We start from the raw sequence: 57,487 nt of genomic DNA on the forward strand, positions 1-57,487 counted from the left end.
CGAGAAGCGACTGTGGACCTGGTCCGGCCTGATGATCCTGGGCATGGTGGGCGTCCAGCTGATCACCCAGTTCCTCATCCCCGCCACCCCGAAGTCCGCCATCACGCCCATCTCCGACATGCAGTTCTGGTTCGGCTACCTCTTCCCGCCCGGCCGCGTCTTCGAGTTCGTCCTCGGCATCCTGCTGGCACGCATCGTCGCCTCGGGCCGCTGGCCGCGTGCCATCGGCATGCGCGTCTCGCTCGTCCTGACCGTCATCGGTTACGGTGCCGCGCTCCTGCTGCCCTTCCAGTACGGCTTCGTCGTCGCCACCATCATTCCGGTCAGCGCGCTCGTGTGCTCCGTCGCCGCCGCCGATGTGGCCGGCCGCGAGACCAGGCTCAAGGGCCGGGTCATGCAGTTCCTCGGCGAGGTCTCCTTCGGCTTCTACCTCGTCCAGGGCGTCACGATCTTCTACCTGCGCTCGCTGCTGGGCGAGAGCACCTACAGCGTCCCCGCCGCGATCCTCCTGATCCTCGGGTTCCTCGCCGCCTCGCTGCTCGGCGGCTGGCTCCTCTACCGGTACGTCGAGATGCCCGCCATGCGCCGCTGGAGCCGCAGCCGCAAGCAGGCCCCCGCGGCCCCCACCGCATCGACGCCCCTCGCCGCACCCGCCACCCCGCTCTCCGCATCCGCATCCGCATCCGACGACGACAACCAGCCCCAGGACCTCGTCCTGACCGCGCCCCGCTCCTGACCATCCGCACCCCAGGAGGCACACCATGCCGATCGTCCGCACAGAGGGAACCGAGGTGCACTACCGCACCGAAGGAACCGGCCCCGGCCTCCTTCTCGTCCACGGCTCCACGGCCGACTCCGAAGCCAACTTCGCCGCCCTGCGGCCCTACTTCACCGACCACCACACGGTCATCACCGCCGACTACTCGGGCAGCGGATCCACCGCGCTGCCCGAGGGCGGGGAGCTCGGCCTGGATCTGGTGAGCGCCCAGATGGCAGCCGCGGCCCGCGCCGCGACCGACGGCCCCGTCGACGTCGTCGGCGTCTCCCTCGGCGCGGTGGTCGCCGCAGCCCTGGCCGCGGAGCACCCCGCTCTCGTACGCCGCCTGGTGCTGGTCGGCGGCTGGGCCCGCAACGACGACCCGCGCCAGCGGCTGATGTTCGGCCTCTGGCGCAGCCTCGCCGACCTCGACCGGGACGCCTACCAGCGGTTCATCACCCTGCTGGCACTCTCCCCCGAGACGCTGTCCGGCCTGGACGACGAGACGATCGCGACGCTCGCCGCAGCGGCCGAACCGTCCGAGGGAGCCCGCCGCCAGATCGACCTGGACCTCGTGGCCGACATCCGAGAACGCCTGGCCGAGATCCGGGCGCCAACACTGGTCATCGGCGCGACACAGGACCAGGTCGTCCCCGTCGCCCACGCCCGCGAACTGCACGCCGGCATCGAGGGGAGCCGCTACGAGGAGATCGACAGCGGACACAACGTCCTGTACGAGAGAGGAAAGGAGCTCGCCGATCTGATCACCGAATTCCTGGACTGACCGGGACACACAGCCGGGAGGGTCCGGCGGCCTACGGGCCGCCGGACCCTCCCGGCTGCTCTCGGTGCGGCGGTCCCGACCCCGGTCAGTGCTGAACGTCGCGCCTGTCCCTGAAGGCGGGCCGTGAGTTTGCCCGACCGCGACGGCCACCCACCACCAGGAACCAGCGGGGCCCGATCACCATGACGACGTCGGGCATTTCGGGTGACAGGTCATGTGATTCGTTCAGGTACAGGCTGTTGCCTGGCCTGCGCGGTGTTGCCCAACAGTGTGGGTTGACCGGACCCGTGAGCGCCCACCGGTGACTGAGGGGACATCAGCCACCGAACGGAACCCCCGGGACAAGCTGGCGCCGAACAGCCCGCGGGGGCCACGGCAACCCCAACGCAGATCAGCCCCGGTCCTACTGCTTTCGACAGCAGGCGAGGACAACCGGCTGACTGAGGCCGAAGCGGGGCGAGTCCGCCGAGGACCGGAGCGCTTGCGCGAGGACCGCAGGCCCTCCCGAACGGCGTGCCGGTTGAGCGACTCCTTGCATTGCGTATAGAGGGCGCAGCCCCCGCAAGTCGTTGACCTGCGTAAACGAGTAGTAGATCGGCATCCTACGATGCCTATATCGGCATCCTAGGATGCCGATCCATGACGCCAGTGGTCATGTCGCCTACGGTCATCGAAGGAACCGGAAGGTTCTTTCGATGACCACACGCGACATGTCGTCTGCGGTAATGTCCGATTTCACAGGGGAGGCCCAGATCGGGGGGCGTAAGTGCCAAAGGAACGGCGCGGCAGGCGAAGCCGAGAGCTCTTGAACACCGCAACCGGTGAGGTTCACGAGTTATGGGAGCCCGAGGAGGGGGGCCCGAGTCGGGCATACAACCTTGGCGGCCGACACGGACAGTTCTCGTTCGAGCGGGTGCTGGCCATACTGTCCGGCGACTCCGGCATCACGGGCGATGCGTTCCGCGTGTTCTTCTACTGCGGGATCATGACCTACAAGCAGGGCGGCGCGACTGCGAAAGACGCAGCTGAGCACCTCGGACTGACAGTGCAGGCGACAAGAAGAATCGCCAAGGAACTCGCCGAGAACAAGCTCTTGCTGGTCGCTGACGTCATCGGCCGGACGATCAAGTACAGGGCGAGCCCGCACATTGTCTCGAGCCTCTCCGGGGCGGACCAGGCCGAAGAGGCTGCCGCATACCATTTGCCTACTCTGCCGGGGCCTCGCACCGGTCCAGGATCAAAGGACGCAACCCATGTCGGCCAACGGCCCGTACCCGGAACTCGCAGCACTCCAGGAGCGCATAAGCGAGCTGTCGCACCTGAAGCAGAACCTGGTGATGACGTATGCGATTCTCGGCGGTTTGGAGCACGGCGTCGAGCGGACGGCAGCTGACCTTGCCGAGCTCATGGGCATGCCGGCACCCCACTTTTCACGTGCTCGCCGTGAACTCGAGACAGAGGGATGGCTGGACTACACGCGCAGGGAAGGGCAGGTGAAGTTCTTCCGGCTCGGAGAGCGGGCCACCGGCCGCCAGGTTGTCGTGTCGCTGCACAGCCGACCGACAGTCTGACCTGAGCCACCAGGGACAGCGGCGGGGGCCGGCTCTTCACGTTCCGCGTGCCCTCATCGTGCCGCGCGGGTCGCTTGCGCCGTCACCCCCTCTCCTGCAGCAACCGATCACCGGGCCTTGATAGTTGCCTCAGCCCAGGGCAAGTCACCACTCGCGTGCAGGCATGGCAGGATCGCAGCCATGCCCCTCAGCGTTCCCCGCCTCCGGATCGGCTCGACCGAGATCATCGCTCTCACCGACGGCGAGGGCCCGTTCTTCTCCCCGCGCGCCGAGGCCTTCCCCGAGGCCACGCCCGCTCAGTGGGCCGAGGTCGATCGCTACGACCCGGGCGCGGTCGACGCCGAGGGTCGCTGGTGGCTCCAATTCCGCGCATACGCGATCCGCAGCGACAAGGGCCTCACCGTCGTGGACGCCGGGATCGGACCGGCGGACAGCCCGGCCGCGTCATGGGCGCCCGTGCCCGGCACGCTCCCCGAGTCGCTCGCTGCCGCGGGCATCGAACCGGCCGAAGTCGACACCGTGGTGCTCACGCATCTGCACACCGACCACATCGGGTGGGCGGTCGTCACCGAGGAAGCCGCCCCCTCAACGGGCGGCAACGCTTCGCCCGGGAGTGCGACCAGCAGCCGCCACCCCTATTTCCCGAACGCCGAATATCTGCTCCAGCGGGCCGAGTTCGACGCCCTCGACACGCTCAACCCGCAACTGCGCGAAACCCTCACCGACCCGCTCACGGCTGCCGGCCGGCTCCGGCTCCTCGACGGCGACACACCACTGCGCACCGGGCACGCGATCGCCACGCCCGGTCACACACCCGGACACCAGAGCGTGCTGGTCGCCGACGGGGGCGAGCTGGTGCTCGTCACCGGCGACCTCCTGGTGCACGCACTCCAGCTGCTCCACCCCGAACTCACCTACGCGCACGAAATCGACCCCGAGGCGGCCAGGCACTCAAGGGAGCGCATGCTCCGCCGCGCAACCGCCACGCCCCTGCACCTGGCGACGCCGCATCTGACGGAGCCCTTCAACCCGGCGTGATCGCGCCCGCCCGGCGCGGGCCAGGCCGCGGGGGAATACAGACGAACGGACCGCCTTGTGCTCGACGATCTCGGTCGACAGAGTGTCCGGGGCCTCATGTGTGTGCTGGACCGGTGCCGCATGGCGTGACGTTCCCGCCGACGCTGTCGGCTGTTCCGGGGTGACTGCGTGGCGTCGGCTTCGGGACCGACCGAGGCCGGCGTCTGGACGCGGACGGTCGCGGCCGAGCCATCCCTCCGCCGGTGTGGCACTCCTGCTGACCGGTTGGGTGGTATGGGCACGGGCCCAGTGCGGCGGGCCGCATTCCGGCTCGGCCCGGGAGATCATCCGAGCTGTCTTGCCACCGAGAGAAGGAATTGGCCCCATGGCTGTCCCCCGCACACGTCTCGGAGGGCTGCGGTAGTCCTGCTGGCCCTGTCTTTTGGAATGCTCACCGTGCCTGCCGGCAGTGCTTTTGCCGCACCCGGTCTCCCGGCGAAAGCGCTGCCCCAGGGCATGCTGGTGAACTCCTCCAGCGGTCAGTGCCTGGCCGGCTGGGGCAACTTCGTCGGCACGACAGCGTGCGACCCTGACAGCGACTATCAGCAGTGGACCTTCAAGTAGATCCGCCTGTCTGAACAGCGATGGCCACAGCCCATTTCGGCGGGCCCGAGCAGGAGTTCGTCACCCGCCGCTCTACACGCTGAACCGGATTCGGTCCACCGGCTGACCTTCTGACCGGCCGAACGAACCGGCTGGACCCCAGTATCCCACCGCTCCCGACGGCCCGTCAGCGGATATGCCCGCGCTGCGGTCAGCACCTGACTGCTGACGTTGTCCGTCCGGGACCGCGGCGAGCGGACAGCCGGGCTCGTGGGGAAGGGGATCTTGGGTCAGGTGTCGGTGCGGGTGACGGCGGGGGGTGTGTAGCGGCCGGTGAGGATGTCGGGATGGGGCAGGTACTGGCGCAGGATGAGGCGGAACAGGGTGCCGGGTTCCGTGCTGGGCAGCCAGTTGGCCTCCTTGTCGGGGCCGGGGTTCTCGCGCTGGAGGTAGAGGGTCAGGGAGCCGTCGGGGCCGTACTGCAGGCCCTTGGTGAGGGAGCCGAGGTGGTAGCGGCCGATCGGGTTCTCGACCAGGAACCCTTCGGGGTTGAGGTACATGGTCACCGACCAGAACGCGCCCACCGGCGGGAAGTCGCCGGGGGTGAAGCGGATCTCGTAGGTGTGGTCGCCGGACATCGGCCGGCCGTCGGCGTCGAGCATGGCGCCGACGTAGTACGCCTCCTGGGCCTTGTTGGCGAGCAGCCCGAGCTGGGCGATCTCCAGTCGGGAGTAGTAGTCGGTGCCCCAGTCGCCGATGGTGTCGGGGTTGACCATGACCCAGCCGTTGTGGGCGGGGCCGGCGAAGGGCATCTCGGCGTACAGGTCGCGCAGGCTGTCGGCGACCGCGCGCCGCAGGCCGTCGAGTGCGGCCGGGTGCAGGGCGTCCGGGTCGAAGGACCGGTGCGGGGCGATGCCCAGTGGCGCGAGCAGGCCCAGGACGCCGGCGTCGGCGGAGGGCGGGGCGCTGGCGGTGAGGCAGTCGGCAAGCATGCGGTAGAAGTCGAGCGGGTCGCCGGTGCGGAAATCGCGGGCGGGCGGGTTGCTCGCCGGGTCGGGGGCGGGCGACTGCGGGTCGGCTTGGCGCAGGGCGATCTGTCCCTGGAGGGCGACAGCGGCGGGGACGTCGTCGTCCAGGATGGTGACGCGGGCCAGCAGGCAGATCAGCGCGGTCGGTGCGGTGATGACGCGGGTGATGCCGGGGGGTGTGGTGCCGCACCAGCCGGGGCCGGTGAGCAGGTAGTCGCCGCCGACCGTGTCGCCGGTGCGGGTGCCGACGTAGGCGAAGCTGTTGGTGTACATGTCCAGCAGTTGCACCGTGAAGTACCGGTCCGTGACCGGCGGCACCGACAGCACCACCGCCCCGGCACTCAGGTCCACGAACGTCCGTGAGTACGGCGCGTCGACGATCGGGGTGACGAAGTAGGTGTCCTTCGGCTCCGCCCGGCGCGGGGTGTGGTGCATCTGGTTGATCGCCCCCATGTGGGTGGGCGCGCTCGTGTCGACGTGCCACTCCCAGAGGCTGCGGTGCATCTCCACCAGCGGGTAGCCGTAGCGGAACGCCGCCATTCCCGCCCAGTACCCCTCGTCCCCGCGTGCCTTCCCGTGCCCTTGCGCGATCTGTTCAAGCAACGACTCCGCGTCCACGTGCACTCCGATCGACCCTACCGAATCAGGACAAACCCTGCCCCTCACCCTCAACGCTCACCACGCCGACGGCAACCGGGGAAGGCATCACCCGAACCCCCACCACCGACAGAACCACCCACACCGAGGTACCAGTCACGCGACCCCCACCGGGCTCGAATCCCGTTTTCCCGGGAGCGTCCTGAGCTTCACGGCCCAGCAATTTTCGATTCCTGACCTGGGTTGACGCGACTGGAACCTCTAGGAACAGGTACTGAAGCCGTCTGATTTAGGCTGTCCCGCCCGCCCGCGACAAGTCTGGTCAGGCGGCCCGGTCAAGGAGAATCCGGAACCATGAGAACCCGTCAGATCCAAGTGATCGGACCGGACTTCATCAGCGCTTCCGACCCGGCTCAGGAACGGCCGCCCTCAGGCGGCGGTGCCCTTGACTTTGATCGCATCGCTTACTCAAGCGTCTGAGTGAAGCCGATCGGATCTGATGGCCTCGTCACTCTGCGGCGTTCGCCTGATCATGCGAATGTTCGGCAGCTTGTCTCGCCACAGGTGCCGCTCGCCGGTGTCTTCGAAGCCGTACTCCTCATAGAAGCTGATGGCTCGCTCGTTGTAAGCCGTAACCCATAGGCGGATGGGTGCGTCATCGGCCCAGGCGAGGAATGCCGCCATCAACTGGCGTCCCATGCCTCGCCCCTGTGCCCGTTGCAGCAGGTACATCGGTCCGAGACTGATCGCCTCATCCCGGCTCCCGCACAAGAAGCCGACGACCTCGTCCCGGTGGCGAACGACACGGCAAAAGCGGCGAGCGGGCCGGCGCTCGACCTCCTCGATGAACTCCCGCCACTGTGCGATGCCGGCACTGGTGACCACGTCGCTGCGCTGCGCCCGGATCCACACCTGGTCGATCCCGGCGTCCGGATTGGGGTACGTCTCCAGCCAGGCCGACAGGAGCGTGTGGGCAAGCGCTGGGGCGTCCTCCACCCGGGCGCTGTCGGTCAAGAAGTTCACGTGCGCATTGTTCAGCACGAGCCGTCGGACCGTCTCGCGAAGGTCCCTTCCCGCCTCAGGCCGAGGCGAGATGAAGCGCGGAAGGGCACCCGAACGGTGCCGCCTGCACCCTGGCAGCCCTCTAGGCGGTGACGGTCGCCAGCAGTTCGGGCAGGACGCGCATGTCGTCGAATACGACGGTGCCCGGCCCCTCCAGTCGCCCGGCCGGGGTGAGGCCGCCGCAGTACCCGAAGGCCCGCATGCCTGCGGCCCGAGCTGCCTGGACTCCGTACGCGCTGTCCTCGATCACCGCGCACCGCTCGGGCGGAACCCCCATCGAACGTGCAGCGTGCTGGAAGAGGTCGGGTGCCGGCTTGCCGCGACAGACGTCGGCCGCACTGAAGATGCGGTTCTCGAAGTGGCGGGTCAGATCGGTGATGTCCAGACTTCGGCGGATGCCGGCGTGGTCACCGTTCGATGCCACGCAGACGCCTGTCGTGAGGCGATTCAGTACGTCGGTGATGCCGTCGACAGCGGTCAGTTCTGCCTCGAATGCCGCGTCGTACAGATGCTCGTACCGCTGCTGCCAGCCCTTTTCCAGGCGCCGCCCGAGCCGTTCCTCCACGGCCGCCGTGTAGACCTCGGTGGACGAGCCCACGAACCGCTCGATGATCTCAGCTTCGGTGAACACGCACCCGAGGTCAGCCATGATCACCGCGTCTACCTTGACGCATATCTTCTCGCTGTCCACCAGCACGCCGTCACAGTCGAAGATCACCAGTTCAACAGGGCTCTGCGTCATGATCAGCAGCGTAGAGGGGGTGTCAGTGTGAGCCCCGCACCGCGTAGGGCTCTCGTCGGATTTGCCGGGGTTCCACGCCGACTGCTCGCACCACCCGCAGGGGAGCCCGGCAGCACGCAGAGACGGCGGATCTCACCGTGAGCGGTCGCCGACTTCCGGGTGAGTTGCCTGTTCGTTCGGGCGCGCCCTCCGGCCTGCGTCGCAGGGGAAGGGGCCCGGCCGGGGGAAGTGGGTCGGCGGCCCCGGCTATCCGGCACGGTCACCGGGGCCGCTCGCAGCCGTTCGGTTCGTGGCCGGACGGCGCAGGGTGCCGGGGGAGAAGAGGGACCCCAACACGCGGTGAACCGTAGAACGTTGGCACTCACTTGCGGAAGCCCGACTCACTCGTGCGAGCGAACAACGCCCGAATGGACCGAGACGCACCTCGTGCCCAGGTGCAGAGGCGGGGGCGGCCGTGAGCTGGGGTTCCGGCATGGTGCGGTCTCCGTCGGCCGCCGTGCTACGACTTCCTGCGCGCCCGGTTCGGAGGGCTGGACGCCACCTTCCCCGGCATCCAGAAGGTCGCCGACGAGCTCGGCATCTCCCGCCGGACGGTGGAGACCACCCTCGCCAAACTCAAGACCGCTGGTGCCCTCACAGTGGCCAACCGGTTCAGGACGGACGGTGGCCAGACGACGAACGAGTACCGGACGTACTTCACGCCCCCGGAGGAACGGGCGCAGCCCTTCAGCTGAACATGCCGCCATGGAAGGGGCCCACGGTTTGTCGTGGGCCCCTTCCGGCGTTCCCGCACCTGCCCGAAAGAGGCACAGAACATGGTGCGCAGGATTCTGCGCACCATGTTCTGTGGGGTGCGCAGAATCCTGCGCACCCCTGTGCGCCGAATCTTGCGCACCCCTTGCGCAGGATTCGGCGCACCCCCTGCGCAGGATCCTGCGCACAAAGTAGATAGAGATGAAGTAGATAGAGGTGACGTACATAGACTTCGTGGAGTTTCACACTCAAAAAATGCCGGGGGCTAACGCCGCCCCCGGCCACCCCGCGCCAGCGCCTTGGATGCGCTGGACCATCCCTAGGTCAACGATCTGCGCTACGCGCACCACTACACGCCCCAGGGGGCGTTCCGTTGATCATTGCCCCCGAATGGAAGTGGTTGACCACCGTCGTGGCTGAGAACCCACCTGATGCAGGAACAGAAACCACAGGACGCGCGTGAGCGACGCGCACCGCTTGCGGTTTCGAGTCCCACACGAAAGACGCAGCAAAAGGGCCAGAGGGTCGGTAGGCGCCCGTCTGCGGGTCCGGGACGGGCGAGGTGGTTTCCCCGCCTCCGAACCCTGGCAGGCCCCCACAGGGGCCATACGGGGGCGTGGGTGGGTAAGCCCGTCCGTGCTGGGGCGAATTGGGCGGGCGTGAGGGGCCGGCCGGCTTGTGGCGAGCGGCTGGTGCGCCCGGCCCGACGCCGTGTTCTGCCCGTCGGCACCGGCCGAGGACCCGACTCAGCCGGAACGTACCGCCATCAGCAGTCCGCTGGCCCAGGCCATGCGGACGGACCGGAGGTCCTCGCGTTCTTCCAGTTCGGCCAGCAGGCGTTTGACGGAGGCGGCATGGTCCTCCGGCCAACCAGGCTGGGGGAAGAGGTCGTCAATCAGGTAGATCCCGCCAGGGGCCAGCAGTTCCAAGGCCCGGTCGAGGTGGGTGAACTTCCCCGGCCATGTGTCCGCGAAGACCAGGTCGAAGGGCTCGCCGTCGTACTCCTCCAGCCAGTTCCCGCCGTCCTCAGCCACGAACATCACCCGAGGATCAGCACTGAACTGCTCGCGGGCGACCGCCTGGACGGCGGGGTCGAGTTCGACGGTGACAAGGCTGGAGGCTTCGTCCATCCCGCTCAGCAGCCACGCCGTGCCCTCGCCGACGCCGGTGCCGAGTTCGAGAATCCTGCCTCCGGGCCGGGCAGCCGCAAGCACGGCCAACAGGTTTCCAGTGCGTTCCTCGCAGGACAAGGTGAATCCCGTCTCACGCGCTGCGGCGCGCAGCGAGAGCATGGTGGCCGGCAACTGGCTCGGTGTGTCATCCATCTCGAAATGGTGCGAGTGCCGTGTCCGCGGACGCAACCTCAATTCCGTTGCCACGGCGATCGCTGGGAGCCGGCTACCGCCGGGCGGGGAGCTTGAGCATCATGGCGGTGCAGAACGGCGCGCCCTCCCAGGGGCCGACGCCGGACCGAAACGACCGGTCACCCTCCCACGAAGGTCACTGTTTCCGTCATGTCGGCCCGCCCGGTACGCAGCCGCAGCACGCCCTCCTTCTCGTATCCCACTGAGACACCGCAGACCAGTACGGTCCCGTCATCGGCTCCGACGATCTGGCTGACGGTCTTGCGATACATCGTCCACATCACCTGCGGGCAGCTGTGCAGCCCTTCCGCCCTCAGTAACAGCATGACTGTCTGCAAGTGCATTCCGGCGTCCCCCCACTGCCCGGGCCCCATCGTCCGGTCGAGGTAGCAGAACAGCACGACCGGTGCCCCGAACGCTTGCGAGTTCAAGGCGGCGATCTTCATGGGCCTGCCGGGGTCGTCGCGCTCGATCCCCAGCGCTTCGTACCGCTGGGTAGCCGCGGCGGAAAAACGGTCCGCATACGGCGAGGTCAGTTCGGTCGGGTACATCGGATACTCCCGCTCGTCCCCCGGGTCTCCCGCCAGCGCCCTGGCCGTTGCGCGCCTCTTCAGCTCGGCCAAGGGCTCGCCGGTCACGACATACACATGCCACGGCTGGAGGTTCCCGCTCGACGGAGCCCGCGTCGCTGCAGCCAGCACACGTTCGAGTATCGCTCTGGATACCGGTTCATCGCTGAACGCCCGCACAGCCCGGCGACTGTCCACAGCTTCATACACATTCACGTCTGCTCTTCCCTTCGCTCAACAACAACCGCCTCTCTACCGTCTTCAGCACACACAAGAGGCAACAGGTGCTCCAGCGGCTGGACAGGACGGCAAACCCCCTTGGTGGTGGGGATGCGGCGTCTGAGCACCTGCTTCTGATCCCCAGGACTGTCCGTTAACGGCGGCAGGTGCATTTGAGATCATGCTGCTCATGCCTGCTTTGGTTGCTCCGCTGATGCCTGTTGGTTGTCTCGCTGCGTCCGTTCAGCCGTCTTTGGCGGCGGAGGGTGGGTTGCTGTTGAGGCCTTGGCTGCTGAAGGACGCCGCCGGCGTGGTGACGGCTTTCCAGGACCCGGCGATTCAGCGTTGGCACCTGCGGCGGGCCGATTCCGAAGAAGAAGCTGCGGAGTGGATCACGCAGTGGCAGCGAGGCTGGCGGGACGAGACCGGCGTGCACTGGGCTGTCGTGGACGAGCACGACAAGCTGCTCGGTCGGGTCTCCCTCTCGTCGTTGATCCTGATGGGTGGTCAAGCCGAGATCTCGTACTGGACCGCGCCGACAGCACGAGGTGTCGGTGTCTGTTCCCGCGCTGTGACTGCGGCAACTGACTGGGCCCTGGGAGAAGCCGGCTTCCACCGCCTCGAACTCGGGCACTCGGTGACCAACCCGGCGTCCTGCCGGATAGCAAAGCGCGCGGGGTTCATGCAGGAGGGCGTCCGCCGCGCCGCGCTGCTGCATGCGGATGGCTGGCATGACATGCACCTGCACGCCTGTCTCCGGTAGGCGTTTGGGTTGTCGACTCGGGGGTGCCGTAAGAGCGCAGCCACCAGCCGCAAACGGCGGCGGGGGCATGTCGGCGGCGTGCCGCGGGATCGCGTTCGGCCACGCGTCGGGCGACCGAGACGTACTGCCTGACTGCCGCGGTGTACGACGGCGGCGGGGCGGACAAGGGCACTACCCGGGCAAGCGGCAGCCGGAGCGGGTTCCCGCCGCGTTGCCGGCTCTTCACCCACCGCCCGCCCTCACCGCGGCGCGCCGGTCGCTTGAGCCCTCGCTTCCACTCCTGCGGCAACCGACCACCGGGCCCCGTTCGCTACCTCAGCCCTCGACCGCCCGCCCCGGCGAAAGCCGCCGCGTGGTGTGCGGTGCACGGGAGGTTCGGCCCACCCCACCGGGACCAGCCACGCCTCCAGGCTTTTGAACGTCACGGTCCGCGCCACCCGAGACGCAGCAACGCAATGGCCGCCTACGGTCCGCGGGCGACAACGTGCCGCGCGCGAAGCCTGCTCAGCCCACGACACACGACACGGTGGCTCGCGGGTGGCTGACTTTCGGCCCCTTGCTGCTTGTCCTTACCTGCCCCGTAGGGCGGGGAAGGTGAACGCTGGTGCCGGGCCGGGGCGTGGATGGTTGAGGGGTGGGGGCTGGTGTGGTAAACGCGCGCGTGTCTACTGAAAGAAGGGCATGGTGCCTCTGACCTGCTAAAACGCTGAGCTAAGGGGCAAAAAACCGCCCCTTAGGGGGCGAAAAATAGCCCCTTAGCTGATGCTCCGTCTGTGAGCTTTGGTGTAAGCCGGGTTGGCGGAGCGGCTGATTGTGACCCCACCTCAAAGGGAGTTATTCCGGAGCAGCGCTGAACCTGAGCGCCGCGCAGCGCTGCGTGCTCGACTGGACAGAGCGTCAGGGCGGCCTCTTCGCGTACATCACCATCTCGGTCGTGGACGCCGCGGCCGACATGGACCACGCGGAGTCCACCGTGTACGACGCGCTGGCCCGGCTCACAGCTCTCGGCCTGCTGGTGCGGGACGAGGCCGGCGGGTACCGCATCAACGCCCGGTACTTCTTCTCCGCCAACCCCGACCTACGCCGTCTGGTCGCGGCCGCGCTGGGCGACCCGCCGATCACCCCCGACGCCCGCGCCGTCGCTCCCCGGAAGGTCGGCAACACCGACTCCCGGCGACGGCGCTCGATCCGCTCGGTCTAGACGAGCCCTCGGCCGACATGGCCCGTCGTGGCAGTCTTCTCACGCTGTCTTGGTACCGCCGCCCTCGACGGTGTAGTTGCGTGGGCCAGGGCTCCCGGAGGCTTGCTTGGGCGCCGGGGGGCCCTGGCTGTCGTCCGGGCCCGCTGAGCTCGTCTCAGGCGACGGGTACGGGTTCCACGTCTGCGGACGCTGCAGCGGCCTCCTGTTCGGCACCGGGGCCGTCGTGTTGGCCCGTGTCGTGCAGCCGCGGTACCGGCAGCACACCGAAGGCGTCTGTGGTGACCGTGTCCGATCCCCACTTTGCCTTGAGGCGTTTCATGACCGCCCGGGTGACGGGCACCTCGATCACGTTGTGCAGCACATAGGCGAACGTCATGGTCGGGAATATCTTCAGGAATCTCCGGGAGACGAACACCCGCCCGACGCCTTGCCGGAGGGCGACCCAGGTGATGATGAAACCGCTGAGGACCACGAAGAAGGAGACGGCCTCATATCCGACCTTATTGAACACTCCCGAGGAAACACTCTGAGAGGCGGGATCGGAAAAGAGATTGTATTGCGTCACATGCGCCAGGAATATGCATAGCGCGGGAATGATGCGAACAGCGGCCAGAGAGTTGAGTGCGCCGCCCGGTTCGACCATCCAATTTTAGACATCCGCTGCCATATGTCACTCACCATCCTTAATTTCTACACCCTCCCAGTACTCTCGCGCAGCCCGCAAAATATTGGATCCCTGCCGGTAGCCGGATTCAGCGGCCTGTTTGCGATGCGAGGGGTCCAGTACGTTTCCACCGAAGCTCTTCACGGATTCCTCATCCGGCTCGACGATGAAGGCCCGCCCCAGAACAGGCTGTTCTTCGGGGATGACCTTTCCGCCCAGGTTGCTCGTCGGGCGCAGGACGATGACCCGTTCCCTGTCGCCGGCCAGATCGCAGTGCGTGGCGCTCATAATTCCTCCGTCAATGAACTCCTCGTTACCGACGCGGCCCATCGGCCATACGCCCGGAACCGCGCTGCTGGCCAGTACGGCGTCCGCGATTGATACGCCGTCATGCCGCATGAAGACTTTTCGGCCCAGGTCGGAGCCGGACACGGCAGGAATCTTCAGATCCCCATCAGGCCATTCGTCGGTCGCGATGCGTTCACGGATGGTCCGAGCTCGCTGCTCGAACTCCACCGTGCAGGTGCGCGCGAGATCGAACAGGCTCGCCAGGAACTCTTTCTCCCCTGCCGCCTGCTTGGAGATTCTTCCCACGGACTCTGCGAATGCATCGAACGAAATCTCTGCTGTGACCTCGAACGGCTGCCTCTCAGGGGTAAGGAGTTTATTGAACGCCTCGCGCAGGCCATTTTCCTGGAGGAGAACCACGGCCACCGAAGCCCCGCCCGACGTGCCGACCGCCGTATCTGCGGAGGATGCTTTCAGTCCACCTTCTTCCCACGCCGCGAGCACGCCGATCATCCATGCCATTCCACTGGCTCCGCCCCCGCCCAGCACGATGGCATTTCCTTCTCCGGGAATGTCATCCGTAATGTTAAAAGCCACAACAGAACCTTTCGATGGTGCGCTACTGGTATGTCCTTTCCGGGCGATGCATTGCGCATGAATGCGAAGCCCTGGTGAGGGTATCCCGGAGCGATTCACCATCCCGTACCCGAAGTGGCGAGGGTGCACTTTTATGGCAAGTTCGACTGGGAATTTTTCCGGTCATTGACCTGCCTGTGGATATCTCTTGGTGGCGGCTTTTCATGAGGGGTGAGGGACCCTGGCCGGTCGGTCGGATTTCAGCACGGCCGGAGGCTGGGCGAGCGGAACACCGAATTCACAGGTTCCACGCGGCGGAACTCTCGCCCGTACCACGCTGCCGAAACGGGGCAGCGACAGCCTGGCCAGTGCGGCCCGCAGTCGGTCGACGTCGATCCGGCCGTGGTTCAGGGCGCCGCACGTCGCTCCGCGCCCACGACGAGGCTCGGACAACAGCGCCAATTGCACAGGGGGCTTCACCGTACCGTCCGTACAGGAGCGTGACGCCTCCGCGCCCCCTTCCCTCCGGACGGCATCAGGCGTAGATGGGCAGGGCGCCCATCCGGTTGAGTCGGTTCCGGATCCGCTCCAGCTCCCGCCACAGGCGCCGGGGCCCGCTCGACTGACATCCTCCCCCTCCTGAAGGAGGGGGAGGATGTCAGTCGAGGCCTTCGACGATGCGGAAGTCGCGCTCGACGCCGTCAGCAAGTGCGGCCAGCGCCTCCTGGTAGGCCGCACTCGCATGTGCGGCGACCGCCTGTTCGAAGCTGTCGAACTCGATCAGAACGGTGCGCTCGGCGATTCCGGCGTCGTGTGCGACGACCCGGCCGCCGCGGACGAGCGGCCGCCCGCCCGCGGCCTTGACGGCTGGACCAGCCAGCTTGTTGTAGGCAGCCAGCTTCTCGGGGTCCGCAATGGTGCGGTAGGCGCTGACCCAATAGCCCTTGGCCACGGTTCCTCCTGTGTTCGGAATGGATGTTCAGAAGCATGGTCGGATCCATGGCCGGCGCGCTGTGGGTCAGCGAGCCGGCGGAGACGACGTCGAAGTCGGACGGCTTCGATCCTCAGGTTCCGGTTCGACTCGACCGGCCCAGGTCCGGCACACCGGCTGGGGCTGTGATCGGATCGGTCTCGGGTGAGCGTCGGAGGGCGAGGGCGAGGCCGGCCATCGTCGTGATCGCCATCGCGGCGACGCCGATCAGTGCCGCGGTCGTGTAGGCGTCGTCGTTCGGGAAGAGGCGGCCCGTGGCGGTGCCGGCGGCCAGGACCAGACCGCCGATGGCGCTGCCCAGCGAGTACCCGACGCTGCGGACGACGTAGTTGAAGCTCATGGCGCTCGACGTCTCGCTCTTGGGGGTGACGGCCAGGATGACGCCGGGCATGGCGGCCGAGAAGCTGCCGACGCCGAAGCCCAGCACGCCCATGGCCGCGAGCAGTTCGGCCAGGTTGGACCGGGCGGTGGCGAACAGGACGAACCCGCCGCCGACGATGGCGGCGCTGCCGGCCAGGAGCAGGGGGCCGTCGATCCGCTCGCGGACCAGCGGCGTGAGCTTGCCGGCGACGAACCCCAGCACGGAGAACGGGATGAGGACCAGCCCCGCCACGAAGGTGGTCAGTCCGAAGCCGTAGCCGGCGCTGTGCGGTGTCTGCGCGTAGCGGGTGATGAGCGTGAGCAGGAGGTACATGCCGATCCCGCCGACGAACATGGCGAAGTTCGCCCCGGCGACCGCCGGGTGCCGTACCGCCCGGACGTCGACCAGGGGCGTCTTGGTTCGCAGTTCGGAAACGGTCCATACGCTGAGCAGGAGTACGGCGGCGACGGCAAGGGTCACCGCCACGGCGAGGTGTCGGCTCCACAGGCTCCTCTCGCCGGCCAGGAACAGGACGAGGAGCAGTCCACCCGCCAGGACGAGCGCACCGGTCACGTTCACGTGAGCGGAGCGGCTTTCGGGAGCTGCGGGCATGGAGCGCCACGCGGTCACGAAGGCGATGGCGGTGACGAGCAGGCCGAGGCCGTAGGCGGCCCGCAGTCCGCCGAACTCGGCGAGCAGCGCGGCCAGCGGGTAGCCGACGCCGGCTCCGATGATGGAGACCACTGAGATCAGGGCGATCGTGGCCGCGCTGCGTTTCTCGGGAAGATGGTCGCGGGCCACGCCCATCATCAGCGCCGTGAGACCGAGTCCGACGCCTTGGGCCGCTCTGCCCACGAGCAGCCAGGCGAACGGCAGCGGCAGCACGGTGAGCGCGCCGCCGACGACGACGATCGCCAGGGTGGCGAGAATCGTGGCCCGCCGGTGCGGACCGGCTCCGAGCCGGCCGAGGACGGGTGTGGCGACGGCGCCGCTGAGCAGGGCGATGGTCAGCGTCCACTGCGCGCTGTCGAGGGAGACGTGGAACGTGGTCGCCACGCTGGTGATGAGCGGCGTCCCGAGGCTGGCGACCGCCGCCACGACCAAGGCGATGAATATCAGGGCGGGGACCAGCGGACGTGCCTCGGAAGGTATCGGGGCAGTGCTCATGGGCTGGTCATGAGGCTGGGCCGCGGTCACCGGTCCGACTCCTCTCGGGCGTGGCTCTCGAGCTCCGACAGCTACCAATCCACGCGATGCGGTGGCTTGTTTGGTACACCCAGGCGTACTTGCAGGTGGATGACGCGTCCCGACCACGCCTGAAGAACAGGATCGGACTTTTGCTGGCACCGGTGCCATGGTTCAGGGCGGCAGCGAGGCCGGCGCACATGGGGTTGCGACGCGACAGTCTCATCGCTTGGTTCCTTGCCGCTCTCACGTGACCGTTGGCGATTCCTACAGGCCATCCAGTCGCCTGGTCACTGTGTCGAGTGTCGGCCAAGGAGGACCCTCGCGCAGCAGGCGCAGGAATTCCTCTCCGTATCGCCGCCCATTCGGAAACTCGTCGCCAAGCTCCCAACGCCACGCGGCGACCATTGCGATAACGAGCTGCCGGCACTCGTCCAGCAGCCCGTGGTCAACGCTCGGGTAGTGCGCGCAGACCGCCTCGGGAACATGGGCGAGATCGAACTCGACGGGTCCACGGCAGCACGTCTCGAGGTCGATGAACAACGGGCCGTTCTTCGTGCTGAGCAGATTGCCCGGGTGCGGCTCGCCGTGGAGCAGTTGCTCCACGGCGCCGCGGTCGTCGATCGCTCGTCGCAGGCTTGCGAGCCTGCCGCCGAGGAACACGCGGTCCGTGTCGGTGAGCTCCGGCGAGCGATCCGGGTCGGCGACAACCTCTTCCGCCTCCGTGATCCGGTCCGTGAACCTCGGGCTCGGCACATCGATCTTGCGCATGCCGGCGTGCAGCTGCTCCAGCGCCTTGGCGTAGTCGACCGGTGAGGTGTGAGGTGTCACGGGCTCGTAGTAGGTCCACAGCGTCACTGCGAAGCCATCGCGCGTGTACACACGCGGGTCCGCCCGCGGCGCCAGGGGGCACATCGGACATCCGGCCTCGGTGAGCCGCTGAGCGAGATCGACTTCGAACTGTGCGACCTCTTGTCCCACGGGGGCGACCCGGGCAAAGACGTCGCACGGCGTCAGCCGCAGTGCCAGCTTGTTCGAGTTGTGGAGAACGACTGCATCGCTGGCCGGCAGGTCGAGCGATGCGGCGACCGAAGTCGCAGCCGCGATCGCACGCGTGACGTTGGTTATATCCACCCTCGAATCCTGGCATGGATGAGCGGGGGCGATACCGACCAGCGTGGCCTGGTGCCAACTGTCGTGACGCGGCACAGCCACTCCGGTCCGCCCGGGTCAGCCCGGGTCAGCCCGAGGACAACGCCGCTACTCGGCCGAGACGGGTGCTCCAGGTGGGCCTCAGAGTGCAGCCGACCCCGGCATCGGGAGCAGGCGGTCCACGGCATAGCTGCGGATGCGGGCCGCACCGTCCTCCAGTACGACGGTCCACGTCTGGTGGGCGTCGAAGCCCAGCCACTGGCTGTGCGAGGCCGGCGGGGTCCATACCCGGGTCTGCCAGTTGACGACGACTCGCACGTCCCGGACGTCGGCGCCCGCCCCGTCCGCCGCGCGCGGGCCGACCGTTGCCGAGCGCACCACGTGTACCTCGTCGAAGAAGCGGTGGGTGACCGTCCTGTACCAGTCGCGGAAGGCCTCGACGCCCTTCAAGGTGCCCTCGGGGAAGGACATGACGAGGCCGTCGGACACGACGTGGCGCACGAGTTCCTCGACGGGAGCGTGCTGGTCGAGCGCTTCGTACCACTCCATGACGAGCTGTTCCGTCATGGCCGTGGTGAGTTCCTGGGCCGCGATCGTGGGCATGGAGGACCACTTTCCTGGGACGGCGTTTGATGGGCCGCGACGGCCCGGGGGACGAAACCGTCGCGGCCCCCGCAGTCAAACCGTCGGCCGGGGTGGGCGGCAAGCGTGGTGGGGCGGGGCCCGTCTACTTGTTCGACTTGGAGGAGTCGCGCCGGCCCGGCCCGTGCGCGTACCGCTCGTGCGGCGGCTCTGGTCTTCTGGGAGCCGCGCCGCACCACCGCGGCCCGCGTGGCACGACCGTTCCCTGCGCACCCGTGCGCCGCAGGCTCCGACGCGGAAAGGGAGAGCCGGCGCGCGTGCCACCACCGGTCCGAGGAGCGCCCCGCATGGCAGCAGCAGCAGCCGACCGTCCGGGGCGCCTGGTGTCGCTGACCGGTCTGAGGTTCTGGGCCGCCGCCGCGGTCTTCGCCTTCCACGCCTCCTTCGAGGGTGTGTTCGCCGACGCGGGTGTGGGGGACGCCGTCGCGGGGCTGTTCAGCAAGGCGGGCTGGGCCGGTGTCTCCTTCTTCTTCGTCCTGAGCGGATTCGTACTCGCCTGGTCGGCCCGGCCGGACGACCCTGCGCGCCGCTTCGTCCGGCGGCGCCTCGCCAGGATCTATCCGGCCCACCTGGTCACCGCGCTTCTCGCCTTCGCCCTGCTCGCGGCGGCCGGTGGCGTCGCCGCGGGTGAGGTGATCCCCAATCTGCTGCTTCTGCAGGCCTGGTCGCCCCGGCTGGACGTCTTCATCAGCGGTAACCCGGTCAGCTGGTCCCTCTCGTGCGAGTTGCTGTTCTATCTGTGCTTCCCGCTGCTGTGGCGGTGGCTCTCGCGGGTGCGGCCCTCGCGGCTGTGGTGGTACGCCGGTTCGGTGACGGCCGCCGTCGTGGCCGTGCCGCTGGTCGCGGGGCTGCTGCCGGCCGAGCCGCTGGTGAGCATGCCGGACGGGACCACCGGGCTGTGGCAGTACTGGTTCGTGTACGTCCTGCCGCCGGTGCGCGCCCTGGAGTTCGTCCTGGGCATCCTGCTGGCCCGCCTCGTGCGTGAGGGCCTGTGGCGGGGCCCCGGGCCGGTGCCGGCAGCGGCCCTGACCGTCGTGGGCTGCGGCCTGGCCACGCGGCTTCCCTACCTCTACGGGCTGGTCGCCGCACTGGTCGTGCCGCTCGCCCTGCTGATCTGCGCAGTCGCCGTCCGCGACGTCGACGGGCGCGGGACCGCGCTCACCGGGCGGACCATGCGGTGGCTCGGTGAGACCTCGTTCGCCTTCTATCTGGTGCACCGGCTGGTCCTGACGTACGGACACCACGTGCTGGGCACCGGCCGGAGCTGGTCCACACCGGTGGCCGCGTTGTTGCTGCTCGTCGCGTTCGCCGTGTGCCTGCTGCTGGCCAGGCTCCTGTACGTCGCCGTGGAACGGCCGTTCACCCGGCTCCTCGGCCCGCGTCCGATACCGACCCGCCTCGCGAACGGAGACCTCACATGCCCCTCACGATCGACGTCTGGTTCGACTACATCTGCCCCTTCTCCGTGATGGCCCGCAAGATCATCACGGAGACCGTCGGGGACGAGGACGTCCACGTCCGCTGGCGCCCCTACGAGCTCCACCCGGAGGGCATACCGGCCACCGGCAAGAAGGACTACCCCGACGGTGTGTGGGAGAACTCCGTGCTGCCCATGGGGGAGCGGTTCGGCATCGCCTTCCGGGCGGATCCGCCCTCTCCTCTCCCGCACACCGGACGGGCCCTGCGGGGCTTCGACTTCGCGCAGCGCCACGGCGCCGGTCTCGCCTATAACGACCGTCTCTTCGAGGCGCACCTCGGGGAGCACCGTGACATCGGGGACCCGGCCGTCCTGGCCGCGCTCGTCGGCGAGATCGGGCTGGACGCCGAAGCGTTCGACGCGCAGCTCGCCTCGGCCGCCGACCTGGACCGCTACCGCCAGGAACAGCGCGAGGCCGCCGCCATCCATCGCATCCATACCGTGCCGACGGTGACCGTGGGGCCGTGGCGCACCGAAGGCGTACCCGACGCGGGCCGCCTGGCGCGGGCCCTCGACTTCCTGAGCAGCCGCGCCGCCACGCAGGCCCGCTCCGCCGCGCATGCCCGCCCCGCCGCACCGCACGCCCGCGCCGCCTGAACGGCCCATCCCCGCGAACGAACGGATGCAAGGAGTCCGCCCATGACAGCCGATGCCGATACCCTCCTGGGCCGTGCCGTGGACGGCCTCGACGCCGTCCGTCTGGAACACCTTCTGACGGCCGGCGCCGACCCCCACACCAAGGACCGGCTGGGCCGGCCTCCCCTGAACCGGGCAGCGGCACGCGGCTGGGCGGCCGGAGTGGAGCTGCTCCTCCGTGCCGGCGCCGACCCGCACCTCCTGGACACCCGCATGGGCGCCTCGGCCCTGCACGGAGCCGCCCAGTGCGGTGCGACCGACGTCATCGGCCTGCTGCTCGACCACGGCGCGTTCGTGGACCAGCAGGCCCCGACCCACGGCCACACCCCGCTCATCGACGCGGTCTGGCACAAGCGGGCACCCGCCGTGGTCCTCCTGCTGAGCCGCGGGGCCAACCCGGACATCGCGGCCCACGGCGGCTACCGGGCCGACGAACTCGGCCCCCTGGCATGCGACGAGGACCAGCAGACCTACGTACGCCTGATCGCCAGGGCCCGGGGGGCCCGTGCCCTGGCCCAGTCCGGCCCTCTGCACGACGCGGCCCGAACCGGCGGCCAGGAGGCCGTCGCGCGGGCGCTGGATGCCGGGCACGACGTGGACACCAGGGCGCCGGACGGCCACACCCCGCTACTGGACGCGGCACGCGAGGGACACGACGCGGTGGTACGGACCCTCCTGGACCGGGGCGCCGACGCGAGCCTCACCGATCACCTCATGAAAGCCACCGCCGCGCACAAGGCCGCGTACAACGGGCGCGCCGACGTCCTCGCGACCCTGGTGCGCGATTCGCGCCTCGTCCTGGATGCGCAGGGTCCGTACAACGGTTTCACCGCCCTGCACGACGCGGTCTGGCACGGGCATCTGGCCTCGGTCCGCGTCCTGCTCGCCGCGGGCGCGCGCACCGATGTGCGGGGCCGGGACGGCCGTACGCCCCGGGAGATGGCGCTCGACTACGGATACGCGGAGATCGCCGCACTGCTCAGCCCGGCCGGGCAGGCCCCGCGCGACCGGGCAGCGGCCCCGCCGGGACGGGTGCTCAGGGGCGGGCCTCCAGGCTGAGGAGGTGGCGCTTCGCCTCGACGCCGCCCGCGTAGCCGGTGAGCGCTCCCGTCGATCCCACGATGCGGTGACAGGGCAGCACCACGCACAGGGGGTTCGAGCCGAGGGCGGTGCCCACGGCTCTGGCGGCGCGCGGCCGGTTCAGCGCTTCGGCGAGCGCGCCGTAGGTCGCCGTCCGCCCGTACGGGACGAACGCGTCCAGCGCCGACACCGTCTCCCGGCTGAACGGGGTGGCCAGCCGCAGGTCCAGAGGCAGGTCGAACGAGCGCAGCCGCCCGGCGAGATAGGCATCGAGCTGGGCGGCCGCGTCGTCGAGTACGGCCGGGTGCCGGGGGCCGGTACCGGGCGATGCGGCCTCGCGCAGGCCCCCGCGCGCCAGCCGGTCCCGCACGTCGTCCGCCGGCTGGAACCCGCAGTAGACGAGAGCGTCCGCGGTGGCGGCGATGCGCAGGTCACCGAGAGGGGTCGGCAGGACGGTGAGCGACACGTCCGTCGTGCCGGTCCTGGTGGCTGTGGGGGCGGCGCTGTCGGGCATGGGTGTGGTTCTCCGTATGCAGTAGGTCCGGTTCAGACGGTCAGCGGGCGGCAGCTCTTGCACGCCCGGTAGCCCGCCCTGCGGGCGTCCCTGGCGGTGTGGAAGGGGACGCGGTGCGCCGGGGTGATCCGTCGTGCGTGCGCGCAGGTGGGATGGCAGTAGATGTGGGTGGTGTCGCTGCCCAGGAGCGTCGAGCCGCCCTGTGCCCACTGCCGCACCGCGACCATGTCGATGCCCTCGGCGCCGCGCAGCGCGTCACCGACCTCCCGTACATAGGCGGCGTCGCACGGCGTGCCGTTGTCGTCGGTCGCCCGGTGGCACGGGATCAGCACCGTCACCGGGTTCCTGGCGAGGAAGCCGACGACCGTTTCGGCGCCCAGCTCCAGGGGCAGGGCGGCCTCCCGGGCGATCCAGGTGACGGGCCGCAACTGACCCGGAGGGATCGCGCGTACCGCCTCCAGCACCGCGCGCTCGCCCACGGGAAGGCCCGACAGGTCGATCGGCACCTGCCGGGTGCGGCCGGTGCGCAGCGCCGGCCGCAGGCCGGTCAGCGGCTTGCCGCCGGGGATCGCCGAGCGGCCCGCACGGCGCCGGTGCAGTTCCTCGAACCGCTCCCTCGTCAGACGCCCCTCCTCCCGAGTGCCCGATTCCAGGGCCGAGCCCGTGACGGCTTCGGGGCCGAACGCCACGAACAGGCCGCCCGCGGCCGTCTCCAGGCGTACGTAGGTGTCGTACCGGTCCTGCGAGATTCCCGCCCGTTGCAGGACCCGCAGCGCGAAGTCCTCCGGAGTGACCGGTTCGCCCAGGCCCAGTCCGGCCAGCCCGGACTCCAGGCTGCAGGCCGAGGAGAGGATCCCCTCGTCGTCCTGCTTCACATCGCCACCTCCTTCCGCACCGCTTCCCGTGGTTCGAGCAGTCGCCGCAGGTTGCCCAGGCCCCGTGAAACCTGCGCCTTGGCCGTACCCACCGGGCACCCCTGCACCTGCGCCACCTCCGCGTAGCTCATGCCCATCACATGCCGCAGGACCACGGGTACCCGGTGTATCTCCGGCAGTTCGGACAGCGCCGCGACCAGCCGGTCACGGTCCTCCGCAGTCGAGGCCCGCTCCTCGGGCCCGGGCCTCCCGTCGCTCCACATATCTTCCGCGTCCTCCACTCGCATGGCCGACACCGGTCGCCGCATGCTGGTGCGCACATGGTTGCGCCACACGTTCGCCGCGATCGTCAGCAGCCAGGCGCGCGGCCGCAGCTCCCGCCGGCGCGCGCCGGAGTAGCCCTGCAGCGCCGTGTAGGCGCGCAGGAACGTGTCCTGTCCCAGGTCGTCCGCCTCGGCGGCGGAACCGGTCACCCGCAACAGGAAGAGGTGAACCGCCCTCGCGTGGACCCGGACCAGCTCGGTGAAGCCGCCGTCCAGATCCCGCGCGAGCAGTTCTGTCAGCTGCTCGGCCTCGTCTTCCATCACTGAGGAAACACCGTCCCGATGAATAGGGTTGCCGGAGAGACGAATTCCCCGCCGGTGAGCGGACGTGCGGCGCTCACTTCGTCCGGGCAGGAACCGTCGGAGCGTCCAGCACGGGGTCGCCGGAGCTGATGGCCTCGTACAGGCGCTGCATACGCGGGGTCGGCTCGATGCCCAGGGCGTCCCTCAGCATGCGGCTCAGCCCGTGGTGGACGGCGAGCGCCCGGGTCCGCTCGCCGGACCGGTGCAGCGCGAGCATGTACTGGGCGTGGATGTTCTCGTGCGTGGGGTGCAGTACGGCCAGAGCACCCAGCTCGTCGCGGAGTTCACGGTGCCGGCCGAGCCGCAGGTCCGCCTCGATGCGGCGTTCCAGCACGCATTTGCGGGTCTCTTCCAGCTCGACGAGATGGGTGGTGCTGAGCGGACCTGTCTGTACGTCCACGAGCGCGGGTCCGCGCCACAGGGCGAGGGCTCCGGAGAACTGCTCGGAGGCCTCCTCGAAGTCGCCCTTCGTCGCGGCCTCCTGGCCGCGCCGGGTCAGGGACTCGAAGCGGAAGCGGTCGAACGCGTGGAGGGGGATCTTCAGCTGGTAGCCGTGATTCCGGGTGACCAGGGACTGGGTCCGGTCATTCGCCGGAGAGGTACCGCGCAGAGCCTGTCTTACTTGCAGTACGTAGGTCTGCAGTGTGGACATCGAACTTTTCGGGGGGCTGGAGTCCCAGAGCTCTTTTATGCATTCGCTGGCCCGGACCATCTGATTTGCGTTGAGCATCAGGAATGCGAGCAGCTGGCGTGGCTTCGGTGCGCCCGGCGCCAGGTTGACCCCGTTGCTGAACAGCGACAATGGCCCCAGTACGCCCATTTCCATTGCCTTCTCCATGTTTTCGAAGACGTCTGTTCCATTGGGGTACAACGGTATGCGTAAGGTTTCGGGCCGGTCAATTTTATTGCAATTAATTATCGAGGTGATAAGCGTTGCTTTTCATGCTGCGGGCCCCCGCCGTGAGGCGGGGGCCCGCAGCATGTGGGGTATATGGATGATCAGCAGTGGTGGTGGATGGGCCTACGGGGAATCAGCTGACACGCAGGCTTCTCGAACCCTGTACGGCGCGATGGATGTCGAGCGCCGCGGTGGACCGGTTGAGGGTGATGTAGTGCAGCCCGGGAGCGCCCTCGTCGAGGAGCCGGCCGGCCATGGCGGTGGCGTGGTCGACCCCGATCCGGTAGGCGGCCGAAGGCTGGTCACGCGCGGCCTCCAGACGGTGGGCGAGGTCTTCGGGGAAGGTGGCGTTGCTCAGCTCCGCGAACCGGCGGATCTGCCGCACATCGGTGGCGGGCATGATCTCCGGAATGATCGGGGTGTCGCAGCCGGCGCCCGCGATCCGGTCACGCAGCCGCAGATAGTGCTCGACGTCGAAGAACATCTGGGTGATGGCGTAGTCCGCCCCCGCCCGGCACTTGTCCACGAAGTGCCGGACGTCGCTCTCCCAGTCGGGGGAGCGGGGGTGCCGCTCGGGGAAGGCGGCGACCCCGACACTGAAGTCGCCCATCTCCTTGACCAGCGAGACCAGTTCATGGGCGTGCCGGAAGCCCCGCGGATGGGGGACCCAGGCGGTGGCCGGGTCGCCGGGCGGATCACCCCGCAGGACGAGGACGTCCCGGACGCCGGCGTCCGCGTACTGCCCGATCATGTTGCGCAGTTCGGCGACCGAGTGGCCTACGGCGGTGAGGTGGGCGACCGGTCGCAGGGTCGTGTGCGCCGCGATGCGCCCGACGGCGGCGATCGTACGGTCGCGGGAGGACCCGCCGGCTCCGTACGTCACCGACACGAAGGTCGGGCTGACGGCCTCGACCCGGCGGACGGCGTCCCACAGCGTGCGCTCGCCCGCCTCGGTCTTCGGGGGGAAGAACTCGAAGGAGTACGAGCGCTCGCCGCGGGCGAGGATGTCGTTCAGGCCGTCGTCCGGCCGTGCCGGCCGCACGGTGGGCGCTGCCTTCGGGGCCGGCGTGCTCACGCGGACACACCCGTCAGGCGCGGTTCGATCTCACGGGCCGCCTCCGGGCCGTACGTGGTCCCGATCCGGTGCAGGAGATCGGGTACGGAGAGCTTGTACTCCTGGGTGCCCACCGATTCGAGCACCGTGGTGGCCAGCGCGCAGCCGAGCTGGGCGGCACGTTCGTAGGACCAGTCCCAGGCCGTGCCCGCCAGGAAACCGGCACGGAAGGCGTCGCCGACGCCCGTGGGGTCGACCGGATCCGTGGTGGGGACGGCGGGGATCCGCACCACCGGGCGGCCCGCACGGGCGATGACGACGCCGTCCGGTCCCAGGGTGGTGATCCAGGTGCCGACCCGCTCCAGGACACCCTCCTTGGACCAGCCGCTCTGCTTCTGGAGCAGGGCGGCCTCGTAGGCGTTGGTGAACAGGAAACGCGCCCCGTCCACGAGCCGACGGGTCTCCTGCCCGTCCAGACGGGCGAGCTGCTGGGAGGGGTCGGCCGCGAAGTCGATCCCCAGCCGGCGGCACTCGTCGGTGTGATGGCGCATCGCCTCCGGGTCGTTGGGCGCGACGACCACCAGATCGAGACCACCGACACGGCGGGCCGTCGCCGCCAGGGTGATCTCCTTGGCCTCGGCCATCGCGCCCGCGTAGAAGGTGGCGATCTGGTTCTGGTCGGCGTCCGTCGTGCACACGAAGCGCGCGGTGTGCAGGGACTCGCTCACATGGACCAGTTCGGTGTCCACGCCGTTGTCGTGCAGCCAGGCGCGGTAGTCGGCGAAATCACCGCCGACCGATCCCGCCAGCACCGGACCGAGGCCGAGCCGGCCCAGTCCCACGGCGATGTTCGCGGCGACCCCGCCCCGGCGGATCTCCAGCGAGTCGGCCAGGAAGGACAGCGAGACCTTGTCGAGCTGCTCGGCGATCAGCTGGTCGGTGAACCGTCCGGGGAAGACCATCAGATGGTCGGTGGCGATGGAACCGGTCACGGCGATGCGCACGGCGTAATCTCCTTGGGCCTTGCGGTTCAGTGGGGAGCGGGACGAGCAGGCGGTCAGCCGGGGATCAGGCCCGCGGCCTCGCGCAGGGCCTGGGCGCGGTCGGTGCGCTCCCAGGTGAAGCCGGGGAGTTCGCGGCCGAAGTGGCCGTAGGCAGCGGTCTGGGCGTAGATCGGGCGGAGCAGGTCGAGGTCGCGGATGATCGCGGCCGGGCGGAGGTCGAAGACCTCACCGATCGCGTGCTCGATCCTCTCCGTGCCGATCGTGGCGGTACCGAAGGTCTCGACGAACAGACCGACGGGCTCCGCCTTGCCGATCGCGTACGCCACCTGGACCTCGCAGCGGGCGGCCAGCCCGGCCGCGACGACGTTCTTCGCGACCCACCGCATCGCGTACGCGGCGGAACGGTCGACCTTGGAGGGGTCCTTGCCGGAGAAGGCGCCGCCGCCGTGCCGGGCCATGCCGCCGTACGTATCAATGATGATCTTGCGACCGGTGAGGCCGGCGTCACCCATCGGGCCGCCGGTCTCGAAGCGGCCGGTCGGGTTCACCAGGAGCCGGTAGCCCTCGGTGTCCAGCTTGATGCCGTCCTCGGAGAGCCGGGCCAGGACGTGCTCGACGACGAACTCCCGGATGTCGGGGGTCAGGAGCGAGTCCAGGTCGATGTCGGCCGCGTGCTGGGTGGAGACGACGACCGTGTCCAGACGGACCGGCCGCGCGCCGTCGTACTCGATGGTGACCTGGGTCTTGCCGTCGGGGCGCAGGTAGGGCACGACGCCGTCCTTGCGGACGTCGGTCAGCCGGCGCGCCAGCCGGTGGGCGAGATGGATCGGCAGCGGCATCAGCTCGGGCGTCTCGTCGCAGGCGTAACCGAACATGAGGCCCTGGTCGCCCGCGCCCTGCTGGTCGAGCTCATCGCCTTCGCCCCCGACCCGCTTCTCGTACGCGGTGTCGACGCCCTGCGCGATGTCCGGGGACTGGGCGCCGATGGACACCGAGACGCCGCAGGAAGCACCGTCGAAACCCTTGCTGGAGGAGTCGTAGCCGATCTCCAGGACCTTCTGCCGGACCAGGGCGGCGATGTCGGCGTACGCGGTGGTGGTGACCTCGCCGGCCACATGCACCTGGCCGGTGGTGACCAGGCATTCGACCGCCACGCGGGAGGCCGGGTCCTGGGTGAGCAGCGCGTCGAGGATCGTGTCGCTGATCTGGTCGGCGATCTTGTCGGGGTGACCTTCGGTCACGGATTCCGAGGTGAACAGACGGGAGGACAAGGCGACTCCTGGGTCGGGGACGGACGGGTGGGCGGGAGGACGGCGGGCTGCGGCGGAGCCGCGGTGCACGGTCATGGCAGCCGTCCGCCCGGCCGCCGCAGCGCCCGGTCGACCAGCGGACCGGCCGCCCCGGTGTAGCCGGCCGGGTCCAGCAGGACCGCCAGCTCCCCGGCGTCGAGGTGCCGGGCGATCTCGGGGAGCGCGGCAAGTACCTGGGCCAGCGGCCGGCCGGTGCGCCGGGCGGTCGTGGACGCCTGCGACAGCACGTCCCTGGCCGGGCCCCGGCCCAGGTGCGGCGCCAGTACCGCGGCGACGCGTTCGGACACCACCTGGCTCCGGGTCATGCCGAGGTTGGCGCGCATGCGTTCCGGCCCGACGACGAGTCCTTCGGCGAGCTCGACGGCCGTGTGGGCCGCCCCTCCGGCCAGCCGCAGACACTCGCGCAGCAGCTGCCATTCGGCGTGCCAGGCGCCCGCCGACCGTTCGTCCTCCGCGAGCATGCACCCGGCCAGTCCGGCGGACAGCGCGGGGACCTGGAGGGCGGCGCTGCGGATCATCGTGGCGAGGACCGGGTTGCTCTTGTGCGGCATGGCCGAGGAACCGCCGCGGCCCTCGACGGCCGGTTCGCTCACCTCGCCGACCTCCGTACGGCACAGCGACTGCACATCGACGGCGATCTTGCCGAGCGCACCCGTGGTGAAGGCGAGCACCGCGGCCAGATCGGCGATCGGTGTACGCAGGGAATGCCACGGCACCCGCTGCGGGGCCAGCCCCGTCTCCGCCGCGAAGGCACTGTTGAGGGCGTCGGGGTACGTGCCGTCGTCGGTCGTGGCAGGTGCACGGTCCATCGCGCCGGGATGTGTGCCGTCGTCAGTGGCGGCTCCCGCGTCGATCGCCGCGTACTCCAGATAGCCGGCCAGGGTGCCCGCCGCACCGCCGAGCGATACGGGAAGCCCCGTCTCCAGGACGCGGGCCACCCGGTCGGCCGCGTCCAGCACCAGATCGCGCCAGCCGGCGGCCTTGAGCCCGAAGGTGGTCGGTACGGCGTGCAGCGCCAGGGTCCGGCCGGCCATGGGGGTGTCGCGGTGCTCGGCGGCCAGGGCGCGCAGCGCCTCGGCCGTGCGCCGCAGATCGGCCAGGACCAGGCGCAGCACCCGGGCGGACACCAGCATCGCGCCGGTGTCGAGGACGTCCTGGCTGGTGGAGCCGCGGTGCACGTACTCGGCGGCGGCCGGGTCCTTCCGCGCCACCAGCAGGGCCAGCGCACGCACCAGCCCCACAACGGGATTCGCCGTCTCGCGGGCGGCCAGTGCCAGCGCCCGCACATCGAACAGATCGGCGCGGGCGGCTTCGGTGATGATGCGCGCCGCACCCCGTGGCACGGTGCCGAGCGCCGCCTGCGCGCGGGCCAGAGCCGCCTCGGCGTCCAGCATGGCCTGCAGCCAGGCCCGGTCGTCCACCGCCTCCTCGGCGGGGGTCCCGGCGCGCACCGGCGAGAGCAGACCGGCGTCGGGGCCGGGGCCCGGGGCCGCCGTCATGCCATCACTTCGGTGAAGTCGCTGTCCGGCGCATCCGGCGCGGGCGCGGAGGCCGGGGCGGGGTCCAGGCTCAGCACCGTCCGTGCCAGGGCGTCCGAGTCGCCCAGCGTCACCGAGTTGACGCCCGGCCGGATTCCGGCCGCGGTCACCCAGTGGACGGCCTCGGTGGGGACGCCGTACGCGAACCGGCGCGGATGGGCGCGGCCTTCCGCGTCCACCAGACGGTACGGACGTTCGGTGACCGCCAGGCCGCCGGTCTCGTAACTCGTGCCGCAGGTGCCGTCGATGCGGTAGGCGCGGGCCTGTCCGGAGGCCAGCAGGTGGGTCAGCAGCGGGTCGGCGGTGCGTCGTATGTCCGGTTCGGGCAGCCGGGCCTCGACCAGTACGGAGGTACGCACCGGCTCCCCGCCCACCCGGTCCGAGGTGGCCTCGAAGAACGCGGCCCCGTCCTCCTCGGCGATGCGCACGCTCATTCCCGGCCCGAGCACCTCCAGGACCCCCGCCCGCAGCAGCGCGATCATCTCCTCGATGCGCGAGGCGGGCGGGCCGATCGACAGGAAGGCGTTGAGCGGCGTGTACCAGCCCTGCAGATCGTCCCGGTAGGAGTTGCCCTCCAGACGGCCGTGGTCGACCGCGAGCCGTATCTCGTTGCGCAGGTCGCGCAGGACGTCCAGGGCGGCTTTCACGGGTCCGCTCACGTTGCCCGCACGGGCGTCGTGCACGTCCTTCGCCAGATACCCGAGCAGCCAGTCCCGGAAGTCGGCCGGGCCGGCGAAGACCCGGGCGCCGTAGGGGCGCGAGATCTTCTCCCAGTCCCAGCGCTCGCCGGGGGCGATGGCGTACTCGTCGAGCAGACGCTGCTCGGCCGCGCCCGCGGGGGCGGCCAGATAGCGGCCGGTGAACTCCTCGCTCCTCGTCTGCCCGTCACGGGCTGTCAGCACCGTGCCGTAGTAGACGCTCTCCACCTCTTTGGCGATCAACGGCCACAGGTCGCTGCCGAAGTGCAGACGCTCACCGTCCAGGGCGCGCCGGTGCAGCACGGCGACCGCCTCGGGGGTGAGGAGTGCGGGCAGATGGCGCCCGGTCGCACCCTTCTGGTTCTCGCCCCGCGCGTGGTACGGAATCCCGCGCCGTGACCCCGCGTACAGCCGCGGCTCACGGCCCGACGGCCGGTAGACCAGGCCGTCGCCGACCCGTTCGAAGCGGCCGCCGCGCCCGAGGGTGAGCAGTGCCATGTGATCGAAGAAGTTCAGCCCGAGCCCGCGCAGCAGCACGCCCTGGCCCGGCCGGACGGCGGACAGGTCCACATCCGCGGGGTTGGCCGGCAGGACATGGAGCAGTCCGTGGGCCCGCGACTCCCCGGCGAGGCGCTCCTCGTCGGGCGACGTGGCGGCGGGCACATGCCCCTGGGCGAGCACCACCGCGTCCAGACCGGTGATCCGGGTGCCGTCCGCGAGCGTGAGGACCTGGGGACCGCTGCCCGCTTCTGCTGCCGGGCCGGCCGGGGCGTCGTCCAGGGCGACGGCGCGGGACCGGTGCTCCACGACGGTGACGTGGGCGGGCGCCCGGGAGACCGTCGTGGCGAAGACCTCCTCCAGGTACCGGCCGTACAGCGCCCGGCTGGGATACGAGTCGGGGCCCAGAGCGGCCGCCTCGGCACGAAAGCGGCCGCCGGGGTCGGCCGCGGTCGTCGCCGGATTCCCGGTGAGGCAGCGCGACTTGGCCCACTCGTACAGGCTCGGCCCGTCCTCGATGGGGCCGTTCATCACCACGCTGCCGTCGGTGTACACGGTGACCTGCGAGGCGACGGTGTTCATCAGCAGATGTGGTGACTGGCCGGTCCGCCAGACCTGGCCGGGACCGGGGCGGGCGACGTCCACGACATGGACCGTCACCGCCGGGTGGGAGGCGGACTTCCGCTCGTTGGCACAGATTCTCTCCAGCACGGACAGACCGCGGGGCCCTGCCCCGACGATGCAGACCGTAAGGTCCCCGCTGCTCATCCGGATGCTCCGATACGTCTCGAAGGAGGGGGCACAGCTTCCAACCGAAGGCACTGCGGGACAGCCCTCAGACCGGGGCCGCGACCAGCAGGCTGGTCTCAAGTGCGAGGGGGTGCACGGACTCCAGACGGAGTCCCGCGGCCCTGAGCACGTCCTGGTAGCCGGACAGCTGCCGCTCGCGCCCGCCGGCGGCCATGAGCAGATGCAGATCCCACAGCAGCGGCAGCATCGCCGAGCCGTCCCGGGGAATGACCCGTTCCAGGATCAGCAGGCGGGAGCCGTCCGGCATGGCCCGGCGGATGTGGGAGAGCAGCTGCACGCAGCGTTCGTCGTCCCAGTCCTGGAGCACCCGAGCGAGCAGATAGGCGTCGGCGCCCCCGGGCACACCCTGGAACACGTCGCCTCCCACGGCCTCGTACCGGCCGGGACCGACGGCCGCGTCGAGGTGCCGCCGGGCGATCGGAACCATGTGGGGCTGGTCGAAGAGGACGCCGTGGACCTCGGGGTGGGCCCGCAGCACGGTGGCCAGGAGCGCCCCGCTGCCTCCGGCCACGTCCACGACGGTGCCGGCCTTGCTGAAGTCGAAGGCGTCCAGGACGTCGGGGAAGAACACGTTGCCCGCGTTCATGGCCCGCTGGAACTTCAGGCCCGCCGACGCCTCACCGCGCAGATACGTGTGCAGCGAGACCCCGAACGCGTGGGTGAAGCCGGAGGTGCCGCTCCTGATGGCGGGTACCACCGCCCCCCACGCCCGGTGGAACTCCTCGCCGTAGATGCGGACCATGTCCTTCATGGACTGGTCGGCCTCCTCGCGCAGCAGTTCGCTGACGGCGGTCGGCCGGTAGCCGTCCTCGCCCGTGCCGTCGAAGACCTGCATGGCCGTCAGCAGCCGCATCAGACGGGTGATGCCGTCCTCGCTGGCTCCGGCGGCGGCCGCCAGCTTCTCGTCGGTGGTGTGCCCCGCGGCGATGTGATCGGGGATGTCCAGGGCCACGGCCGCGTACAGGGCCTGCGACTGCCAGGCACCGGTGATGATGTCGACGACCCGGCGCGCTGCGATCCGGTCGACCATGAAGGGGCCTTCCTGCGAGGTGGGGGTACGGGGACGGGGCGTGCTCAGCCGGAGTGCGCGGGGCGCTGGACGATCGCGACGGAGTCCCCCGCCGGCTCGTGCAGCAGCCGGCGGTGCTCCTCGCGCAGACGGCGCTTGAGGACCTTGCCGGTCACCCCGACGGGCAGCTCGTCCCGTCCGGTGGCGATGACCAGGGCGTGCAGCCGGGCCAGACCCGCGTCGTCGAGGGCCGCGTTGCAGGCCCGCAGGAGGTCGCCCGGGACGCGTTCGGTGCTGTCCGCGTAGTGCACCACCGCGACCGGGACCGTGAACTCCGGGGCCTGCGGGTCCTCCACGGCCACGACCGCCGTGTCCAGGGCGCCGGTCGTCAGCAGCACGACCTCCTCCAGCGGGAGGCTGTGGACGTCACCGCCAGCGGTCCTGATGACATCGGGGGTGCGGTCGAGGTGGTACCACCGGCCCTCGGCGTCCCGGCGGACGATGTCACCGGTCAGGAAGTAGCCGTCGACCAGCGATTCCTCGTTCAGCCCGGGGTCGTCCCAGTAACCCGGGGTGACGCTGGGGGTGCGCACGCCCAGCCGCCCCGCCTGCCCGGCCGGAACCTCGCGGCCGGCCTCATCCAGCACGGCGGCCCTGCGCACCACGCGGGCGGGCGCGCCGATCAGCCGCCCGTACCGCGAAGTCGTCGGAGTGAAAGCCTGCTTGAAGAGAACCATCCCCATCTCCGACGAGCCGAGACCGTCCAGGTAGACCGAGCCGGGGACCCGCTTGGCGCCCCTGCCGCGGCTGCCGAGGGCGATCAGCGGGCGGATGTGCCGCTCGTGGGAGGCGTCCCCCATCCCGTTCCAGGTGTGGATGGACTGGGCGGCCTCCGGCAGGATCTCGCCGGGATCGATCTCGGCGAGGGTGAGCGGGAAGCCGAGGATCGTGGTGGGGCGGAAGCTGTTGATGGCCTGCACGGCCCGCTCGCCGTTGGCGCCGTCCAGCATCAGCGTGGGGATGCCGAGCAGGATGGCCATGCTCAGATAGCTGATGCCGGCCGAGTGGCTGTGCGGAAGGGCGGTCAGCAGCCGGTCCGTACGCAGCGAGGGGAAGGTCCACAGCCGCTCGCGCTTGCCCGTGAAGAACGAACCGTGGTGGAACACCGGCGCCTTGGGGCGGCCCGTGGTGCCGGACGAGTGGGAGATCATCACCAGGTCGTCGGGGGAGTGCCGATGAGGGAATCCGGCCAGGGGCCGGGCGGGCCCGGTGGCGGTGGCGTCCAGCACCTGGATGTCCTGGAGCCGCGGTGCGTTGTCCACGGCACCGGCCTCCCACTGGCCGGCACACGCGTTCAGCAGCGCGTCGTCGCCGACGACCAGCTCGGCCTCGGTGCGCAGGAAGTACTCGGCCGCGGTCGCCGGTTCCATCCGCGGATTGCAGTGCACGGCCGCCGCGCCCAGGCTCGTGAGGGCGATGTGGTGGAGCAGGCCGAAGAGCCCGTTCCGGGTGAGGACACCGACATGGGTGCCGGCCGCCACCCCCTGCTCGCGGTACCAGTTCGCGTAGCGGATCACGGCGACGCGGATGTCGTTGAGGGACAGGCCCTCCAGCGGCTCGGTCGCCCAGGACGGGGAGTCGACGTCCGGGTGGAAGATCAGCGGCCGGTCACGGTCGTCGGCGACCTTCCAGGCGTACCAGAAGAAGTTTCCGGCGCCCAGTCCGCGACCGGCGAAAAGGCGCATGCGCTGCGCCGCAGACCGGTGTGTGCCGAACAGGAACATAGAAATACCTCACGCTCCGCATGGAGAGCCGAATTAGGGCGAGGACTGTGAACCCGGGGAGCTCGGCAGGGAATCTGCCGACCCGGCTCGCCCGAAGTCTGCAAGGTCCCCCTATAGATCCGGTCCACGGCCGTTATTTCCGCTGACCGGAATGGTGCCGGGACGTTTCCGGACGGCCGGGAACGGTCCTCGATCCATTCTTCAGATACGACTGCGACGATGCCCGCGGCAGTTGTACGGAACTCAGGCTGGAGGCCCGTCGGATGGACCGACCATCGACCACACCGGTCGCCATCGTGGGGGGCGGCCCCGTCGGACTGCTGCTCGCCCTCTTCCTCGACCGGTACGGCGTCGATTCCGTCGTCCTCAACGCCGGGTCCTCGGTGCCCGACGAACCCAGGGGCAGCACCCACAACGCCCGCACCATGGAGCACTACCGCACCCTGGGCCTCGCCGACCGGGTACGCGCCCTGGGCCTGCCCGCCCACCACGACGCGGGAATCTCCTTCTCCACCCGGTACAGCGGCCACGCACTGGCGCGGCTGCCCTGGCCCGGCCCCGCGGAGTCACGCCGGCAGGTCGCGGCGCAGGACCCAACCGGCCAGGTGCCCGAGCCGATGCACCGGGCCAACCAGATGTACGTGGAACGCCTGCTGCTCGACCGGGCCCGCGCCGGCAGACACATCACCCTGCGCTTCGGCGCCCGGGTCACCGGCCTCCAGCAGGAGCCGGACCGGGTGGTACTGACCGCCGAGGACGCCGGAGGAACGCAGACCTGGCATGCCCGCTACGCGGTGGGGGCCGACGGCGGCCGCAGCTTCGTACGCCGCAGCCTGGGCATCTCCTACCGCGGGGAAGGCGCGCTGGACCAGGACGTGCTGGGCCGCCGGGCGACCGCGGCCCATCTGCGTGTGCCCACGCTGTACCGGGACTTCCTCAAGGACCGGGCGGCCTGGAGCAACTGGGTCTTCAACGGTGAGCTCGCCCTCAATCTCATCGCGCTCAACGGGGCCGACGAGTTCTTCCTCCTGACCAGCTCGGTCGACCCGGACACGGCGGACGACGGCACGCTGGTGCGGCTAGTCCGGCGCGCGGCGGGCGTCGACCTGCCGGTCGAGGTGCTCAGCCACCGGCCGTGGACGGCGGGCGCGGCCCTGGTCGCCGAGCGCTTCGGCGCCGGCCGCGTGCTGCTGGCCGGCGACGCGGCCCACCTGTTCACCCCCAACGGCGGCTTCGGCATGAACACCGGAGCGGACGACGCCGCCAACCTCGCGTGGAAGCTCGCGGCCGCCGTCCAGGGCTGGGCGGGCGGGCACCTGCTCGACTCGTACGAAGCCGAGCGCAGGCCGGTCGCGCTGCGCAACACCGCGGCAGCACGCCAACTGGGCATCGGCCTCGGAGCGATCGAGCGGCCCGCCGCCCTTGAGGAGGACTCGGCCGACGGGCGCGCCGCGCGGGAGAAGACCGGCCTCGCGCTCGCCGAGTACGGGCAGCTGACGCTGGACACCCTCGGCGTCCAGCTCGGTGCCCGCTACGACGCCTCGGCGATCATCGACGCCGGCCGGTGCACCCCGCCCCCCGACGCGTTCACCTCGTACACCCCCTCCGCGATACCCGGCGGCCGGACACCGCACCTGTGGCTGGACGACGTCCACGGCCCCGGCAGCTCACTGTTCGACCGGCTCGGCACCGGGTTCACCCTGCTGCGGGTGGGCGGACGGGCGCCCCGCGGCGACGCGCTGGCCACCGCGGCGGCGGAACACGGAGTCCCCCTGACCACGCTGGAGCTGCCCGGTGACCGGGCGCGCGAACTGTACGGACGCGCCCTGGTCCTGGTCCGCCCCGACCAGCACGTGGCCTGGCGCGGCGACGAGCTGCCCGGTGATCCAGGGGCGCTCATCCGCCTCGTGACGGGTCATTAGCGGACTGAATAGCTTCGATCAATTCCGCTGATCCCTGCCCGGCGCGGAATGATCCGACCGTGCTCAGGGCGTTGTGGAACACAGAAGAATTCCCGGGAAACCTCTGCTGACCCACTGCGGGGATTTTCGTTACGGCCGGTCGCGGGAAAACCTCCCGGCGGCGGTCGCGAGAAAAGCGAGGATCAATGCATTTCTGTGTACTCGGTCCGCTGTCCGTCATCGACGAGGGAATCGACCGTACGCCCAGCGCCCCCAAGCAGCGTCAGATGCTGGCGCTGCTCCTCATGAACGCCAACCACGTCGTGTCGATGTCACAGTTCGTCGAGGAGTTATGGGAGTACAGCCCGCCCTCCAGCGCTGTCGCGGCTGTGCACACGTACGTCATGCAGCTGCGCCGCACCCTGGGCGGCCGGGCCGCCGGTGAGGTTGCCGGGCCCGGCCGGATCTGTACCCGGGACCAGGGCTACGTTCTGCGGGTCGGGCCGGGAGAGCTGGACCTGGACCTGTACGAGGAAGAGGTGCGGGTCGCCCGCAACAGCCTGGACAGCGGGGCGCTGGACCGCGGCGCGCTGGAACTGTGCGCGGCCCAGCGCAGATGGAGCGGCCAGATCCTGGTGGACGTGCCGACCGGGCCGCTGCTGCACGCGGCGATCGCGGTGATCGAACGCAACCGGCTCGACGCCGTCGGCAGGCGGATACGCGCGGACCTGGATCTGGGCCGCCACCACGGCCTCATCGGCGAACTGAGCTCGCTGGCCCACGAGTACGCCGCCGACGAAGAGCTCGCCGCCCAGCTGATGCTCGCCCTGTACCGGTCGGGCCGCCGGGTGGACGCGCTGGCCGTCTTCCACCGGCTGCGGCGGGCGCTGCGCGACGAGCACGGCGCGACGCCCTCCCGCCGTATCCAGCAGCTCAACACCGACATTCTTTCCGCGCATCCGCGGCTGGAGTCCCCGTCGAGGCCGCAGTGGCGGCTCTCCCTGGACCTCGTCGCACCGCACGCCGCCGCGGAGCGGCCCGGACCGCGCCCGGGCAGCCGGGCGCCGGCCGTACAGGAGTTCAGGCGGCGCTCTTCGCACGCATCCCGATGAGGGCGTTGGCCGCCGCGGGGACCATCAGCGCCAGTGCCAGCCAGAACGCCTGAGAGATGCCACCGGCGAGAGCGGCTGCTCCGCTGCCGTCGGCGGCCGGGGCGCAGATCGTGACCACGAGGGCCAGCCCGAGCGCGGCGCCGATCTGGCCCGCGGACTGCACCACGCCCGCGGCCAGTCCCACATTGCGCATGCAGATGTCGGCGCACGCGGTCACTTCGCAGGTCATCCAGATGAAGGGGAGGCCCGCACCGGTCAGCGCCAGCCCCGGGAGCAGGCCCGTCAGGTAACCCGACTCAGAGGTGACGTTCGTCAGCATCAGGAGCCCGGCGGCGACCAGGGCGCAGCCGACCAGACAGGGCAGCCGAGGACCGTGGCGGGCGAGCATGCGGGCGCACCCGCGGCCGACCAGGAGGATGCCGCCGACCATCGGGAGCAGGGCGCCGCCGGCCTCCAGCGGACTGTAGTGGTGTACCCGCTGGAGGTAGATGCTGCAGATGAACACCACCGGCCCGGTGGCCGCGGAGACCAGCAGTATGCCGACGGCGCCCGCGACCAGACCCCGGTCGCGCAGGACGGCCACGGGCAGCAGGGGATCGGCGGACCGGGTCTGGCGCACCGCGAGAAGCGCCCAGAGAGCGGCGGATACGGCGCACAGCCCCCAGGTGCCGGCCGCGCTCCCGTGTCCCGGGATGCGGACCAGGGCGGCGACCAGGCTCAGCAGGGCCCCGATCAGGGCGAAGGAGCTGAGGAAGTCCACCCGGGGCCCGCGCACCGGGATCCCGTCCGGGGCCCGCGTCCCGGCCAAGGCCTGCGGCCCGTCCAAGGCCCGCGTCCCGTCCGGGGCCCGCGTCCCGGCCCGTACGGCGTCCGGTGGACAGAGCCGGCGCGCGGCGAACAGTGCCGCGAGGGCGACGGGGAGGCTGAGGTAGAAGGCCCACCGCCAGTCGAGCCGGTCGACCACCACCCCGCCGGCCAGCACGCCCAGGATCGAGCCGGCGCCACCGGCCCCCGCCCACAGTGCGAGGGCCCGGGCCCGTTCGGTGCGGCCGGTGGAGCGGGCGAGCAGGATGGCCATGGCGGAGGGCACCAACAGGGCCGCGCACACAGCCTGCGCGGCCCTGAAGACGATCAGCAGTACCCCGCTGGGCGCGGCACCGCAGGCGGCCGACGCGGCGGCGAATCCCGCGAGACACCACAGGAACAGCCGGCGCGCGCCGACGAGGTCCGTCAGCCGCCCGCCCAGCAGTTGGAGCCCGCCGACCAGCAGGACGTAGACATTGGTCACCCAGTGCACGCCCGACAGGCTCATCGACAGATCGTGCTGGATCTCCGGCAGGGCGAGGACGACGATGCCCGCGTCCGCGTTGGCCAGCAGCGGTGCCAGCGCGACCAGCAGGGTCAGCGGGAGCGGGGACGCGCCGGGCCCCGTCCGGCCCCGGGTCCCGGACACGGCGGTCGGGGCCCCGTCCGGCCTGCGGACGAGGTGGGACAGCGCCATGCCGGCTCCAGGATGCGAGGCCCGACACGGCGGGCGGGGAGTACGGGCAGCGGAGCCCGGGTGCCGGTGACCGGCACCGTGTGAACAGACGCGTGGCGGGCCCCGGCCCTCCGGGACCCGCCACGCGGTAGGGGTCAGATCTCCTTGAGCTGACCGCCGTCGACGACGAGCTCGGTGCCCGTGGTGCTGCCGGAGCGCGGCGAGGCGAGCAGGACGACCGCGTCGGCGATCTCCTGGGGCTCGACGAAGCGGCCGGTGGACAGGTTCAGCATCTGCGGCACGACGGTGGAGATGACGCTGTCGCGGTCGGTGCCCGCCTGCGCGGCGATCTTGTCGGCGACGCCGCCCTCCTCGGTCCACCACTCGGTGAGCGTGACGCCCGGGACGACCGCGTTGACGCGGATGCCCTGCGGGGCGAACTCGCCGGACAGCTGCTTGGTGAGGTTGGCCAGGCCGGCCTTGGCCGCACCGTAGTCGACGTTGATCGGCGAGGGCTGGTGGGCGTTGCCCGACGTGATGTTGACGATCGCGGCGGCGTCGCTCTTCAGCAGGTGCGGGATCGCGGCGCGGACGGCGCGGACGGCGCGGACCACGGCGAACAGGTTGAAGTTGAACATCGCCTGCCAGTCGTCGTCCGAGGCGTCCAGGAAGGAGCCGCGGGGCAGGGACACACCGGGCGGCGGGCCGCCGGCGTTGTTCACCAGGATGTCCAGCTTGCCGAACTCGGTGATCGCACGCTCCACGACGTACGCGGGCGCGTCACGGTCGGTCAGGTCGACCGGGACGTGCACCAGATTCGGCCCGGCGAGCTCGTGGAGACCGGGGCTGATCTTGCGGGAGGCGGCCACGACGCGGGCGCCCTCCTGCAGGAGGGTACGGGTGATGGCGAGCCCCATGCCCTTGGAGGCGCCGGTGACGACTGCTACGCGGCCGGAAAGCTGCAGGTCCATGAAAGTCCTTATCGTGGTGATGTACTCGCCCACCGCGGTGGGGGAGGAGCTCTTGCGTTCCGCTCTCATGGGGGGAAACCCCGCCCGCGCCGAACGGGTTGCACCGGGTGCGCCGGGTCAGGGGCGCGGGCCGTCGGCATCCGCGTAGTGCCAGGCCGCCACCTCGTCGGGCAGCGGTTCGAGTTCGACGGTCTCGGACGGTTTGCGGTCCAGGTACTCCGGATTGCATCCCTGGTAGCCGAGCATCCGGGCCACCGGCGCGAGCGCCCCGAACAGCAGGCGCTGCACCCGCCACGGCGGCGTCGTGAAACGCACCACGTCACCGAACTCCAGCGTGGTGACGACCTGTTGCAGGAACTTGGGCATGCCCTCGGGACTGGTCCTGCCGTCCTGGGCGAGACCGAAGAGCTGCCGCAGCACCAGCGTCTCGAAACGGTCGGCGTTCTGCCGTACCTCGCAGATGTGGTACGACTCCTCGCCGGTGCAGTTCCACCAGCGGTGCTCGATGCCCGGCTGGATCAGCACACTCTGCCCGGGCCGCTCCAGCGTCACCTGCCGCCCGCCGATGAGGAAGGCCACCTTCCCCCGCACCAGGGTGAAGCGTTCCTCGCTCACCGGGTGGACGTGCTCGCCCGACACGGCCCCGCCGGGGCTCGCGTACACGTCCAGGATGGTCCTCGTGCCGCCGGTCTCCGACGCGGGCGTCCTGACGACCACACGCTCGCCGCACCGCGGATTCTCGTATACCTCGCCTCTGCTTACCGTCACGATAACCGCTCCTTATGTCCGAGGAATGTCCGCGAAAAACGCAACCGAATACCGATGTTCGGTGTTCGGGCGTTCTTGGGGCACTCCCGCATCTTGCGATTTCGTCGAAGAAGCGTGACCGTCCGGTCGCGGACGGTCAGGAAAGTGGACCGCGGGAATCGGATGGGGGCCTGCGGACAATGCCGCAGCATGCGCCGCAACATTTGGAGTGGAGTGGCTGGAAGTCGGTCGTACAGTCGGCTGCGGACGGCGGGCAGTGACTTCTGCCTGCGACGACGCGAGTACAGCGGACCGGTACATGCATTCCGCGCGATTCCACGCCCGTACGCCAATTCCGGGGAGCACGGGCCGTCCCTGTCCGGTCCGATTGACCACAACCGAAGAAGGCTCAAGGATGGCGCAGAAGACAGACGGGATCGGCCGACGCCGGTTCCTCGGGGCCGCGGCAGCGGTCAGTGGCGCGAGTGCGCTCGGCGGCGCGACGACGGCGCTCGCCACGCCGGCACAGGCGGCGGACGTGCCGACGACGGCAACGACGGCAACGACGTTCGGCCCCGTCGCCGTGACACCGAAGGACCAGCGGTACCGGGACCTGGTGCGCGGCATGAACCAGCGCTACATAGGCAGCCCCGAGTCGGTGCACCTCATCGGCTCCACCGGGCAGATACCGGCGATCGTGGAGAAGGCCGTAGCGGAGAACAAGCGGATCACCGTCCGCAGCGGCGGCCACTGCCTGGAGGACTTCGTCTTCAACCCCGAGGTGCAGGTCGTCCTGGACGTCTCGCTGCTCAACCAGGTCTACTACGACGCCACGCGCCGGGCGTTCGTCGTCGAGACGGGGGCGCAGCTGCTGGACGTCTACGAGAAGCTCTACCCGGTGTGGGGCGTCACCGTGCCCGGCGGCATCTGCTACTCCGTCGGCGCCGGCGGCCATGTCAGCGGCGGTGGCTGGGGCCTGCTCTGCCGTCAGCTGGGCCTGATCATCGACTACCTGTACGCCGTCGAGGTGGTCGTCGTGGGCGCCGACGGCAAGGCCCGCACGGTCGTGGCCACCAGCGACAGCAACGACCCCAACCGCGACCTGTGGTGGGCGCACACCGGCGGTGGCGGCGGGAACTTCGGCGTCATCACCCGGTACTGGTTCCGGACCCCCGGCGCCACCGGCACCGACCCGACGGCGCTGCTGCCCAAGCCGCCGGCCGAGGTGTACCTCAGCGCGGTGTCCTGGAAGTGGAGCGACATGGACGCCGCCTCCTTCCGGACCCTGGTCACCAACTACGCCTCGTTCTTCGCGGCCAACAGCGGCCCCACCAGCCCGTACAACGCGCTGGCCAGCTTCCTGGTGCTGCCGCACAAGTCCAACGGGCAGATCGCCATGGTCACCCAGGTCGACGCGACCGTCCCCGACGCCCGCGCCCTGCACGACAACTATCTCGCCGCCATCAACAACGGGCTGGGCGTCACCCAGGGGGCGCTGACGCGGGACGTCGGCGAGTTCCGCTCGATGGCCCAGCTCGCCGAGCCCCGCAGGCTGCCCTGGTTGGAGGCCACCCGCTACCTCGGCCCCACGAACGTGGACCTCACCGACCCGACGCTGCGCCAGGACTACAAGTCGTCCTACATGCGCGCCGGCTTCCCCGACCGCCACGTCGAGGTCATGTACAAGCACCTGACCCGCACCGACTTCGCCAACCCGCGTGCCTCGGTGACGCTCAGCTCCTACGGCGGCCGGGTCAACACGGTCGCACCCGCGGCCACGGCCTACCCGCACCGCGAGTCGGTGTTCAAGATGATGTGGATGTCGCTGTGGAGCGACGCGGCCGACGACGCCGCCAACGAGACGTGGAACCAGCAGTTCTACGAGGAGCTGTACGCCGACACCGGCGGCGTCCCGGTCCCCAACACGGTGACCGACGGCTGCTACGTCAACTACCCGGACCGTGACCTGAGCGACCCCGCACGGAACACGTCCACGACGCCCTGGCACGGCCTCTACTACAAGGGGAACTACACGCGCCTCCAGCAGATCAAGAAGACGTACGACCCCCGGAACATATTCAGGCACCGGCAGTCCATCCGGCTTCCGTCCTGACGGGCCCCGCGCACAGCCGCTGCCTCCCTGCCGCTTCGGCGGCGGGGAGGCAGCGGTTTCGGTGCTTCGGCGGTTCGGCTTCTCAGCGCTTCAGCGCTTCAGCGCGAAGGTGAGCCCGTCGGCGAACGGCAGCAGGCTCAGATCCACCCGCTTGTCGTCGCGCAGCTTGGCGTTGAACGCCCGCAGCGCCCGTGTCTCGGAGTCCTGGGCCTCGGGGTTGACGACCGCTCCGTGCCACAGGACGTTGTCGACCACGACCAGCCCGCCGGGGCGCAGCAGCTTCAGGGCCGCCTCGTAGTACTCGGCGTACCCCTCCTTGTCCGCGTCGATGAACACGAAGTCGAACGAACCGGGGGCGCCTTCCTCGCGCACCAGCTCCGCGAGCGTGTCGCGCGCGTCGCCCAGCCGCAGATCGACCTTGCCGGCGACGCCGGCCCGGCCGCAGAACTCCATCGCGGTCGCGGCCCACCCGGCGTCCAGGTCCAGGGCCACCACGGAGCCGTCCTCCGGCAGTGCCAGGGCCGTCGACAGCAGGCTGTAGCCCGTGAAGACACCGACCTCCAGGGTGCGCCTGGCGCCGATCGCCTTCACCAGCAGGGACAGGAACTGGCCCTGCTCGGGCGAGATCTGCATGAGGTGCAGGGGAAGCTCGGACGTCTTCTCCCGCAGTTCGCGAAGCAGATCGGTCTCGCGCAGGGACACATCGGCGACGTAGTCCTGCACGGCGTCACTCAACTCGACCTGGATTCTCACTCTGGTCCCCTCGATGATTTACCGGCGCCCGAAGGCATACATGTCGCAACTGCCTCTCACTGTGTGGCAATTAGAGCCGCAGCGAATATATCTGTCAACAATTCGAAGCTGTGTGGGATGCCGTCTTGATTGATCCTTCAGGCGGCCCTGGGACACTGGTTGCGTATCGTTGGAAGAATGGGCGGCGCATTCTTTTGCGTGTCCATTGTTCCGGCGAATTCGCACCCCCATCTCCATGAATTCTGTGCGGGCGCCCGCGTCCCGATGAGGAGGAATTCTCGTGAGCGCAGGCGAGCGAAGTCTCCGGGACTGCCTGGGGCAGTTCGCGTCCGGGGTCACCGTTGTCACCACCCGGCAGGGCGAAGGGGGAGGGGCGCACGGTGCCACCGTCAGCTCCTTCACCTCGGTCTCGCTCCGGCCGCCGCTGATCATGGTGTCGCTGGACCGGCGCAGCCGGCTGAGCACGCTGCTGGCCGGCCGGCCGTTCGGCGTGAACGTCCTGGCCGCGGACCAGAGCGACCTCGCACTGAGCTTCGCGGGCAGGGGCGATCTCGCCCGGGACACCGTCGAGTGGCAGGGCGGCGGTCCGGCACCGCGGCTGGCGGGCACCGTGGCCCACTTCTCCTGCGCCCCCTGGGCGTCGTACGACGGCGGCGACCACCTGCTGTTCGTGGGCGAGGTCCTGAGCTTCGACGCCCCGGGCGGCGAACCGCTGGTCGTCCACGGCGGAGCGTTCCGCGCGCTGCGCAACACGGCCGCCCTGGGCTCGGGCCGCCGCTGACCCCCGGGGCTCCCCTCCACCCCTGGTCCCTCACGGGATCACCGACCGGACAAGGAAACGAACATGACGCTCAAGCAGGGCGACGCGGAAGACGCTGCCGACCAGGACGCCGCCGGCGCCGGCGCCGCGGGTACGGACTCCCCGGCACGCGTGACGCGCCCGCTGACCGGTGACGAATACCTGGAGAGTCTCAGCGACGGCCGGGAGATATACCTCTACGGCGACCGGGTCAAGGACGTGACGAAGCACCCGGCCTTCCGCAACTCCGCGCTGATGACCGCGCGTCTGTACAACGCCCTGCACGACCCGGCCAAGCGCGACGTGCTCACCACCCGCACCGACACCGGCAGCGACGGCTACACCCATAAGTTCTTCCGCACCCCGCGCAGCGTCCAGGACCTCGTGGAGGACCGCGAGGCGATCGCGGAATGGGCGAGGATGACGTATGGCTGGATGGGCCGCAGCCCCGACTACAAGGCCGCGTTCCTGGGGACCCTGGGCGCCAACAGCGAGTACTACGCCCCCTACCAGGAGAACGCCCAGCGCTGGTACCGCGAGTCCCAGGAGAAGGTGCTCTTCTGGAACCACGCGATCATCCACCCGCCGGTGGACCGCAACCGGCCCGCGGAAGAGGTCAAGGACGTCTTCGTCCACGTGGAGAAGGAGACCGACAACGGCCTGATCGTCAGCGGCGCCAAGGTCGTGGCCACCGGTTCCGCGATCACCCACTTCAACTTCATCTCGCACTACGGGCTCCCCCTGAAGGACAAGAAGTTCGCGCTCGTCGCGACCGTCCCGATGGACTCGCCCGGACTGAAGCTGATCTGCCGGCCGTCCTACGCCGCGACCGCGGCCGTCATGGGCAGCCCCTTCGACTACCCGCTCTCCAGCCGGCTCGACGAGAACGACACGATCTTCGTCATGGACAAGGTCCTCATCCCCTGGGAGAACGTCTTCCTGTACGGGGACGTGGAGAAGGTCAACGGCTTCGCGCCCCAGTCGGGATTCCTGGAGCGGCTCACCTTCCACGGCTCCATCCGCCTGGCGGTGAAGATCGACTTCATCGCGGGGCTGCTGCTCAAGGCCGTCGAGATGACCGGCACCAAGGACTTCCGCGGTGTCCAGGCCCGGGTCGGCGAGGTGCTGGCCTGGCGGAACATGTTCTGGGCACTGAGCGACGCATCGGCCCGCAACCCGCAGGAGTGGAAGGGCGGCGCGCTGCTGCCCCGCCTCGACTACGGCATGGCGTACCGCTGGTTCATGACGATCGGCTACCCGCGCATCAAGGAGATCATCGAGCAGGACGTCGCCAGCGGCCTGATCTACATCAACTCCAGCGCCGAGGACTTCAAGAACCCCGAGATCCGCCCCTACCTGGACAAGTACGTACGGGGCTCGGGCGGCCACGACGCGGTGAGCCGCGTCAAACTCATGAAGCTCCTGTGGGACGCGGTCGGCACCGAGTTCGGCGGCCGGCACGAACTGTACGAGCGCAACTACTCGGGCAACCACGAATCGGTGCGCACCGACATCGTCCAGGCACAGGCCGCCAGCGGTCAGCTGGACGCCTACAAGGGCTTCGCCGAGCAGTGCCTCCAGGAGTACGACCTGGACGGCTGGACGGTCCCCGACCTCGACTCGTTCGAGGGGCTCAAGGGACTGCGCAAGAACCTGTGGAGCAACGGCTGAGCCGGGACCGGCGGGAGAGGTACGTATGACTGTGCGCACCGGGTCCGGGCCGGACGCCCGTCACGCCCCGGCCCCCGGGGCGGGCAAGGGCGGCCGGCGCACCGCGCTCGCGCTGGGAAGCCTGTTCGTGGGCACCTTCGTGATGGGTACGGCCGAACTGGTCGTCGTCGGCATCCTCGACCTGGTCGCCCGCGACCTCGACGTGCCCCTCGCCACCGCGGGCAGCCTGGTGACCGCGTACGCGCTGGGCATCTGCGTCGGCGGACCCGCCCTGACCGCCTTGACCATCCGCCTCTCCCGCCGCGCGGTGCTGCGGATGTCGCTGGCCGGCTATGCGGCGGGCAACCTGCTGGCCCTGTTCGCCACCGGTTTCTCCATGCTCTTCGCCGCCCGGCTGATCACCGGCGCGCTCCAGGGCCTGTTCATGGGCGCCGCTTTCGCGGCGGCCGCCGCACTGGTGCCGGCCGAACGGCTGGGGCGCGCGATCTCCGTGGTCTTCGCCGGGGTGGCCGTCTCCACCGCGCTCGGCGTACCGGCGGGCACGCTGATCGGCCGGGCCACGGGCTGGCGCACGGCGTTCGCCGCGATCACCGTCCTGGGCGCCCTCGCCCTCGTCCTGACCCTGCTGTGCGTGCCGGCCCTGTCCGCTGCCACCGGCTCGGGCCGGCTCCGTACCCAGGCCCGGCACGCCCTGGCGCCCCGCGTCCTGGCGGTGCTCGGCGTCGGATTCCTGCTCATGGGCGGCCAGTTCGCGGCATTCACCTACATCACCCTCTTCCTGGAGCAGGTCACCGGCGTCTCCGGCCCCGTGGTCAGCGCCTTCCTGCTGGCCTTCGGGGCGTCCACCGCGGCCGGTGCCTTCGCAGGGGGCAGAGCCGCCGACCGGGCCCCCGCCACCACGGTGGCCGCAGCGGCCGCCGTGCTGGTGTGCGCGCTGGGCGCCCTGTACCTCTTCGGGCAGTCCGCGCCCCTGGCGGCCGTGGCGCTCGCGGTCTGGGGGCTGGCCGGCTTCGGCTTCGTACCGTCCCTGCAGTATCTGGTGATCCACCTGGCCGGGCCCGGCCGTGACCTCGCGGCCACCCTGCCGGCGTCCGCCGTCAACGCCGGTATCGCGCTCGGGGCGCTGGCGGGCGGCACGGCGGTAGGTGGTGCCGGGGCGGACGGGGCCCTGCTGACCGGCCTGGTGGTGTGTTCCCTGGCGCTGCCCGCGGCCTGGGCGGTCCGCTTCCTGAAGGCCCCGGCCGACGCGTGAAACAGCGCCCCGTGAGGGCCGGGCCGTTCCCGTCGGCCCGGGTGACGCGGCCGGTCAGCCGTTCCCGTCACCCGGGAAGGGACGTCCCCGACAACTCCTGGCGCACCCGCTCGCACAGGCAGATCTCCAGCACATCGGCGGGCAGCAGCGCCCGGCCGGGCGCCGGCGGTTCGCCGCGCTCGACCGCGGCGCGCACCCGGGCGGCGAACCCGGCGTCACCCTCCGCCAGCCGGGCCGACGGGAACAGCCGGGCCAGCACCCGGTGCGCCGGATCCCCGTCGACGGCGGGCACCACCGCGCACACCCCTTTGTCCGCCGACGCGACGAGCACGGGGCCCAGCGAGGAGGTGGCACAGGCGTACCGGATCAGGACCCCCCGGCCGCCCGAGCGGAACTCCTGCGGCGTCATGCCGAGAATCCTCGAGGACGCCGCGTAGAAGTGACCGTTGGAGTTGAACCCCGAGCTGTAGATGGCGTCCGACACGGTCTGCGCACACGTCAGTTCGCGGCGGACCCGGCGGGCGCGCACCACCGACACATACGCGTGCGGCGTCACTCCGGTGAACGCCTTGAACATGCGGTGGAAGTGGAAGCGGCTGTAACCGGCCGCGTGCGCCAGCTCCTGAAGGTTCAGCGGGACCACCGACTCGTCCATCAGCCGGCATGCCCGCGCGACCGCCAGCGCGTGCAGCCGGCTCAGGCCCGGCTCGTCGGGGCGGCAGCGGCGGCACGAACGGTAGCCCCGGGCCCGCGCCTCCTCCGCCGTCGGAAGGAACATGACGTTCTCGCGCCGCGCGGTCCGCACCACGCACGAGGGCCTGCTGTAGACCCCGGTGGTGCGCACCACGTAGTAGAACTTGCCGTCCGCGGCCCGGTCGTGCTCCCGCACCGCCCGCCAGCGGTCCTCGTCGCTCGTGTACGCCCCGGTGACGTCACGTGTGTACGCCACGTCGCCTTCCCTCGTCACTCTCATCCCTCTCCTTGCCCGCCGGCCGCGGGGCGGCCGGACAGGGGAACCAGCCACGCCCGTGCAGCCGGTCGCGGTCGCGCAGGACCTTTCCGCTGGCCGTGCGCGGGAGCTCGGACACGAGCCGGTAGCGCAGCGAGGCCGCGGAAGGGCCCAGGAAGCGGTGGCACCAGGCGCCCAGGTCCGTGCGCGTCAGCCCGTCCCCGCACGCCACCAGCACGTCGAGGGCGTCGGCGCCCAGGACGACCGCGTCGGTGACGTCCCGGTGGGCGCGCAGCACCGACTCGACCCGCAACGGATCGACGCCGTGCTCCGCGAAGCTGCGGGGCCCGCTCTGCCGGCCCCGCATACGCAGTACGCCGGTGGCCGGGTCCCGGGTCACCAGGTCCTGCGTGGACATCCAGCCCTCACCACCGGACAGGCCCTCGTACAGCTCCTCGAACACGTAGGGGGAGTGCGGGAGATGCACCTCCAGGACGCCGCCCACGATCCGGGTGCGGACGCCGGGAACCGGTGTGCCGAGCGTCCCCGGCCCGGCCGCGCCGGACAGATCGGTGGCCAGGATGCCGGTCTCCGTGGTGCCGTACCCCTGCCCCACGAGCACGCCGTACCGCCGGGCGAAGGCACCCGCGGTCTCCTGGTCCAGCACGTCCCCGCCGGACACGGCCAGCCGCAGCTCCGGCAGCCGGAACCGCTCGTCCGCGTGCGCGAGCGCCGCGAAGTGCGACGGCGCGCCGATCACCACATGCGACCGGGACGCGGCTTCGGCGAGCGCGTCCGGCTCCTGCGTCGCGGGAAAGACCGCACAGGCGCCGGCCCGCAGCGCGTGCAGGACCCCCGCCACCAGGAAGAAGGAGTGCGCCGGCGGCCCCAGGACCGCGACCCGCTCGCCCTCCCGCACCATTCCCACCAGCGCCTGCAACCGGTCCAGCTCGACCCGCAGCGACTCCCCGGTGCGGCCGACCGCCTTGGGCCTGCCCGTGGTCCCCGACGAGAACTGCACCAGGCAGTGCTCCGTACGCGCGGGGCGTCCGTTGCCCCGGCGGCGAACCAGGACCTCGCACTCACCGGCGAAGACGTCCTCGCGGCCCCGGGGACCGCCGAAGGTGATGACGAACTGCGGGGCGCTCAGCTCCAGCAGCGCCTCCCGCTCGGCCTTCCCCAGCCGTGGCTCCAGCAGCACCACCTGGGCGTCCAGCGACCACAGCGCGAACAGTGACCACAGCTGGGTGAAGCTCGGTGTGCCGTGCAGGGCGACGGTGGAGCCGGGCCCGATTCCGTAACAGCGAAGAATGTGCGCCAGCCGCTCCGTCTCGGCGCGCAGGGCGGCCGCGCCGACCTCCGCGCCGGGCCGGCCGGTGTGCGCCCACACCTCGCCCCGGGCGCGGTGCACGAGCGACCGCGCACCCCACCAGGACTGCTGCGACATCCGTCCCTCCCCCACTGCATCCATGGCCGGTCAACAGGACGGTGCCCGGGCCGGGCCGTCGCCGACGGCGGCCCGGCCCGGGCACCGGGCTTCTACTTCTCGACGCAGAACTCGCCGACCGGCCAGCCGACGTGCCGCTTGTCGGTGGCGACATGGCCGAGGACCTTGTCGCCCTGCTTCAGCTCGGTCACGTTCAGCACGCTCGCGCCCGGACCGAGGATCCGCACGTGCCAGTCGTCCTGGACGATGAGATTGACCTCGACGCCCTCCGGCGAATGGGCCTTGATGCTCAGCAGCGGCCTGGACTCCAGCTTGATGCGGCCCACCACGATGCGGCGGGTGCGGCCGTCGGCACCGACCGCGAGGACCGCGCTGCCGGCCTTGAGCTCGCTGAGGTAGTTGGTGCGGTTGTCCTGGCCGAAGACATAGCTGTGCAGCGCGCCCGCGTTGATACGGAACGGGCGGGTCGGCATGTACGGCAGCGGGTGGGTCTCGCTCACGCACAGGATGAACCCGTGCGCGTACGAGCCGACGAGCATGCCCTCGTCCTTCTCGAAGTGGGTGCAGGTGTCGATGCACACCCGGTCACCGAGCCCGAGGTGCTCGATCGAGTCGATGGTCAGCGTGGACAGCGACAGGTCGGGGGTCTTCACCCGCAACATCTCCACCAGCGCGAAGACATCGTTGGCGTCGCGGGGCGCCAGCAGCACACCCTCCGAGCCCTTCTCCAGTACGTCGACGATGACCTGGGCCTCTTCGAGGTCGTCGGCCCGGCAGATCAGCTGACCCGGCGAACTGTCCGCGGCCGCGATCACGATCTCCAGCGGGATCTTCGTCGGGTCCTTGAACTCGACCACCGTGTACGGCAGCGCGATCGCCGTCTCGCAGGCCAGCGTCAGCGTCGCGTCGTCGACCACGTTGACCAGGCCCGCGGTGTCCTTCTCGCCGTCACGGTGGCGGGCCCGCGCCGCACCCAGCTCCGCGGCGTCGGCGATCTCGTTCAGCACGATCAGGTCGTCGAGACCCTGGTCGGCAGGGCGCTCGGCGCCGGCCAGCACCCGCTTGACCGTGTTCGGCAGCGTGGCGAGAGTCGCCACATCACTGTCGACGATGGCGTCGACCCGGGCGTGGACAGCCGCGTCGATGACCGCCTCGCGGTGCTCGACGGGGACGGGACGGATGTCGATCCAGGCAAATTTCACAGCACACCTGCCATGTGTGAGGTTGGCGCCGGCTCGGTCGCGAGCACACGGCCATGGACGATTGCGGCCAGATCCCGGACCGCTTGCTTGGGGGAAGAGCTGGCGAAGACGCGCCGCCCGACTGCCAGACCGCTGCACCCGGCGGCCAGCGCCGACGATGCGAACCGGTGCAGACTCCGATCGGCGTCGACACCGGCGACACCACTGCCACCGGCCACGACGACCGGCAGCGGGGAGTTGGCGACGACCTCCGCCATGCGTTCAACAGGCGAGGCGAGGACCGTCTTGACGAGGTCGACGCCGAGGTCGGCGGCGATGTTGACGACATGCGACACGAGCTCCGGCCGGGTGGGGTCGACCACCCGGGGCCCGCGCGGGTAGATCATCGCCAGCAGCGGCATACCCCACCGCTCGCACGCCGAGGAGACGGCACCGAGATCGGCGAGCTGCGCCGCCTCGGTGTCGGACCCGATGTTGACGTGCACGCTGACGGCGTCCGCGCCGAGCCGTACGGCCTCCTCGACATCGCAGACCAGGACCTTGGCGTCGACGTCGGGGGCATGGACGGTGCTCGCGCTCAGATGCACCACGAGAGCGGTGCGGGTGAGCAGCCCCGGCTGGATCATCCGTGCCCGGCCCTTGTGGACGATGACGGCGTCCGCGCCGCCCTCGCTGATGTCCCGGACCAGCCCGGGGAAGTCCGCGCCGCTGGAAACGGGGCCATCGGACACGGAGTGGTCGAGGGGAACGAACAGATAGCGCCCGTCGCCCCGTCTGGACAGTCGTGCCAGGCGCAGTGCCTTGCCGCTCAGCGGCATGCTTGACATGACACACCTCTTCCATCGTGATCCATTGCGTGACCGGAGAGGAACAGGCCGGAAACCGCGGTGGGTCTCTCTCCTGGCTGCACTGTCGCAGTGGCCGCTGAAGAATCGAGCCAGACCGTCCGCGGGCCGTGCTCCGCAAGATGCGGAGCGCCTGTGAGGGACTCCCCGGCTACCGTCCGGGACGTCAACTCCCCGCCCGGTTAGGCCAGTCGATGCCCACTGACGTACACAAGAGCGCCCTGCCGGCGCTTCAGGTCACCGCGGTCACCGCGGCTGACGCCCGCTATCCGGACCTGGTCCGGGGATGGAACCAGCGCTTCGTCTGCGCACCGGAGACGGTCTTCCTGCCCACCACGACGGACGAGGTCGCCGAGGCGGTGCGGCGGGCGGTGCGCGAGAACAAGCGGCTGTCCGTACGCAGCGGGGGGCACTGCTGGGAGGACTTCGTCCACCACCCCGACGTACGGATCGTCCTCGACATGTCCGCGCTGAAGGCGGTGTACTTCGACGCCGAGCACGGTGCGTTCGCCGTGGAGGCCGGCGCCCTGCTGCTGGACGTGTACGAGCGGCTCTACCGGGGCTGGGGCGTGACCGTGCCCGGCGGCATGTGCTTCCAGGTAGGGGCGGGGGGTCATGTCAGCGGTGGCGGCTGGGGCCTCCTGTGCCGCCGGTACGGCCTGGTGGTCGACCACCTCTACGCCGTCGAGGTGGTCGTGGTGGACGAGGACGGAACCGTCCGCACCGTGGTGGCGACCCGGGAGGACGACGACCCGGACCGTGAGCTGTGGTGGGCGCACACCGGTGGCGGCGGGGGGAACTTCGGGGTGGTGACCCGGTACTGGTTCCGCTCACCGGACACCTGGACCCCCACCGGCGGGGAGCCGGATCCCGCCCTGCTGCTGCCGCGCCCGCCCGCCGAGGTCTGGGTCAGCGCCGTGTCGTGGCAGTGGGACGACCTCGGGCGCGAGGACTTCGTCCGGCTGGTGGCCAACTACAGCGCCTGGCAGGTGGCGCACCGGGCGCCCGGTGACCCGTACAGCGATGTGTGCAGCCTGCTGTCGCTCAACCACCGGTCCAACGGGGCCATCGGCCTGATCACCCAGGTGGCCGCCAACGACCCCGGCTCGCTGCGGCTGCTGGAGGACTTTCTCGGGGCCGTCACCGCGGGGGTCCGCGCACCGGCGGGCCCCGTCACCACGCGGATGGGCGAACACGGGCCGATGCCCGAACTCGCCCGCCCGCGCCGGCTGCCCTGGATGCAGGCCACCCGCTACCTGGGCACGGCCAACCCCACCACCAACGACCCCACGCAGAAGGGCGCCTTCAAGTCCTCCTACATGCGCCGCGACTTCCCCGCCCGCCACATCGACGCCCTCTACCGCCACCTGGTGCGCGAGGACGGCGGCAACCCGACGGCCTCGGTCATGCTCAGCTCCTTCGGCGGCGCGGTCGCCGCGGCCGGTGAGGACGCCACCGCCTTCCCCCACCGCGACGCGGCCTTCAAACTGGCCTGGATGATCTGGTGGGACGACCCGGCCGACGAGGCGGGCTGCCTGTCCTGGCTCAGGGAGTTCTACGAGGACGTGTACGCCGACACCGGTGGCGTCCCGGTACCGGGCCCCGTCACCGACGGGGCGTTCGTCAACTACCCCGACCGCGATCTGAGCGACCCGGCCCGCAACCGCTCCTCGTCCCCCTGGCACGAGCTGTACTACAAGGCCAACTATCCCCGCCTGCAGCAGGTGAAGCAGCGCTGGGACCCTCGCGACGTCTTCCGCCACCGCCAGTCCGTCCGGCTCCCGTCGCCGGACGGTGCCGCGGGCCACGAAGGCAACCGCACCGGCCCGCCCGGGGTTTGACCTCCCGACGAACCCACCGACGTACGGAGCCCAGATGCCCGCCAGCCCCCGGGAAACGGCCCCGGCCACCACCCCCGACACGGAGGTCGCCGTGGTCGGCGGCGGCCCGGTCGGGATGCTGATGGCCAGAGAACTGGCCCTGCTGGGCATCGACGCGACGGTGTACGAGAAGCTGGCCGCCCCGTCCCCCGAGTCCAAGGCGGGCACCCTGCACGCGCGCACCGCGCAGCTGCTGCACCGGCGCGGCATCCTGGACGCGGTCCAGCCGGGGCGCCCGGCCACGCGCGACGCCACCAGGGGCACCCGTTTCCACTTCGGCGCCCTCTTCGACCTGGATCTGTCCCGGGTGGTGGAGGAGGGCCCCGTCATCGTCGGCAGCCCCCAGGCGTGGGCCCAGGAGGTGTTCGCCGGGCACGCCCGGAAGCTGGGTGCCCGGATCGAGCGGGGCAGCGAACTCGTCGGCCTCCAGGAGAGGGACGACCATGTCCGGCTCACCCTGCGGGACACGGACGGCAGCACCCGTACCAGCACGGCCCGCTGGGTCGTCGGAGCCGACGGCGCCCGCAGCGCGGTCCGCAAGCTGAGCGGTATCCCGTTCACCGGCACGTCCGCGACGGTCTCCGCGCTCATGGGCGAGGTCCGTCTGCTCGATCCGTGGTCCGCGCCCTCGGGCTGGCAGCGCACCCCGCGCGGATGGACTCTGCTGTGGGTCTCCCCCTCAGGCCAGAGCCGGGTGTGCACATACGACTTCCGCGGCCCGCACCCCGCCCGGAACTCCCCGGTCACTCTGGAGGAACTGCGCGGTGAGGTCGCGCGGATCGCCGGCCGCGACGTCCCCATGGAGTCACCGAGCTGGCTCACCCGCTTCAGCGACGCCGCGCTGCAGGCCGAGACGTACCGCAAGGGCCGTGTCCTGCTCGTGGGAGACGCGGCGCACGTCCACTTCCCCGCGGGCGGACAGGGCGTCAACCTCGGTCTGCAGGACGCCTTCAACCTGGGCTGGAAGCTCGCCGCCCACCTGCGGTCAGGGGCGCCCGAAAGCCTGCTGGACACCTACCACACCGAGCGCCATCCGGTCGCGGCCGCGGTCCTGCACAACGTACGGGCCCAGGTCGCGCTGATGAACCCGGACCCCCGCACCGACGCGCTGCGCGAACTCTTCGCCGACCTCATGCACTTCGACGAGGTCAACGACCATCTCAGCGGCATGATCACCGGTACCGCGCAGGTCTACGACATGGGAGCGGACCAGGCCGGCCCGCTGACCGGCCGCCTCGCCCCCGACGTGCGGCTGAAGACCGCCGAGGGCACCACCACCCTTGCCGCGCTGCTGCACACCGCACGCCCGGTGCTGCTCGACCTCGGCGACCGCGCCGACCTGCGCGAGGCGGCCGCACCCTGGGCCGACCGGGTGGACATCGTCACCGCCGTGGCCGACGAGCCCTTCGCCGCCACGGCTCTCCTGGTGCGCCCCGACGGCTGTACGGCGTGGAGCGCGGACGGCCGCACCCGGGAGGCGAAGAACCTGCGGGCGTCCCTGGCCCGCTGGTTCGGACCGGCCCGGTGACGGCACACCGGCCGGCCCTCAGCTCCCCGCGGCCGTGAGCGGGGCGTCCGGGACGCGGCCGTTGAAGGGGTAGCCGTGCAGCGCCTCCAGCAGCGCGTCCCGCACGCTCGCCGTGACGCGGAGGTCGATACCCGCCCGGACGCCCAGGGCCACCGGCACGGGCGGGGGCGGATCGGGCAGCGCGGCATGGGAACTGCGCTCCAGGCCCCACAACGCGTCACCGTTGGTGATCAGGCAGGCGAACCCCAGCCCCGCGCGGACAGCGGCGCGCAGCCCGATGAACTCGGAGCCCTCGTAACCGATACGCCAGGGAGTAGCGGTGGCGCTGAGGGAGTCCATGACATGGCCCCGCATGTCGCAGGGCTCGGTGAACAGGGCCAGCGGGACCGGTTCCCCCCGGCCGTAGGGCGGCTTGCCGAACCACGCCAGCGAGAGCCGTCCCAGTTCGTGCGTCTCGTAACCGGCGCCCTGACGGCTGGCGTTGAGCAGCAGCGCGAGATCCAGCCGGCCGTCGGTGAGCCGGCCCGAAAGATTGTCGGTGAGCGCGGTGTGCACGTCGACGCGGATGTGCGGGGCTCGCCGGGCGAGGATCTCCAGGAACTCCGGCAGCGCGTCGGCGAGCTGCTCCGAGACCCCCACGGCGAGTTGGAGCCGGCCCCGGGGAGTGACGAACCGGGCGACGGCCTCGTCGTTGAGCGCCACCATGCGCCGGGCATAGCCGAGCAGCTCCTCCCCGGCCCGGCTGAGCCGCAGCGAGCTGCCGGTGGAGGTGAACACCGGGCCCCGGATCAGTGCGCCGAGATGGCGGATGTGCTGGCTGACCGCGGGCTGGGTGATGTACAGAGCCTCGGCAGCCCGCCGGAAGCCTCCCAGATCCACCACGGTGATCAAGGTCCGTAGGCGGCTGATGTGCAGGTTCTGATGCATGGCGGCTCCTCGGCCCGTCGGTCGTCGGCCAACTGTTCGCCATACGGGGTCACCAGACAAGTCCGACATGGACAGATCGTCGGAGCACCGGCCGCACGCACCGTCAGGTGTGCAGACCCGAGGATCCCCGGCGGTGGCATCCCACGAGATGGGTGTCGACCATGCCGATGGCCTCCATCAGGGCATAGGCCGTGGTGGGACCGACGAAGGAGAGACCGCGCGCACGCAGTTCGCGGGCGAGGGCCTTCGACCCCGGAGTGCTCGTCGGCACCTCCGCCACCGTGCGCGGCACCGGTGTCGTGGCGGGTTTGTGCGACCAGATCAGCCGGTCCAGCCCGCCGTGCGTACGCAGCGCCAGTACCGCGGCGGCGTTACGGACCGTGGCCTCGATCTTGGACCGGTTGCGGACGATACCGGCGTCCGCCATCAGACGCCCGACATCGGCGTCCGTGTACGCGGCCACCTTCAGCGGATCGAACCCGTCGAAGGCCACACGGAACGCCGGCCGTTTGGCGAGGATCGTCAGCCAGCTCAGCCCCGCCTGGAACGCCTCCAGGGTGACCCGTTCGAACAGCGCCTGCTCACCACGGACGGCCAGCCCCCACTCGGTGTCGTGATACTGACGATTGAGCGGATGCCCGGCAGCCCAGGGGCAGCGCGCGAGACCGTCCTGCCCCGGCACCGGCCCGCCATCGGCCTGATCGCGTGGACTGGCTCCGGCGGAAGCCGCCGGGGCGTCTGCACTGCTGGTCATACGCTCGCTCTCGGATACATGCGCTGCGGACTCGGTCGTACGGCCGCCGTCGGTCACGCGGAACCCCCGGCATCCCCGGACGGGCCGCCCGGTACCGGAGGCGGCGGCCAGTGGGTGCTCTGCCCCCCGTCGTCGATCCACCACGTGCCACCCTGCGCCGTGACCCCGCGCAGCCCGTCCAGGACCCGGGGCCCGGCAAGTTCGGCGAGGTCCGGGCGGTCGAGGGACGCGAAGGCGTATGTACGGTCCGCGGCCCAGTCGGTACTGAACACCAGCCGTCTGCTCATCTGCGCCCACCCCAGCGGCGCTCCGGCCACCACCCACGCCCCCGGCGCCCCTGCGGTGAACCGCTGGGCCGGGCGCAGCCACGAGGCGGCGTTCTCGGGCCAGTCGACGACAGCCGTGACGTCCCGCCCCGTGGCTTCCCACGCACGGACGAAAGCCTCGGCGGCAGCC

The 57,487-nt window shown here is 70.4% G+C and carries 51 protein-coding genes (2 of these 51 only partly in view); 18 read left to right on the forward strand and 33 right to left on the reverse strand.

Features of this window, described 5'->3' with window-relative positions; genetic code table 11:
- The 5 genes from OG912_RS39265 to OG912_RS39290 all read left to right on the forward strand — a co-directional run.
- On the forward strand, positions 1 to 736 hold the 3' portion of the coding sequence (locus tag OG912_RS39265; protein ID WP_327713810.1) for an acyltransferase family protein. 560 nt of this gene lie to the left of the window's left edge; 736 of the gene's 1,296 nt are visible here — the last part of the coding sequence; its start codon lies beyond the left edge, outside the window; the stop codon is at positions 734 to 736.
- Between the two features lie 25 nt (positions 737 to 761).
- Complete coding sequence (locus tag OG912_RS39270; RefSeq protein ID WP_327713811.1) at positions 762 to 1,541, forward strand: alpha/beta fold hydrolase; 780 nt, start codon at positions 762 to 764, stop codon at positions 1,539 to 1,541.
- Positions 1,542 to 2,794: 1,253 nt separating this feature from the next.
- Positions 2,795 to 3,112 (forward strand): helix-turn-helix transcriptional regulator, encoded by a 318-nt coding sequence (locus OG912_RS39275; RefSeq protein WP_326740998.1) that lies wholly within the window; start codon positions 2,795 to 2,797, stop codon positions 3,110 to 3,112.
- Positions 3,113 to 3,292: 180 nt separating this feature from the next.
- Complete coding sequence (locus OG912_RS39280; RefSeq protein WP_327713812.1) at positions 3,293 to 4,150, forward strand: MBL fold metallo-hydrolase; 858 nt, start codon at positions 3,293 to 3,295, stop codon at positions 4,148 to 4,150.
- A 435-nt stretch (positions 4,151 to 4,585) separates the two neighbouring features.
- Positions 4,586 to 4,753, forward strand: coding sequence for a hypothetical protein (locus OG912_RS39290; protein WP_327713926.1), 168 nt, complete (start codon positions 4,586 to 4,588; stop codon positions 4,751 to 4,753).
- A gap of 269 nt (positions 4,754 to 5,022) precedes the next feature.
- Here OG912_RS39290 and OG912_RS39295 read toward each other — a convergent pair whose 3' ends face one another.
- The 5 genes from OG912_RS39295 to OG912_RS39315 all read right to left on the reverse strand — a co-directional run bounded on the left by OG912_RS39295 (position 5,023) and on the right by OG912_RS39315 (position 11,063).
- Complete coding sequence (locus tag OG912_RS39295; protein WP_327713813.1) at positions 5,023 to 6,384, reverse strand: DUF1254 domain-containing protein; 1,362 nt, start codon at positions 6,382 to 6,384, stop codon at positions 5,023 to 5,025.
- A 441-nt stretch (positions 6,385 to 6,825) separates the two neighbouring features.
- Positions 6,826 to 7,380 (reverse strand): GNAT family N-acetyltransferase, encoded by a 555-nt coding sequence (locus tag OG912_RS39300; RefSeq protein WP_327713814.1) that lies wholly within the window; start codon positions 7,378 to 7,380, stop codon positions 6,826 to 6,828.
- A 121-nt stretch (positions 7,381 to 7,501) separates the two neighbouring features.
- Entirely contained in the window at positions 7,502 to 8,161 is a 660-nt protein-coding gene (locus OG912_RS39305) for an HAD family hydrolase (protein WP_327713815.1), read from the reverse strand.
- Positions 8,162 to 9,660: 1,499 nt separating this feature from the next.
- Positions 9,661 to 10,239, reverse strand: a complete 579-nt coding sequence (locus OG912_RS39310) for an O-methyltransferase (RefSeq protein WP_327713816.1) — start codon at positions 10,237 to 10,239, stop codon at positions 9,661 to 9,663.
- 158 nt (positions 10,240 to 10,397) lie between these two features.
- Positions 10,398 to 11,063: a nitroreductase gene (locus tag OG912_RS39315; protein WP_327713817.1), complete on the reverse strand. Its 666-nt coding sequence runs from the start codon at positions 11,061 to 11,063 to the stop codon at positions 10,398 to 10,400.
- A 193-nt stretch (positions 11,064 to 11,256) separates the two neighbouring features.
- On the opposite strand from OG912_RS39315, the gene OG912_RS39320 reads away from it, so the two are divergent.
- Positions 11,257 to 11,829 (forward strand): GNAT family N-acetyltransferase, encoded by a 573-nt coding sequence (locus OG912_RS39320; RefSeq protein ID WP_327713920.1) that lies wholly within the window; start codon positions 11,257 to 11,259, stop codon positions 11,827 to 11,829.
- Positions 11,830 to 12,706: 877 nt separating this feature from the next.
- Entirely contained in the window at positions 12,707 to 13,030 is a 324-nt protein-coding gene (locus tag OG912_RS39325) for a MarR family transcriptional regulator (protein WP_327713818.1), read from the forward strand.
- A 154-nt stretch (positions 13,031 to 13,184) separates the two neighbouring features.
- Here the strand turns inward: OG912_RS39325 and OG912_RS39330 are convergent, their stop codons facing one another.
- From OG912_RS39330 to OG912_RS39360, 6 genes are all read right to left on the reverse strand, one after another.
- Positions 13,185 to 13,673 carry a hypothetical protein gene (locus tag OG912_RS39330; protein ID WP_327713819.1) on the reverse strand — a complete coding sequence of 163 codons (489 nt, stop codon included), beginning with the start codon at positions 13,671 to 13,673 and terminating at the stop codon, positions 13,185 to 13,187.
- Positions 13,674 to 13,700: 27 nt separating this feature from the next.
- Complete coding sequence (locus OG912_RS39335; protein WP_327713820.1) at positions 13,701 to 14,579, reverse strand: patatin-like phospholipase family protein; 879 nt, start codon at positions 14,577 to 14,579, stop codon at positions 13,701 to 13,703.
- A 637-nt stretch (positions 14,580 to 15,216) separates the two neighbouring features.
- Positions 15,217 to 15,510, reverse strand: coding sequence for a DUF1330 domain-containing protein (locus OG912_RS39345; RefSeq protein WP_326740990.1), 294 nt, complete (start codon positions 15,508 to 15,510; stop codon positions 15,217 to 15,219).
- A 112-nt stretch (positions 15,511 to 15,622) separates the two neighbouring features.
- On the reverse strand, positions 15,623 to 17,077 hold the full coding sequence (locus OG912_RS39350; protein WP_327713821.1) for an MFS transporter: 1,455 nt from the start codon (positions 17,075 to 17,077) through the stop codon (positions 15,623 to 15,625).
- A gap of 285 nt (positions 17,078 to 17,362) precedes the next feature.
- On the reverse strand, positions 17,363 to 18,229 hold the full coding sequence (locus OG912_RS39355) for an aminoglycoside phosphotransferase family protein (RefSeq protein ID WP_327713822.1): 867 nt from the start codon (positions 18,227 to 18,229) through the stop codon (positions 17,363 to 17,365).
- A gap of 159 nt (positions 18,230 to 18,388) precedes the next feature.
- Positions 18,389 to 18,850, reverse strand: coding sequence for a nuclear transport factor 2 family protein (locus tag OG912_RS39360; RefSeq protein WP_327713823.1), 462 nt, complete (start codon positions 18,848 to 18,850; stop codon positions 18,389 to 18,391).
- 326 nt (positions 18,851 to 19,176) lie between these two features.
- Here OG912_RS39360 and OG912_RS39365 point away from each other — a divergent pair, with 326 nt between their 5' ends.
- From OG912_RS39365 to OG912_RS39375, 3 genes are read left to right on the forward strand one after another with little or no spacing between them, the layout of a single operon-like run.
- Positions 19,177 to 20,358, forward strand: a complete 1,182-nt coding sequence (locus OG912_RS39365; protein WP_327713824.1) for an acyltransferase family protein — start codon at positions 19,177 to 19,179, stop codon at positions 20,356 to 20,358.
- Positions 20,307 to 20,963: a DsbA family oxidoreductase gene (locus OG912_RS39370; protein ID WP_327713825.1), complete on the forward strand. Its 657-nt coding sequence runs from the start codon at positions 20,307 to 20,309 to the stop codon at positions 20,961 to 20,963. Before OG912_RS39365 ends, OG912_RS39370 begins: the two co-directional genes overlap by 52 nt.
- Before the next feature lie 42 nt (positions 20,964 to 21,005).
- Entirely contained in the window at positions 21,006 to 22,061 is a 1,056-nt protein-coding gene (locus tag OG912_RS39375; protein ID WP_327713826.1) for an ankyrin repeat domain-containing protein, read from the forward strand.
- Here OG912_RS39375 and OG912_RS39380 read toward each other — a convergent pair.
- From OG912_RS39380 to OG912_RS39430, 11 genes are all read right to left on the reverse strand, one after another.
- Entirely contained in the window at positions 22,039 to 22,596 is a 558-nt protein-coding gene (locus tag OG912_RS39380; RefSeq protein WP_327713827.1) for a methylated-DNA--[protein]-cysteine S-methyltransferase, read from the reverse strand. The two genes, OG912_RS39375 and OG912_RS39380, sit on opposite strands and share 23 nt — an antisense overlap.
- A 32-nt stretch (positions 22,597 to 22,628) precedes the next feature.
- A complete protein-coding gene (locus OG912_RS39385; RefSeq protein WP_327713828.1) occupies positions 22,629 to 23,471 on the reverse strand; it encodes an Ada metal-binding domain-containing protein in 843 nt (280 codons plus the stop codon).
- The gene (locus OG912_RS39390; RefSeq protein WP_326740981.1) at positions 23,468 to 24,055 is read right to left on the reverse strand and encodes an RNA polymerase sigma factor; all 588 of its coding nucleotides are present in this window, start codon (positions 24,053 to 24,055) and stop codon (positions 23,468 to 23,470) included. The genes OG912_RS39385 and OG912_RS39390 overlap by 4 nt, the downstream gene beginning before the upstream one ends.
- 76 nt (positions 24,056 to 24,131) lie before the next feature.
- Positions 24,132 to 24,935, reverse strand: coding sequence for an AfsR/SARP family transcriptional regulator (locus OG912_RS39395; RefSeq protein WP_327713829.1), 804 nt, complete (start codon positions 24,933 to 24,935; stop codon positions 24,132 to 24,134).
- Positions 24,936 to 25,128: 193 nt separating this feature from the next.
- A complete protein-coding gene (metF, locus tag OG912_RS39400; RefSeq protein WP_443061129.1) occupies positions 25,129 to 26,037 on the reverse strand; it encodes a methylenetetrahydrofolate reductase [NAD(P)H] in 909 nt (302 codons plus the stop codon).
- Between the two features lie 29 nt (positions 26,038 to 26,066).
- The gene (locus OG912_RS39405) at positions 26,067 to 27,053 is read right to left on the reverse strand and encodes a carbohydrate kinase family protein (RefSeq protein ID WP_327713830.1); all 987 of its coding nucleotides are present in this window, start codon (positions 27,051 to 27,053) and stop codon (positions 26,067 to 26,069) included.
- Positions 27,054 to 27,106: 53 nt separating this feature from the next.
- Entirely contained in the window at positions 27,107 to 28,324 is a 1,218-nt protein-coding gene (gene metK / locus OG912_RS39410) for a methionine adenosyltransferase (protein WP_327713831.1), read from the reverse strand.
- A gap of 71 nt (positions 28,325 to 28,395) precedes the next feature.
- Entirely contained in the window at positions 28,396 to 29,862 is a 1,467-nt protein-coding gene (locus tag OG912_RS39415) for a class-II fumarase/aspartase family protein (RefSeq protein WP_327713832.1), read from the reverse strand.
- A complete protein-coding gene (locus OG912_RS39420) occupies positions 29,859 to 31,865 on the reverse strand; it encodes an FAD/NAD(P)-binding protein (protein ID WP_327713833.1) in 2,007 nt (668 codons plus the stop codon). The genes OG912_RS39415 and OG912_RS39420 overlap by 4 nt, the downstream gene beginning before the upstream one ends.
- A 67-nt stretch (positions 31,866 to 31,932) precedes the next feature.
- On the reverse strand, positions 31,933 to 32,937 hold the full coding sequence (locus tag OG912_RS39425) for a methyltransferase (RefSeq protein WP_327713834.1): 1,005 nt from the start codon (positions 32,935 to 32,937) through the stop codon (positions 31,933 to 31,935).
- 44 nt (positions 32,938 to 32,981) lie between these two features.
- Positions 32,982 to 34,661 (reverse strand): class I adenylate-forming enzyme family protein, encoded by a 1,680-nt coding sequence (locus tag OG912_RS39430; protein ID WP_327713835.1) that lies wholly within the window; start codon positions 34,659 to 34,661, stop codon positions 32,982 to 32,984.
- A 302-nt stretch (positions 34,662 to 34,963) separates the two neighbouring features.
- On the opposite strand from OG912_RS39430, the gene OG912_RS39435 reads away from it, so the two are divergent.
- Both OG912_RS39435 and OG912_RS39440 read left to right on the forward strand, forming a co-directional pair.
- Positions 34,964 to 36,622: an FAD-dependent monooxygenase gene (locus OG912_RS39435; protein WP_327713836.1), complete on the forward strand. Its 1,659-nt coding sequence runs from the start codon at positions 34,964 to 34,966 to the stop codon at positions 36,620 to 36,622.
- A gap of 185 nt (positions 36,623 to 36,807) precedes the next feature.
- Complete coding sequence (locus tag OG912_RS39440; RefSeq protein ID WP_326740972.1) at positions 36,808 to 37,713, forward strand: AfsR/SARP family transcriptional regulator; 906 nt, start codon at positions 36,808 to 36,810, stop codon at positions 37,711 to 37,713.
- Here the strand turns inward: OG912_RS39440 and OG912_RS39445 are convergent.
- From OG912_RS39445 to OG912_RS39455, 3 genes are all read right to left on the reverse strand, one after another.
- Positions 37,682 to 39,214 (reverse strand): MFS transporter, encoded by a 1,533-nt coding sequence (locus OG912_RS39445; protein ID WP_327713837.1) that lies wholly within the window; start codon positions 39,212 to 39,214, stop codon positions 37,682 to 37,684. The genes OG912_RS39440 and OG912_RS39445 overlap by 32 nt on opposite strands.
- A 134-nt stretch (positions 39,215 to 39,348) precedes the next feature.
- Complete coding sequence (locus tag OG912_RS39450; protein ID WP_327713838.1) at positions 39,349 to 40,164, reverse strand: SDR family NAD(P)-dependent oxidoreductase; 816 nt, start codon at positions 40,162 to 40,164, stop codon at positions 39,349 to 39,351.
- 117 nt (positions 40,165 to 40,281) lie between these two features.
- Positions 40,282 to 40,932, reverse strand: coding sequence for a cupin domain-containing protein (locus OG912_RS39455; RefSeq protein WP_326740969.1), 651 nt, complete (start codon positions 40,930 to 40,932; stop codon positions 40,282 to 40,284).
- Positions 40,933 to 41,326: 394 nt separating this feature from the next.
- Here OG912_RS39455 and OG912_RS39460 point away from each other — a divergent pair, with 394 nt between their 5' ends.
- A complete protein-coding gene (locus OG912_RS39460; protein ID WP_327713839.1) occupies positions 41,327 to 43,024 on the forward strand; it encodes an FAD-binding oxidoreductase in 1,698 nt (565 codons plus the stop codon).
- A 90-nt stretch (positions 43,025 to 43,114) separates the two neighbouring features.
- Here the strand turns inward: OG912_RS39460 and OG912_RS39465 are convergent, their stop codons facing one another.
- Entirely contained in the window at positions 43,115 to 43,777 is a 663-nt protein-coding gene (locus OG912_RS39465; protein ID WP_326740967.1) for a class I SAM-dependent methyltransferase, read from the reverse strand.
- 280 nt (positions 43,778 to 44,057) lie between these two features.
- Here OG912_RS39465 and OG912_RS39470 point away from each other — a divergent pair, with 280 nt between their 5' ends.
- The 3 genes from OG912_RS39470 (at position 44,058) to OG912_RS39480 (ending at position 47,499) form a co-directional block, all read left to right on the forward strand.
- Positions 44,058 to 44,558 (forward strand): flavin reductase family protein, encoded by a 501-nt coding sequence (locus tag OG912_RS39470; RefSeq protein ID WP_326740966.1) that lies wholly within the window; start codon positions 44,058 to 44,060, stop codon positions 44,556 to 44,558.
- Positions 44,559 to 44,621: 63 nt separating this feature from the next.
- Entirely contained in the window at positions 44,622 to 46,247 is a 1,626-nt protein-coding gene (locus tag OG912_RS39475; RefSeq protein WP_327713840.1) for a 4-hydroxyphenylacetate 3-hydroxylase family protein, read from the forward strand.
- 25 nt (positions 46,248 to 46,272) lie between these two features.
- Positions 46,273 to 47,499 (forward strand): MFS transporter, encoded by a 1,227-nt coding sequence (locus OG912_RS39480; protein WP_327713841.1) that lies wholly within the window; start codon positions 46,273 to 46,275, stop codon positions 47,497 to 47,499.
- Between the two features lie 67 nt (positions 47,500 to 47,566).
- On the opposite strand, the gene OG912_RS39485 is transcribed toward OG912_RS39480, so the two are convergent.
- The 4 genes from OG912_RS39485 to OG912_RS39500 form a co-directional block, all read right to left on the reverse strand.
- Entirely contained in the window at positions 47,567 to 48,448 is an 882-nt protein-coding gene (locus OG912_RS39485) for a bifunctional transcriptional activator/DNA repair enzyme AdaA (RefSeq protein ID WP_326740963.1), read from the reverse strand.
- Positions 48,432 to 49,895, reverse strand: a complete 1,464-nt coding sequence (locus OG912_RS39490) for a class I adenylate-forming enzyme family protein (protein WP_327713842.1) — start codon at positions 49,893 to 49,895, stop codon at positions 48,432 to 48,434. Before OG912_RS39490 ends, OG912_RS39485 begins: the two co-directional genes overlap by 17 nt.
- A 92-nt stretch (positions 49,896 to 49,987) precedes the next feature.
- On the reverse strand, positions 49,988 to 51,097 hold the full coding sequence (locus OG912_RS39495; protein ID WP_326740961.1) for a 3-dehydroquinate synthase II: 1,110 nt from the start codon (positions 51,095 to 51,097) through the stop codon (positions 49,988 to 49,990).
- Positions 51,094 to 51,915, reverse strand: a complete 822-nt coding sequence (locus tag OG912_RS39500; protein WP_326741045.1) for a 2-amino-3,7-dideoxy-D-threo-hept-6-ulosonate synthase — start codon at positions 51,913 to 51,915, stop codon at positions 51,094 to 51,096. The genes OG912_RS39495 and OG912_RS39500 overlap by 4 nt, the downstream gene beginning before the upstream one ends.
- A 221-nt stretch (positions 51,916 to 52,136) precedes the next feature.
- Between OG912_RS39500 and OG912_RS39505 the strand changes: the two genes are divergently transcribed.
- Both OG912_RS39505 and OG912_RS39510 read left to right on the forward strand, forming a co-directional pair.
- Positions 52,137 to 53,783 carry an FAD-binding oxidoreductase gene (locus OG912_RS39505; protein WP_327713843.1) on the forward strand — a complete coding sequence of 549 codons (1,647 nt, stop codon included), beginning with the start codon at positions 52,137 to 52,139 and terminating at the stop codon, positions 53,781 to 53,783.
- 34 nt (positions 53,784 to 53,817) lie between these two features.
- Positions 53,818 to 55,350 carry an FAD-dependent monooxygenase gene (locus tag OG912_RS39510; protein WP_327713844.1) on the forward strand — a complete coding sequence of 511 codons (1,533 nt, stop codon included), beginning with the start codon at positions 53,818 to 53,820 and terminating at the stop codon, positions 55,348 to 55,350.
- Between the two features lie 18 nt (positions 55,351 to 55,368).
- On the opposite strand, the gene OG912_RS39515 is transcribed toward OG912_RS39510, so the two are convergent.
- The 3 genes from OG912_RS39515 to OG912_RS39525 form a co-directional block, all read right to left on the reverse strand.
- On the reverse strand, positions 55,369 to 56,277 hold the full coding sequence (locus OG912_RS39515; protein WP_327713845.1) for a LysR substrate-binding domain-containing protein: 909 nt from the start codon (positions 56,275 to 56,277) through the stop codon (positions 55,369 to 55,371).
- Positions 56,278 to 56,380: 103 nt separating this feature from the next.
- Complete coding sequence (locus OG912_RS39520; RefSeq protein ID WP_327713846.1) at positions 56,381 to 57,031, reverse strand: DNA-3-methyladenine glycosylase I; 651 nt, start codon at positions 57,029 to 57,031, stop codon at positions 56,381 to 56,383.
- A 53-nt stretch (positions 57,032 to 57,084) separates the two neighbouring features.
- Positions 57,085 to 57,487, reverse strand: partial view of a hypothetical protein gene (locus OG912_RS39525; RefSeq protein ID WP_327713847.1) — the 3' portion only. The gene runs 176 nt beyond the window's last position; 403 of the gene's 579 nt are visible here — the last part of the coding sequence; the start codon falls outside the window, past its right edge; the stop codon is at positions 57,085 to 57,087.

Origin of the sequence: Streptomyces sp. NBC_00464, assembly GCF_036013915.1 — a bacterium.
Lineage (GTDB): Bacteria > Actinomycetota > Actinomycetes > Streptomycetales > Streptomycetaceae > Streptomyces.

Bases quoted from the DNA above. Each gene is read 5' to 3' on its own strand.
- OG912_RS39270 (WP_327713811.1), top strand. From the start codon at position 762: ATGCCGATCGTCCGCACAGAGGGAACCGAGGTGCACTACCGCACCGAA.
- OG912_RS39275 (WP_326740998.1), top strand. From the start codon at position 2,795: ATGTCGGCCAACGGCCCGTACCCGGAACTCGCAGCACTCCAGGAGCGC.
- OG912_RS39280 (WP_327713812.1), top strand. From the start codon at position 3,293: ATGCCCCTCAGCGTTCCCCGCCTCCGGATCGGCTCGACCGAGATCATC.
- OG912_RS39305 (WP_327713815.1), bottom strand. From the start codon at position 8,161: ATGACGCAGAGCCCTGTTGAACTGGTGATCTTCGACTGTGACGGCGTG.
- OG912_RS39310 (WP_327713816.1), bottom strand. From the start codon at position 10,239: ATGGATGACACACCGAGCCAGTTGCCGGCCACCATGCTCTCGCTGCGC.
- OG912_RS39320 (WP_327713920.1), top strand. From the start codon at position 11,257: ATGCCTGCTTTGGTTGCTCCGCTGATGCCTGTTGGTTGTCTCGCTGCG.
- OG912_RS39330 (WP_327713819.1), bottom strand. From the start codon at position 13,673: ATGGTCGAACCGGGCGGCGCACTCAACTCTCTGGCCGCTGTTCGCATC.
- OG912_RS39350 (WP_327713821.1), bottom strand. From the start codon at position 17,077: ATGAGCACTGCCCCGATACCTTCCGAGGCACGTCCGCTGGTCCCCGCC.
- OG912_RS39360 (WP_327713823.1), bottom strand. From the start codon at position 18,850: ATGCCCACGATCGCGGCCCAGGAACTCACCACGGCCATGACGGAACAG.
- OG912_RS39365 (WP_327713824.1), top strand. From the start codon at position 19,177: ATGGCAGCAGCAGCAGCCGACCGTCCGGGGCGCCTGGTGTCGCTGACC.
- OG912_RS39370 (WP_327713825.1), top strand. From the start codon at position 20,307: ATGCCCCTCACGATCGACGTCTGGTTCGACTACATCTGCCCCTTCTCC.
- OG912_RS39375 (WP_327713826.1), top strand. From the start codon at position 21,006: ATGACAGCCGATGCCGATACCCTCCTGGGCCGTGCCGTGGACGGCCTC.
- OG912_RS39380 (WP_327713827.1), bottom strand. From the start codon at position 22,596: ATGCCCGACAGCGCCGCCCCCACAGCCACCAGGACCGGCACGACGGAC.
- OG912_RS39390 (WP_326740981.1), bottom strand. From the start codon at position 24,055: ATGGAAGACGAGGCCGAGCAGCTGACAGAACTGCTCGCGCGGGATCTG.
- OG912_RS39395 (WP_327713829.1), bottom strand. From the start codon at position 24,935: ATGGAGAAGGCAATGGAAATGGGCGTACTGGGGCCATTGTCGCTGTTC.
- OG912_RS39415 (WP_327713832.1), bottom strand. From the start codon at position 29,862: ATGACGGCGGCCCCGGGCCCCGGCCCCGACGCCGGTCTGCTCTCGCCG.
- OG912_RS39420 (WP_327713833.1), bottom strand. From the start codon at position 31,865: ATGAGCAGCGGGGACCTTACGGTCTGCATCGTCGGGGCAGGGCCCCGC.
- OG912_RS39425 (WP_327713834.1), bottom strand. From the start codon at position 32,937: ATGGTCGACCGGATCGCAGCGCGCCGGGTCGTCGACATCATCACCGGT.
- OG912_RS39430 (WP_327713835.1), bottom strand. From the start codon at position 34,661: ATGCGCCTTTTCGCCGGTCGCGGACTGGGCGCCGGAAACTTCTTCTGG.
- OG912_RS39435 (WP_327713836.1), top strand. From the start codon at position 34,964: ATGGACCGACCATCGACCACACCGGTCGCCATCGTGGGGGGCGGCCCC.
- OG912_RS39440 (WP_326740972.1), top strand. From the start codon at position 36,808: ATGCATTTCTGTGTACTCGGTCCGCTGTCCGTCATCGACGAGGGAATC.
- OG912_RS39445 (WP_327713837.1), bottom strand. From the start codon at position 39,214: ATGGCGCTGTCCCACCTCGTCCGCAGGCCGGACGGGGCCCCGACCGCC.
- OG912_RS39450 (WP_327713838.1), bottom strand. From the start codon at position 40,164: ATGGACCTGCAGCTTTCCGGCCGCGTAGCAGTCGTCACCGGCGCCTCC.
- OG912_RS39460 (WP_327713839.1), top strand. From the start codon at position 41,327: ATGGCGCAGAAGACAGACGGGATCGGCCGACGCCGGTTCCTCGGGGCC.
- OG912_RS39475 (WP_327713840.1), top strand. From the start codon at position 44,622: ATGACGCTCAAGCAGGGCGACGCGGAAGACGCTGCCGACCAGGACGCC.
- OG912_RS39480 (WP_327713841.1), top strand. From the start codon at position 46,273: ATGACTGTGCGCACCGGGTCCGGGCCGGACGCCCGTCACGCCCCGGCC.
- OG912_RS39490 (WP_327713842.1), bottom strand. From the start codon at position 49,895: ATGTCGCAGCAGTCCTGGTGGGGTGCGCGGTCGCTCGTGCACCGCGCC.
- OG912_RS39500 (WP_326741045.1), bottom strand. From the start codon at position 51,915: ATGCCGCTGAGCGGCAAGGCACTGCGCCTGGCACGACTGTCCAGACGG.
- OG912_RS39505 (WP_327713843.1), top strand. From the start codon at position 52,137: ATGCCCACTGACGTACACAAGAGCGCCCTGCCGGCGCTTCAGGTCACC.
- OG912_RS39510 (WP_327713844.1), top strand. From the start codon at position 53,818: ATGCCCGCCAGCCCCCGGGAAACGGCCCCGGCCACCACCCCCGACACG.
- OG912_RS39515 (WP_327713845.1), bottom strand. From the start codon at position 56,277: ATGCATCAGAACCTGCACATCAGCCGCCTACGGACCTTGATCACCGTG.
- OG912_RS39520 (WP_327713846.1), bottom strand. From the start codon at position 57,031: ATGACCAGCAGTGCAGACGCCCCGGCGGCTTCCGCCGGAGCCAGTCCA.